Below are 57,671 nucleotides of genomic sequence, written 5' to 3'. Positions count from 1 at the left end.
TTTGCGATTAGCACGCACCGAGCCATGACAGGCAATGGTGGCCAATATGCTATTTAGATGCTCACGGATGCGGTCACTGCTGCCATAACGAGCGAAATCGGAAACCACATCCCGAACCAAGCCGGTCACATCCGAATCGCGCATCACACTGGGTATTTGCCGAATAACGACCGTCTCCTGTCCCATGGGCTCCACCAGAAATCCCAGATCGGTAAATACGGCAACGTTTTCCTGCACCAAACTGACTTCGCCTTTACTCAAGTTTACGGTGAGCGGCACCAACATAGGCTGAGAACGAATGCCATCCGCATCGTTTTCCAATCCTTGCTTGAGTCGCTCGTAGACAATCCGTTCATGGGCCGCATGCATGTCCACCAACACCAAACCGCTTTGGTTTTCTGCCAGAATATACACCCCATGCAGTTGCGCAATGGCGTAGCCTAAATAATGGCCGGAGGATTCCACCTCTTGGTCCTGCAACGTCACCTCATCATTCAGGGAAGCCTGTACCGCGCGGTTCAAACCTGCATACGCATCCAACTGTTCTTGCACGCTCAGTGCCATACTCTGTTGTCCCGCAGATCCAAAAGACGATTGTCCGCGGGATGGTTGCCCGCCTGGTTGCGATCTGAACTGCGATTGGGGTGGGAGCTGACTCAACTCCGGGATTGTTTCCCCATAGGCCCACACCCCGGCAGTGGTATTCGCTTCCGACGCTTGCACATCGCCCGGGCGCACCTCCGCTAAGGCTTGATGTAAAGCCCGAAAAATGAAATCGTGTACCAGACGGCTTTCACGAAAGCGTACTTCATGCTTGGTTGGATGCACGTTGACATCCACCAGCTTGGGATCCATTTCCAAATACAAAACAAAAGCCGGATGACGACCATGATACATCACGTCTTTATAAGCCTGTCGCACACCGTGACTCACCAGCTTGTCACGAATCATGCGGGAGTTGACATAAAAGTACTGCATATCCGCCTGACTGCGGGAAAACGTCGGCAAGCCGACCCAACCCCATAAGCGCAAGCCGGCACCGCTGAAATCCACTGTGATACTCTGTTCCACAAAGGCCGAACCGCAAATATCAGCAATGCGTTGACGCCGGGTTAAATCATTGTGGCAAGCCCGAATGCGGTGTACTTGTTTTTGATTGTGGATAACATTGAAATTGACATCAAAGCGGCTCAAGGCCACCCGCTTAATCACAGTGTCAATATGGTTAAATTCGGTTTTTTCCGTTTTTAGGAATTTTTTTCTGGCGGGCGTGTTATAGAAAAGATCCCGTACGGTAATGGTTGTACCAACCGGGTGAGCCGCCGGTTCCAACGGTGCCGCGATATCTCCGCCGTGCACCTGTAATTTGGCCGCATGGGTATCGGCATGAGTCCGAGAACTGATTTCCAAACGCGACACGGATGCAATACTGGGTAAGGCCTCTCCGCGAAAACCCAGGGAATTCACACCTTCCAAATCTTCAAAGCTGCGGATTTTACTGGTTGCATGACGGCTTAAAGCCAATTCCAGATCTGCAGCATGAATCCCTACACCGTTGTCGCGTATTCGCAGCAGCCGCATACCACCCTGCTCCAACTGAATCTCCAGAGTATCGGCACCGGCATCCAGGCTGTTTTCAATTAACTCCTTCACCACAGAAGCCGGTCGCTCCACCACCTCACCGGCGGCGATCTGGTTGGCCAATTGATTGGGGAGCAGCTCGATACGCGCCGCCTTGCTTTCAGACTCCAAAGTCGACGTAGACATTAGTTGCTATTGCTATTTTGATCGTTTAGTTGCAAATCCTGCAACAGTTGATCCGCCGGCTTCACAATACTGGACGGGCTCAGTTGCTGTAATATGGACTGGTACGGTTGGCGCCGCCCATACATTAATTTTACCAACGCAAAGCTCAAAGGATTAAGAAAAATCAGTGCCATCAGAAACAAAATGCTGGTGACGATTTCAAAAAAAAGAAATCCGGTCAAACCATGATCTATTAAGGTCGCGTAAGTGAAAAAATACAAAATCATCAACACTCCCATAGGGACTGCCGTAAAGATTTTTATATTATTTTGGACATTTTGTAGTTTTTGGATGGTTTCCAATGAATCCATAGTCTGCCTGCACTCCTTCACTTTACAACAATTCACAATGGGATCGCAGTCTACCTGTTTCAGGGGATTTTTTCATTAGCGACACGCCCCGTCCCCTGACAACACCACAGCAGCAACTATCTGTATGTTTATGTTTTATTTGACTTTTACACATTTAAAGTGAATCACCACCGGGTTCAGGGCACTTGAAAACTGATTTCGATCAAACATCGATACGGCTCAGGTGGTGTATAGTTAATAAATGCAAAAAGGCAATAGCCGCACAGAATGACTGCGAATACGCTCACCGCCACCTTTACGGCAATTGTTACCTTTACGGCAATTTCCGCGGTTATTGCTCTGTTACTGATCTTTTTCGCCCGGCGCTTTGCGGTACAAGAAGACCCACGCCTGGATCTGGTGGAGCAAACCTTGCCCAACTCCAATTGTGGCGCTTGTGGTTTTGCCGGTTGCCGCCAATTTGCCGAAGCACTGCTGCAACATAAAACGAACCCCGGGCAATGCAGCGTATCCGATGAGGAACAACGCCGGCAAGTTGCCGACATTCTGCAAGTCGGCATCGGTACAGTCAATCAACTCACTGCACGCTTGGCTTGTGCCGGCGGCAACAATGTAGCCCGCTTTCATGCCCACTACTCCGGTCTTGCCACCTGTGAGGCTGCCGCTCAAGTGAATGGGGGAGCCAAAGTGTGTCAATGGGGCTGTCTGGGCCTTGGCGATTGCGAACGAGTTTGCGATTTTGACGCCATTCACATGAGCCCGCACTCCCTACCCCTGGTACGGGAAGACCTGTGTACCGGTTGTGGCGACTGTGTCGATATTTGTCCTAAAGATTTATTTACCATCCATCCTGTGGAGCACCGTCTATGGGTAGCCTGCAATAACCCGGTTTTTGGTGATGAGTTACTCAGTTATTGTGAAGTTGCCTGCACCGCGTGCGGTCGTTGTGAGAAGGATGCACCTGATCTCATTACTATACAAAACAATCTACCGGTAATAGATTACACCAAGAATCACCGCAACCAGGCTCCCATACAACGTTGTCCCACGGGTGCCATTCTGTGGATAGGGGCAGACGGCAGGTGTGAATACGGCAAGCAGTCGGTAAAAGTGCTGCGCAACAGCTCCTTGCAACCTTTAAACAGTTAAGGAAGTGAGACTCGCAATGAATGATCAGGCAAAAACCACCCCATCCAAGATTAAGAAAATGCCTTTACCACTTTACCCCGGAACTCGGGCCGCCATGGATGGAAACAGTGCCGCTATTCATTGCGAACGCGAATCCTCAGACGCTGCCGGCGCCTATCCCATTACTCCGTCCACCCAAATGGGTGAATACTGGGCCGAAGCTGCAGCCAACGGACATATTAATATTTCAGGACGGCCTCTCATTTTTATCGAACCCGAGGGCGAACACGCTGCAGCCGCTGTCACCGCAGGTTTGTCCATGACCGGTTTACGCGCCGCAAATTTTTCCTCCGGTCAGGGCGTGGCCTATATGCACGAATCTTTGTATGCCGCCGTTGGGAAACGTCTGACCTATGTGCTGAACATGGGCAGCCGCGCCATGACCAAAGCCTCCTTAAACGTACATGCAGGTCACGACGATTACCACTGCGTGGATGACACCGGTTTTTTTCAACTATTCGCTAAAAATGCTCAACACGTGGCGGACTTGAATATTTGCGCACACCGCATTGCAGAACTGGCACTGAACCCAGGCATCATCGCTCAAGACGGTTTTCTAACCACTCATCTTATCGAGTCCATGTTGGCACCGGAACGTGAACTGATCCAAACCTTTTTAGGTAAACCGGAAGACATCATAGAAACACCGACGCCGGCACAACGCATATTATATGGCGACACACGTCGGCGAATCCCTGAGCTTTGGGATATAGACAATCCAATCATGTCCGGCGTGGTTCAAAATCAAGACAGCTATATGCAAACCGTCGCCGCACAACGTCCCTTTTTCTTTGACCATATTGCCACTTTTACGGATCAGGTATTCGAAGAGTTTTATCAACTCACCCAGCGTCGCTATGAACGGGTGATGTCTTACCGATGCAAGGATGCAGAGTATGTCATACTGGGTCAAGGCAGCATTATCCCCAGTGCCGAAGTGGTGAGCGACTACTTGCGCAAACAAAGGAATTTAAAAGTCGGGGTAGTGAATATGCTCATGTTCCGCCCTTTCCCCGCAGACCTCATCAGCAAAATACTTAAAGGAAAAAAAGGCGTAGTCGTTATGGAGCGCCTGGATCAACCTTTGGCCGGTGACCCGCCTTTGCTACGGGAAATACGCGCCACTATTAATAAATCCGTAGAAAACCATCTTAGCCCTAACAAACATAATAAACCGTTTCCTGAGCTGCAATCTTACACCCAGGATGATATCCCGCTGTTGTATTCCGCCTGTTTTGGACTGGGCAGTCGTGATTTACAGGCCGAAGGTATCATCGGTGCAGTGGAAAACATGTTAGATGACGGTCATCATAAAAAGCAATTCTACCTGGGCATAGACTTTATTCATGAACAAGCTCTGACACCAACCCAAGAAGTTTTCCAACAGACGTTGGCCGAAGCCTATCCACATATCGGCGAGTTAGCGGTTCACGGCAGCGAAAACCCCAACCTCATGCCGAAAGACAGTATCACCATACGATTTCATTCAATCGGCGGATGGGGCGCAATGACCACCGGAAAAAACTTAGCCATGACTTTGTTTGAACTGCTTAACTATCACATCAAGGCTAATCCCAAGTACGGTTCGGAAAAGAAAGGCCAACCAACCACCTATTACCTGAGCGCCGCTCCCGAACCCATTCGCATGAATTGCGAATACGTGTATGTGGACACGGTCATATCGCCCGATCCCAATGTATTCCACCATACCGATGCTCTGGCGGGCTTAAAAACCGGTGGTGTATTCATTATACAAAGCGAACTGACAGCACCGGAACACGTCTGGGCCGCATTTCCTGAAAAATATCGCTTAGCCATACGTGAGCGAAACATTCAGGTGTATTTCCTCGATGCATTCAAAATTGCGCGCGAGGAAGCGACCGATGCCGAATTACAAATGCGCATGCAGGGTACCGCATTCCAGGGAGCTTTTTTTGCGGCTACAGACCTAATGCAGAAAAATAGACTCAACGAAATCACTCTGCTCAGTGCGATTCAACAACAACTGCAGCACAAGTTCGGGACCAAGGGCGCCCGAGTGGTGGAAGACAATGTGCGAGTGGTCAAACGCGGTTTCGATCAACTCCAACGTATACCGGATAAAATTATTCAGGACCCGGTTTCATCTCAAGCCTGCCCTTCGGAACCGGCTATCCCGATCATGGTGAAACTCGTTCCACAATCTCAAGCCCCGGTGGCCAGCTTGCACCGATTTTGGGAGCAAAATGGTAATTTTTATGCCCGGGGTTTGGCAGGGCAAAACCTAGCCGACCCCTTTATAGGATTGGGCACACTCCCCGCTCTCTCCGCGCTATTTCGCGATATGAGTTCGATTCGATTTGAGCATCCACAGTGGATCGCAGAAAACTGCACCGGCTGTGGTGATTGCTACACGGTATGCCCCGATACGGCTATCCCCGGTTTAGTCAACGACATTAACCAGGTTTTTGACACGCTATTGCAACGAATTCGCAGTTCCGGACACAAACTTAACTTTTTACCCAAGGCCCTGCGCAGTTTGGAGCATGAGGTACGAACAGCGTTTATTAACTCAGAGGATAAAATCAACACCAATTCACTAATGACGGCAGTGCTCACCGAAGGGCTGGAACAACAACAGCTGGAGGAAAACGATAAAGCACAACTGCGCCGGGAATTTTCCCTGTTTAAACAGGAACTGGGCAGTTTCTCCTTTGCCATAACCCGCCCTTACTTCACCGTACCCGAACGCAAATCCAATGGTAGTGGTGGTTTATTCAGTCTGGTGATTAATCCTTACAGCTGCAAAGGTTGCCGTGAATGCATAGAGGTCTGTAACGATGAGGCTTTAATCAGCATCCCGCAATCCCCGGATAGCCTGACTCGGTTGCGTAGACACTGGTCACTTTGGTTGGATCTGCCCAATACACCACCTCACTATATCCGAGTAGAGAATCTGGAACAGCGCATCGGCGCCCTACACAGTATCCTGCTGAATAAAAATGCCTATCTGGCATTTAGCAGCGGTGATGGTGCCTGCATGGGTTGCGGTGAAAAAACCGTGATTCGATTGTTTACCGCGACCGTAGAAACTTTGATGCAACAACGCGTTGCCCGGCATGTTGAAGCGTTATCGCAATTGATCGACGAACTACAAAAACACATAGAAACCCGCTTGGTCGCTACCATGAACGTGGGAGACACGAATACCTTAAGACGTATTCTGCATTCTCTGGGGGACAATGAACTTACCCTGGGTACGATTGCCACGAAGCTGGATAGCGTAAAGGACACACAACCTATAGATCACGATTGGTTGGAACGGGTATTGAAACTGTTGGAACAGCTTAAACATTTGCGCTGGCTTTATACGCAGGGCCCCAGCGGACGCGGCCGCAGCAGCATGGGGGCAATAAACGCCACAGGTTGTTCGTCGGTATGGGGCAGCACCTACCCTTATAACCCTTATCCGTTCCCCTGGTCGAATCATTTGTTTCAGGACAGCCCATCTATGGCCATGGGAATATTTGAAGGTCATATGGCCAAAATGGCCGAAGGCTTTAAGGTCATACGCAAAGTGCACCTGGAACTTACAGACCAATACGATCCCCGTGAGCACGACGTATTTTTTCAGAGTTTCGACTGGCATCAGTTCAGCGACACGGAACTGGCTTTGTGCCCTCCCGTCGTCGCCATTGGAGGCGATGGTGCGATGTACGATATTGGTTTTCAAAACCTGTCACGCATGTTAATGGCGGGCAAACCCATCAAGGTCCTGATTCTGGACACGCAGGTGTATTCCAACACAGGAGGACAAGCTTGCACTTCCGGATTTACGGGGCAGATCTCCGATATGGCACCATTTGGTAGTGCGCACAAGGGCAAAGAGGAAATCCGCAAAGAAATGGGCCTATTGGCCATCGCCCATCGCACCAGCTATGTGATGCAAAGCACCATAGCCTATGCCAACCATATGATAGAAGGCTTTGTGGAGGGTTTGTTAAGTAAACGTCCTGCTGTTTTTAATTGCTTTACCTCCTGCCAGCCGGAACACGGAATAGGTGATGATATGAGTCATCATCAGGCTAAGTTGGCTGTAGAATCCAGGGCCTACCCACTGTTCCATTACAATCCCGACGATGGCGACACTATAAAAGAATGCCTGCATCTGAACTCCAACCCGGCAATTCACCATGCCTGGCCCACTTACAAACTGCATTATGATCACAACGGTATTAAAGAAGTCATGGAACTGCCTTTTACCTTTGCAGATTACGCCCTAACGGAAACCCGCTTTCGTAAACACTTTCGAACAGCACCGCCGGACACCTGGCATGAAGATATGATACCCGTAGCAGACTATCTGCAACTGCAACCGGAGCAACGATCACAACGCTATCCGTATGTGTGGACTTTGAATCCCAATGCCCCTCAATCTCAACCAGGGCGCTTGATGGTAGACGAATCCATGATCGCCGCCTGCGAGGACCGGCAGCGATTTTGGACACTACTACAATCACTGAGCGGAGAAGGTCAGCCTCAAACCAGCACTGCCGACCTGGAACACGCCATACGCCGGCAAATTTTGTCCCAAGTGAGCAACGGACTGATGAAACTCATGGGGGGGGACGGACTCCTGCTTGACTCCGCAGCAACCACGACACTTAATCCTGATGCTCTAAATCCCGAGACTGAAGCAACACCATCAAGTCAATACATCGCTCCCTGGATTGAATCGGAGGAATGCACCGCCTGCGACGAGTGCACTCAACTCAATCCGGCCATGTTTGAGTACAACGATAAGAAGCAGGCTATTATTAAAAACCCAAATGCCGGTCCCTACAGCGACTTGGTGCAGGCTGCTGAACGCTGTACTGCACAAGTAATTCACCCCGGCTATCCACGAGAAGACGCGGGTAAGGATATGGACAAATGGATCGCCCGAGGCACTAAATATAATTAGCAACTCATGGCCAATAACACTATCCACATCAAACAGCAGACAGACACCATAGTGCGACGCAGTTCGTTTAGGGGTTTGCATCTGGACGACGCCAAACTAACGGCACATTTAAGCATAAAGCGCCTCGCCTTTGCGCCTTTGTTAATACTGCCACTGCGACAACATATTGGCAAACCCTCCATTGCAGTCGTTAAAACCGATGAGGAGGTGAGCCGCGGACAGCTGCTGGCTCGGGCCGATGGCTTTTTATCCACGTGTTTGCACGCCCCGGTTTCAGGAGTCGTGAAAAAATTCGACTGGGTCCCCAGTGCTGCAGGAATGACACCGGGCATGTACTTACAAGCCACTCCCGGCGCCACTCAAGAGGTAATACCCGGCACACCGTGCCATCTGGACACCGCCGGCGCCGAGGACATTATTCAAGCCATACAAAACGCAGGAATTGTCGGCTTGGGTGGCGCAGCCTTTCCCACCCACGCAAAACTCAAACCTCCAGAGGGAAAAGTGGTGGACACCTTGGTGGTCAATGGCGCTGAATGTGAACCCTATTTAACTACGGACCATAGAGTCATGCTGGAACAAACCGATGACATTGTTAACGGTATACTCTATTGCCTTAAAGCCAGCGGTGCCCGGCAGGCCATGATCGGAATCGAAAGCAACAAAACAGATGCCGCGAAATCCTTGAACCAAACGCTATCCCGGCGTAATTTACATGCCCGCATTTCGGTGCATCTATTACCGGTTAAATACCCACAAGGCGCGGACAAATTGCTGATCCACTCCCTGTTACAACGAACCGTACCTTCCGGTGGTCATGCTTATGACATCGGTGCTGTGACGGTCAATGTAGCCACTGCGGCGGAAATTGGCCATCTACTGCCCTTAGGCCAGGGTATCCAGGAGCGCGTTATCACCGTCTCCGGGCCCGCTGTACTCAAGCCAGGTAACTATCGCATCACCATCGGTACCCCGCTACGTTTTATCCTGGAAACCTTGGGGGTTAAAGACAGCCTCAGCCGGGTTTTTCTGGGTGGCCCCATGATGGGCAAAGCGGTAGCCGGCCTGGACATACCGATTACTAAAGGCGTCTCCTCTGTGCTTGCCTTCGACGCTGAGCATGTGAAAGATCAACGCAAGGTCTATCCGTGTATACACTGTGGCCATTGCGTCGAGGTTTGCCCCATGGGATTGAACCCCTCCCAGTTGGGTTTACAAGCCAAGCAGCAGGCTTATCAAGACATGGCAGCCTATCATCTCACGGACTGTTTTGAGTGTGGTGCCTGTGCGTATGTGTGTCCGTCCCATATTCCCCTAACGCAGTACTTTCGCGTAGCCAAAGCGGCTCTTACAAAACTAAATCGCAAAGCGAAACCGCAAACCCCGGCATCGGGGGAACTATGAAGCCCATAAAAACCTCACTGCACATTGACACCTCCCCCCATATATTCAGCGACACGAGTGTACCCAAGATTATGCGCCATGTGGTGTATGCCCTGATTCCAATGGTCGGTTTTGCATTCTATTGCTATGGCTGGTCTGCGCTTCTCATCATTGGTGTTTGCGTTATAAGTTGTTTGTTAACCGAACACTGGTTGTCAAAACGTATGGCGTTACCGTCCGGCATCGGCGATGGGTCGGCAGTGATTACCGGCTTACTGTTAGGCCTGACCTTACCACCCGCCCTGCCCTTATGGATGGCTGCACTGGGAGGTATAGTCAGCATCGGCCTGGGAAAAATGTTGTTCGGTGGATTGGGTTGTAATGTGTTTAACCCCGCATTAGTGGGTCGCGCTTTTCTGCAGGCAGCTTTTCCTTCCTCATTGACCACATTCAGTCCACCTTTTTCCCCGGATCGGTTCCATAGCATTGCGGATTCTGTTTTGACGCCTCCACTCCTATCTCCAAGCTATGACAGCCTCAGCAGCGCCACTCCGTTGAGCGCTTTCAAGTTTGGCGGCCAATCCAGTGAACTGAACTCCTTATTCCTGGGAACAAGCAACGGTTCTTTGGGGGAAACCAGTGCTGCTCTGATTCTGATGTGTGGCTTGTACTTGATATTTAGAAATTTTATGAACTGGCGCATCCCGGCCGGCATATTCATAGCCGTCTTTGCTCTCAGCAGCCTGTTTCACTGGCTGCAACCCCAACAATTCGCAGGACCGTGGTTTATGCTGTGCTCCGGCGGCTTAATGCTGGGGGCTTTGTTCATGGCCACAGATATGGTTGCATCACCCTTAAGTCATCGCGCCTGTTTTGTTTATGGCGTTCTCATAGGAGCCTTGGTGGTCGTTATACGCTACTGGTCCGGCCTGCCGGAAGGTGTCATGTACGCTATATTATTCTGCAATGCTCTTTCCCCCCACATCGATCGCTTATTACAACCCAAACCGTTTTCGGGGCAATCGCCATGAGTCAATCCCAGATTGTCCAACTGCAAACAAACCAGACACCCCAAACACCGGGCATCATGTTCCTTACCCTGACATTAATGGGCCTTATCTGCGCCGCTCTCTTGGCGGTTGTATATATGAGCAGTGCACCAACCATTGAAAAAAACCAACAACAACTGCTGCAACAATCGATTCAGGAATTGTTTCCCCACAGCACCAGGTTTCGGGCGTTACAAATGGACGCCTCCGGAAAACTGACTCTGCTGGAAAAGCGCATCACGCAGGCACATTTTTACGAAGTACTCGACCGGCATGACATTTTGCTCGGTTATTCAGTGCGAGCCTCGGGAATGGGTTACCAGGATAATATTGCTCTACTCTACGCTTACCGTCCACAAACCCAGATCATTTCTGGCTACGAGATACTTAGCAGCCGTGAGACACCTGGACTGGGCACTAAAATCGAAACCGATCAGCATTTTAAAGCGCAGTTCGACGCCTTACCGGTTCCCCTTACCGATAATCGACAACAACTGCGTAAAATCATCACCCTGGCCAAAAAAGGTAAGAAACCAACAAGCGGTGAGCTGGACAGCATTACCGGGGCCACCATTTCCTCTCGCAGTTTGATCCAGACGGTATCCAAAAGCTCTGCTCTTTGGGTTCCCCGGCTGCACCAACTTGCGACAGGACGCAATGCGCCAACACCAACCAATCCCGTGGAAAGAGTCCCATGAGTACCGCGCATCCAAACCAAACCAACCTGTTCCTTCAGGGTCTATGGCAACAAAACCCGGTTTTTGTACAGGCCCTGGGAATGTGCCCCACGCTGGCGGTAACCAACACAGCACTTAACAGCCTGGCCATGGGTTTATCGAGCGCCTTTGTGCTGATAATGTCGGCCTTGTTCGTATCCACTTTGAGAAATCTAATTCCCCGTCAAGTGAGAATTGCTTGCTATATCTTAATTATCGCTACCTTCGTTACCATGGTGGACTATGGGCTGCAAGTTATCGACCTCAAATTACATAAAGCCTTAGGCGCTTTTGTTCCTCTCATTGTAGTGAACTGCCTTATATTGGGCAGAGCCGAATCTTTTTCGTCGCGTAACCCCCTTTGGCCCTCACTGGTAGACGCAGCGGGAATGGGACTGGGGTTTTGTCTGGCATTATTGTGCTTGGGTGGCGTGCGAGAGTTGCTTGGAAGCGGTGCTTTATTTGGTATACCTATCCTGCCTGAAAATTTTGAACCCTGGGTAGTCATGGTTCTTCCCAGTGGTGGATTTCTGGTCTTAGGATTCTGGGTACTTATATTCGATGTCCTACGCAGCCCAAGACCGCTTCAACATCAACATCAACATCAACATCAACATCAACAACAGGAACATGACCATCATGCTTGATGAAGCCTATTGGCAAATCTTTCTTAACGCGGCATTGGTAAACAATTTTGTTCTGGCCTATTTTCTTGGCATCTGCCCTTTCCTTGGAGTTTCCGGTAACTTGGGCACAGCGACTCGTATGGGCATTTCTGTCACGCTGATCATGTTAATCAGTTCCGTATGTGCTTACTCTATGCATGCTTTACTGATTTTGATACAGGCGCCCTACTTGGAATTACTGTCGTTTATTCTGGTGATTGCCTCAACAGTACAAATGTTGGAAATCATGTTAAAGAAAGTGAACCCCGTGCTATTTCGTACTTTGGGAATTTTCTTACCACTAATTACGACCAATTGTGCCATATTGGGCTTAGCACTGTTTCAAACCAACAAGGGTTACCAATTGATGCAGTGTATTGTCTATGCCCTGGGTGCCGGCGTCGGTTTCACTCTGGCATTGGTGCTGATGGCAGGTCTACGAGTTAAGCTATCTTTGTCAACCACTTCGGAGTTGGCCCGAGGTACCGCCGCTACGCTATTCTTGGCAGGCATCCTATCTTTGACGTTTATGGGTTTTTCCGGTCTGGGAGCACCTTAAGCCGGATCCACAGGAGAAGAACTATGCGACTCAGCGACTATGACACCAGTAAGCGCTACCAGGCAACAGTATGCAGCAGCAAGCGCTTGACCCCTACAGACAGCGACGACGAAGTCAAAGAAATTGCACTAAGTGTCACTGATTACACGCCAAAAAGAATCGAGGCCTGTATCGGCGTGGTGGTTCCGGGACCGCATGATTACGGTCATAAAACCCACTTCAGACTATACACTTTGGCAGACGTGCCGGTTCAGCACGGGAACAACACCCAGATCACCATCGTAGTAAAACGTTGTAATAATGTAGACCCCTACAGCGGTGAGAGCTACCGAGGCATAGCTTCCAACTATTTGTGCGACTTAAAGGTCAACGAAGCAATCACCATTACCGGCCCTTACTCCATTCCTTTTGCTATTCCCGATGACAAATCGGCCAATATACTCATGATCGGCATGGGTACCGGCATCGCCCCCTTTCGTGCATTCGTCAAACATATTTATAAAGAACTGGGAGGTTGGGAAGGTAAAGTGCGTTTATTTTACGGAGCCCGAACCGGACTGGAGTTATTGTATATGAACAAACACCATGATGATTTCAGCAACTACTATGATGAGGAAACCTTTCAAGCCTTCAGCAGTTTGTCGATCCGACCCCACTGGGACGAGGATGTTGCACTGACACAAGCCTTGGAATTGCAGGAACAGGAAGTATGGGATTTGATCTGTTGCCACAATACCTACGTTTATGTGGCAGGACATAATCGCATAAACACTATGCTGGACAAAGCCTTTGCCGAAATGGCCGGTTCGCAAGACAAGTGGTATAGACGTAAAAAGGAACTTCAGGCCGGGCAACGATGGATGGAGCTATTGTATTAAATGTGGTTTCATTAGGTACCGTTGTATAAAGTACCATTGTATAAAGTACCATTGTATAAAGTACCATTGTATAAAGTACCATTGTATAAAGTACCGTTGTATTTAGCACAAAAGTATTAAACGCTTCACAATAGCAAATACACCGACACTGTTACGCGCTCGTATTGAGCAAAGGGACAAACATCGGAATAGTTTGCAAGGTCAAGCCATTATCCATTAGGATTGACGACTGGATAAGGAACCGTAAGCAAACAGATTGTGACGGCTTCGCGATCAATCGACTGGATGTAGAGGGGTAAACTATGAACGTTGTAATGAAGAGATTATTAATTTCGTTGGTCATCCTGGCACTGTGGCCTGCCGGCGTGTTAGCCGACATGCAACTGAACCGTATTGTTGTTTTCGGCGACAGCCTGTCGGACACAGGGAATTTGGCATCCGTAGTTGGTCCTTTTCCCAATCCACCTTATTACGGTAATCGGGTAAGCAACGGACCGGTGGCGGTGGAAGTCATGGCGCAAGTACTAAACCTGCCACTGCAAACTTCCTTACATTTGGTTGGTCCTGCGCAAGGCGATAACTATGCAGTGGTGCGCGCCATGGCCGGAACCACGGAGGCCATCGATCTGGCAACACAAACCACACTGTTTTTAGCCAACAATGGTGGCATTGCTCCGGCTGACGCCTTATATGTCGTGTTTCTGGGCGGCAATGACATTCGCAGTGCCCGCGACACCGACCCGGCAACCGCGCAACAAATACTCGAAGCCGCTGTTACCGGCATCGCTTCACAGCTTCGACAATTGTCCCAGGCCGGAGCCAAATACTGGCTGGTGGTTATGGGGCCGGATATCGGTGTCATACCGGAAACCCATTTGATCGCCGCTGCCACCGGGTCGGCGGACCTCCCTGAGATGACCACTCAGCTTTCCAAGCAATTCAATCGCTTACTCAAGCGACAATTGAAATCGGTCAAAAAAGATATGAAAGTGAAAATCAAGAAATTTCCGGTGGCGAAGGCACTGGCTGACATTGTTAGCAAGGCTGAGGAGCTGGGATTTACCAATACCAAGGGATTTTGTTTTAGTTCTCAACAAGGCACCTTTACACCCGATTGCAACTATGGTTTAAATTTTGACCAGTATATTTATTTTGATGAAGTACACCCCACCGCCCGGGTACACCACCTGGTAGGCAAAGCCATGAGCGAGAAAGTGGAGGATTGGTTCGAATCGGACGACTAGACTGGACACACGAACCCACCAGGGCCTCGCCCTGGTGGGTTCTAGGTCAAAGTTCCGGTTGATTTATAATATAGTTTTTACAATAATGTCAGTAATAACCGTCGCGCGTTTGGTCGGTTATATCTAAACTAAAGATTCTAAGGGATTATTGATTAGGGTCCGAAATAGAATCTGAAGCTTTCCCCGGAATTTTTCTGCATTATCCGATGTGCTTATTGGCGACAGTTCATGCGCTGGCGTCGGATTGGATATAGGGCAAATGCTGTTTTCATGTATTGATGCAGTTCCCCTATAATGTAACACAGGAACCATAACCGGAAGCCCTGGCAACCCAGACAACCCTAACTGTTAACTGACAACCATGAACCACACCGAAGCGCTAAGACCGGATTTGTATATGGGAGCCGCACACTCGCAATGGCTACAATCCCATGACCGTGTTTAAGCAAAACAAAGGTCAGTTACTTCCTAGATTTTTAGATATTCTCAACACCTTTGGCGCCATTGGTCTTTTTTTGTTCAGCATGAACAACAGCAATGCCGCGGAACCCATTGTATTAAAAGCTGCCGTACCGCAGGAATTTGCACCACAATATATAACGGACGCAAACGGCAACCCGGATGGCTTTGCCATAGAAACCATGAACCACATCGCCTTGAAAGGCGGATTCACAGTCCAATATCAAGTTTACGACAATTGGCCGGACACCTTTGCCGCATTACGCAATGGCTCTGTCGACCTGATACCCAATTTGGGGATTTCTGAAAAACGTAAAATCGACTTCGCTTATACCCGCCCCGTGGAAGCCACACCCATATCCATATTTGTCAGAAACTCCAGTCAGGACATCCAAAGCCTGTCCGATTTAAACAACAGAAAAACAGCAACCGTCAAAGGCAATATCGCGATAGATATTCTGAAAAAATCGGGAACCCAAGTAGTGATCAGCGCCACAGTTGAGGATGCCTTGTTTGCTTTATTATCAAACAAAGTGGATGCCGTGGTCTATCCCAAACCTTGGCTGCAGCACATTGCCGAAAAAGCCGGGTTAGAACATCGCATTAAAGTAGTTGGTCCTACCCTGGCTGAAGTCGTACGGGCAATCGCCGTGAACAAGGACAATACTCGGCTATTGAACCAAATCAACACCATACTGGCTGCATTTGTTGATAGTGAGGATTACAAAACCATTTATAGTCGTTGGTTCGCCAAACCCACTCCCTATTGGACTGTGCTACGGGTCGCATCCACCATGGCGACTGTATTTCTTGCTATTCTCCTTACCTTTGCCATTTGGTACTACCGCTCCTTGTGGAAATTGAACCACAGTCTGCGCGAAAGCATCGATAAACAAGAGTTAGTCACCGACGCTCTGAGAAAAAGTGAACAACGGCTGTCAGAATCTCAACGAATGGCCCATCTTGGACATTGGGATCTGGATATAAAAAGCAACCGACTGCATTGGTCTGATGAGATTTACCGAATTTTCGGACAAACGCCAGAGGAATTTCCCGCTACTTATGACGCTTTTTTGGAAACCATACATCCCGATGATCGGGAAATGGTGAATCAGGCGTATATCGATTCTCTGATAAACAAAACACCCTACAGCATCACTCACCGACTCAAGCTCGCAAGCGGTGAAATCAAGTATGTCACCGAACAATGCGAAACATCGTTTACCAAGGACGGTGATCCTACTCGTTCGATGGGTACCGTACAGGACGTTACTCGCCAAACACTGATTGAAAATGAACTGAAACAACACAAAGAACATTTACAGGAATTAGTCCAGTCCCGAACCCGGGAATTGGAACAGGCTCGTAACGCCGCCTTGGACGCCACCAAGGCCAAATCAGAATTCCTGGCCAATATGAGCCATGAACTGCGCACACCGCTCAATGCCATAATCGGTTTCAGTGGAATCGTCCGTGACGGTATGGCCGGCGAAGTTAATGAAGAACAAGCTCGTCAACTAAGCCTGGTTTACGACAGTGCCAAACACCTGTTGGATCTGATTAACGAGATATTGGATCTCTCCAAAATCGAAGCCGGTAAAGCAGAACTGTTTCGGGAGCACTTTTATATTGCGCCCGTCCTGGAAGAACTGGGTCAATTAATGCAGCAACAAGCGATGGAAAAGCAATTAACCCTTTCCATTGATATCAAGACCGATATTGAGCTGCATACTGATCGCGCTAAATTGCGGCAGATCTTGCTCAATTTGTTGAGTAATGCCATTAAATTTACCCATACCGGCGGCGTCACGTTAAGCTGCTCCAGAGACAAAAACAACTGTATCATTAATGTCGTTGACACCGGCATTGGGATTCCTGAAGAACAACGCGCCACTATTTTTGAAGCTTTCAAACAAGTTGACAACAGTGATACCCGAATCCATACCGGTACCGGCTTAGGGTTGGCCATTTGTCAATCTTTCATCAACATGATGGGAGGGGACATTTCCCTGCAAAGTGAAATCAACAAAGGCAGTCGATTTGTTATACGTCTACCGATAAAGACGCAATATAGCCAAACCAGGGAAACAGGAATTGATGTAAAAGTACCGAAAAACGGTCGTGGGAAAACGGTCCTGGTTGTGGACGATCAGGCAGAGGCCCGGGAGTTGCTCCAAACTTACTTACTCAATCAGGGTTATAGTGTAATCTGTTGCAATAACGGAAATGACGCCACAGAAATTGCCCGGGATCAACAACTGTTTGCCATCACTTTGGATTTAATGATGCCGGAAATCGACGGGTTGAGCATATTGAGCCTATTAAAAGCGAATCCGGCCACACAACACATTCCCGTACTGGTCATATCCGTTCTGGATCGGCAGCATCTGGGTTTATCTTTAGGGGCTGCAGATTATCTGCAAAAACCCATAAAAGAAAACGATCTTGCCGCCTGCTTGAAAAAGCTGGAAGGTACAGGTAAGCGAATATTGCTGGTAGAAGATCACGCCATAGAAACGAGTTTGATCCGCAAGGAACTGGAACTCCATAACTACCATTGTATTCACGTTAAAGACGGGCCTGGCACTTTACAAAGTATTGAAACCCTGCAACCTGACCTTATTCTAATGGACTTGATGTTACCTGAAACGAACGGCTTTGAATTAATGCAACGAATTAAAAATAACGTCGGCGACAATATCCCCATTATCGTCATTGCGGCTCAAGAACCTAGCGACCCAGAGAGGAAAATGTTGATCCAGGGTGCGCGGCTGGTTCTCACAAAAGGCAGATTTGATTTTAAAGTCATGCTGACTCGGATAAAGCAAATCCTTCAGGAGTCTAAAACCATAGAGGAAGTCCATGAGTAAAATACTAATCACTGATGACAATGCCCAAAATTTGTATCTGGCGCGATTTTTATTGGAGCAGCGCCGCCATCAAATTGACGAAGCTCATAATGGCCAGGAAGCTGTTGAGGCTGCGAAAAACAAGCGATTCGACTTAATCATTATGGACATCCAAATGCCCGTACTCAATGGTCTGGAAGCCACCAAATTAATTAAACAAATGGACTCCCCTCCTCCGGTTATCGCCCTTACCGCAAAAGCAATGACCGGAGACCCGGAGAAAATTCTTTCCGCCGGTTGTGACGGCTACATCGCCAAACCGCTGGACCCCAGAACGTTCGCCGAAAGTGTGGAAAGCTACTTAACAGAATTTACCGTTGAGATTGAAAAGGATTAAGGCTATTGCAGCGTGTGTGGAGCCTGAGACACAATCGCTGTTCCATCCAGCTCTTCTTTAGTTGCAGGTCGTATCCCCACCACATCCACTTGGAACTTCACGGTCTGTCCGGCGAATTGGTGATTGGCATCCACTGTGAGTTTACCATTTTCTATTTTTGTTACTACCAGATCCATCACTTCACCTTGTTCGTTTTCGAAGGATGGACGAGCACCCACGAAACGATATTCATGAGGTACGTTTTCCAGATCGTCAGTAAAACATAAATTGGGATTGTATTCGCCAAAACCTTCTGTGGGAGACAGTTCCACCTCTACCGTGTCACCCACGCATTTTTGATCCAGTGCATGCTCGATTTTTTCAAACATAGGATTTTCCACGCCATGGATATAATCGATCGGCAGATCGGATTGCTCCGCAAGCTCACCTTTTTCATTAAAAATTCTATAAGTTATTGACACTACAAGGTTTTTAGATACACGCGTTTCAGCCATAAAACAACCATCCCATCAACTACTTTGGAGAGTTCTAATTAAATCACGAGACCATGGCGATGTCCAAGGAGTCTGGTGATTTGACAGGAAAAATTTCATCAATAACTCCACCTGTCGCATGTCGGGTTACGCTGCGCTAAGCCAACCTACAATTCTTGCAGGCCGGCAGGGATGGTAAGGTGGAATAGCCTGCGTAATCCACCAAGCAGGCCTAAACCTTAACTTCACCGGCACCGATAAGCCGTAAACTAGCGGGGTAAACCAACCTTGCCGCCCGTCGGGTTGTACCACATCAAGCAAACTCCCGTATCTACAATCCAGCACACGTGATCAGGTATCTTTAACGCAGCGGAAACCGACATCGTTGTAGGCTTTGCTGGGATCAAAATTATAGCGATAGGCTGTGCGAAAATAATGCGGTATCACATAATGACCAATACCACCCCAACCACCGCCTCGCACGACTTTGTGTTTGCGACCGTAGTTAGGGCTTTGGTATTGCGCTCCCGGATAAGCTTCATACCAATCGGCGGTCCATTCCATGACATTACCGGCCATGTCGTAAACACCGTAGTAGGATTTACCCAGCTCAAAGGAACCGACTGCCGTCAGATCCTGCTCTCCCTGCCCGGCATTCAAATAATCCGGTTTCCATTCGTCACCCCAGGGATATTCCCTACCATCCGGTCCCCGTGCCGCTTTCTCCCATTCAGCCTCTGTAGGCAAGCGCTTGCCCAGGAAGCGGCAATAGTCGTTCGCCACTTGCCAGGTAACAATTCGCACGGGGGCTAAATCAGATTTCATGTGTAAGCGCTCATAAATGGTTTGCAATTGCGCCGGGTTAAATCGTCCGTCAGCACGTAAGAAAGCTTTGAAGTCCGCATTGCTCACTTCGTATTTATCAATGTAATAGGCTTTAAGATTAACCCTGCGACGTGGTTGCTCAGGTAAATACAGGGGCTCATTGAAGCCGAATTCTTCCGATTTACCGCTGGCATCCACCTCATCCGTACCCATAATGAATTCACCGGCACCGATATACACCATGTCCTGAACTTGCGTTGCTGTGATGGTTGCAGGTTTCACCGCTTGCTGTGTTGCCTCAACGGAAGATTTATCCGAACAAGCCACCGTGATTAGAATCAACACCATTCCCGGCAAATGTTTTAACATGAACACATCCTTATCTTCCTTAATTTGTTGCTTCACGCATCTTTAGCGCAACGAAAACCAAAGCTGTTATTCTTGGTTTTGGGATGAAAAAAACTGCGATTATAAACGGGCGCCGATATACCGCATTGGTAAAAAGAGCAATCCCACCAGGAGCCTCCTTTCAGCACCCGATAATTGCCTCCATAGTTCTCCGATTGACGCGTATTGCCCGGGTAAGCCTCATAGCGCGAAGCGGTCCATTCCCATACATTACCCGATGTATCGTATAAGCCAAAGGGACTCTTGCCACCATCAAAGGCACCCACAGGAGTTGTATCGCCCTGCAATCTTAAATTGGCCCAACGCACCGGCGAGTTGACCCGTTCTATACTAAACTCATCCCCCCAAGGATAGACGCGCCCATCGGTACCTCGTGCCGCCTTCTCCCACTCCTTATCGTCGGGTAACCGCTTGCCGGCCCATTCGCAATAAGCCTTAGCATCAAACCAGGAAACAAAAGTCACGGGATGATCCGCCTTACCCTCAGGATGTCGACTATTGACAAAATGCGAAGGGGGCGGCCGATGTGTAAAAGCCAGTGAATGCTCGTATTGCAAATTGGTAACTTCATACACATCAATGTAAAAACTTTTTACAAACAAGTGGTGCTGCGGTCCCTCGTCCGGTAAGCGTTCATTGGTACCGCGGATAAACTCCCCTTCCGGCACTAAAACCATCGCTCCGGGTTTCGGCCCGCGGAGAGTGCCGTTATAGTACATTTCCAGGTTCATGCCCGGACCACGCCCAAGCGCCTTGGGAAAGTTGGAATCAGACTGCGGAGTCTCCGGCTCGTGTTTTAAAGCCGCCAGTTTTCCGGTAACCCAACCGGTTTTATGGCACTGTACACAGGCAGTCTTCATCAGCTGTTTGAATGCCGGTGATTCGGTATTCCGGTGACAGGAAAAACAGGAAGCCGAACGCCGGTGATGCTCCTGTTTTAATACTTCCTGTTTTAATACTTCCTGTTTCTCCGCGGTTAAAGTCGATTTTTTCTTTTCCGGCTCGGTTAAAGACGGAGCACCACCCAGTGCCTCACCAACACCCATCAAGCCAATAAACGCCGGCGCCCACAACCATTGCAGATTAAAACAAGCTACATGGTTTGCTGCACATCGTCGCCCTGTACACTTTCGCTCTGTATGTTTACGCATCCTTGGCGCAACGAAAACCCACATCCTCACTTTCCAACTCCGGTTCAGAATACTGTCGTGTCGCCGCACGGAAGAAATAACTGATGGCATAGTGGCCCACACCACCGCCCCCGCCTCGGATCACACGGTTAATTTTGCCAAACAGTGGACTTTGATGGTCCGAACCCGGGTAAGGCTCATACCAATCTTCCACCCACTCCCACACGTTTCCCGACATATCGTATGCCCCGTAAGGAGAACGATTCTCCGGATAAGCTCCCACAGGCGCTATGCCGTTTTCCCAATTAGCGTCATCACCGGTATTGGTGATTTTCGGATCCCATTGATTTCCCCATGGATATTCCCGACCGTCCGTGCCTCTGGCGGCTTTTTCCCATTCCGCTTCCCGTGGTAAACGCGCACCGCGCCACTCGCAAAAGGCTTTGGCTTCAAACCAATTGACACCCCCCACCGGGTAGGTATCCAGCACTTTTTGTTGCTCCAGCATCGCGTTAAGCAACTGCGGTTTGTCCATTTTTCGCGTATCCATATCCAGTTTGAAATATTCTACGGCGATCTTACGCAACTTCTCCACATCCATACTCTTTAGCTTTTCTTCTGACAGGGCGTAACCGTTGTTGACCCAATGAAACGGCATCATACGTTTGCTGTTTAAGATAAAAAGCTTATACAGTTTATTGCTGACCTCATAACTGTCTATCTGAAACGCGGCGACCGACACCTTGCGTCGCGGCCGTTCGTCTCGGTATAAAGGATTGGGAAAACCGTAACGCTGCTGCACGCCTTCGGTATCTTCCTTCTCACTACCCATAACAAAATCACCGGCTGGAACACTCACCATGTCGACAGGCGGTAACACCCCGGCACTACTGTTGTTAGCCGATTGACTGCAAGCGCTGAGTAACACAAGCACCAGTGCTATCATTAAATAAACCTGATATGTCAAACTCTCCCCCTTATTGACGATTTGGTTCCGCTGTTATCGATTTATTGTTATGGCTTTATCGAGGTCGGTTTAGCGGGTGAACTATTTGTAGCAACATCACCGGCGCAACGAAAACCAAAACTGTCATTCTTGGTGCGAGTAGCAAAAAATGCCCGATTGAACACCGGCGCTGAAATTCCGCACTTATAAAAAGAACAATCAAACCAGGAACCGCCTTTTAAGGTTTTATAACGAGTTCCATAACTCTCCGATGCCACCTTATTGTTGGGATAGGCCTGATACCACGATGCAGTCCACTCCCAAACATTGCCCGTGGTATCATAAAGCCCATATGGACTTTTTCCATTTTCAAAGGCACCCACTGGTGTAGTATCACCAAAAGAACCAATCTGCTGCCAACGAATCGGAGTATTGGCTTTTTTTACATCAAACTCACCACCCCATGGAAACATACGCCCATCCGTACCTCTGGCGGCCTTTTCCCACTCCTGATCTGTGGGCAAACGTTTCTTGGCCCAGCGACAATAAGCATCGGCATCTTCCCAAGACACATAGGTCACGGGATGATCCGCCTTGCCCTCAGGAAACGTGCGATTACGAAAATGTGTGGGTGAACGCCGATGAGTGGCGTCATTGAACTGCTTATATTGCAGATTGGTCACTTCGTAGATATCAATATAGTAAGCGGGTAAATATACCTTATGCTGAGGCCCTTCATCCGGTAACCGATCATCCGTGCCCATGATAAATTCCCCGGCAGGAACCAGCACCATTTTATTGGGTTCCGACCCGATACGGCTGCCTTGATAATAAATGGGATAGCTCATGCCGGCTGTGGGTAATATTTTGTGTACAATGGATTTATCCGTTTCCTGACCGGGTTCGGCCAACAAGGCTTTGGTTCGCTTAGAGTCGTTTTCGGTCTTAACAGTTTTTTTTCCCTGGGATGAATTCCCGCTCGTCTTACCCTGAGTTAGTGCATCCGCCAACGTCTGACTTACTTTTTGCAAACGGGGTTCATGATCCGCTTTGCCATGGCATTGTTCACACTTTTCCATAGAACCCAGTTGTTGGATATGTTCACCTTTGACGTGACAAGCCGCGCATTGCCCCACTTGCAGATCCATTGTTGGGTTTATATCCGACACCGAGGCCGACTGTGCTTCACCGGGTGACGGTTGGAAAACCAGGCCGCCAAGCCCTAAGGCTGTACAGAACACCGCTTGCGCCAAAACTCTCTGTATACTTTGTCTAAACTGCATGAAACTCGAACCGTATTTTGTATATAGAGGCCATTCTACCATGAACCCAGGCTCGCTTCTGCCCGACTATTACGACGTAGACTTGGACTCCACGCTCCAATGCACGGACCACCCGGGTTCTTCTGCCGCCGCCAAGTAAGTTTCGTCCACTACACAATCACCAACGGCGACGAGTTCATTGTGGTGAAACAACAAAGGGATACGATCACGCAGCCAGGGCAAAACACCCTGTTCTTGAAACCAGTTTTTCAGGGAATGATGATGTCCGGCCTGCCGAAATCGTTCGCCGCCGGTTCGAAAGCGAACAATGAGATTTTCTGCATAGATTTGTTTTATACCGCAGCCAATACCTGCCTGTGCCTGCAAACAACCGGCACCGGGAAAGTCCAAGGCTTGTTGGCAATCCCATAAAACCGGCTGAGCACTAAATGGCATTAACGGAGCCATAATGTATACCGTGTCCCGGTACCGTCGTAGTTCTGCCCCTTTCCAATGCACCAGGGGTTTGGCATCCACACTGGCACGCAATAGGTTCTCCACTTCGTGTAACACCGCCTGATTCGGAACCGTAAGCCCGAGCGATCGAATCCAAAACCGCAACACATTGTGCAAGCGATGAGAACTGAGTCGGTTCAAGCTTTTGACGGACAAACCCTCACCCTGAGTGACTTGTTGCAAGTCGCTCTCCCCTTGTTCATCCAGGCAGCGAGACGCTTCCGCACACGAGGCGGCACTGCGGCTAAGGGTTTTTGCCATAGCAGGCCAGCGATTTTTCAACAAGGGTATGACCTGATGGCGTAAATAGTTGCGATCGAAGCCACAGTCTTCGTTGCTGCTGTCATCTACCCACCGCAGTTGATACTGTTGGGCGTAATCGAGAATTTGTTCCTGGCTCAACGATAACATTGGCCGCATGATCGTGTAGCCGGATTGCGTACCGGATTCCGGCATTGCAGCAAGACCACGAGGACCGGCACCTCGCATCAGTTGCAACAGTAAGGTTTCCGCCTGATCATCCTGATGATGCGCCGTCAGCAGACAATCATTTTTTTGCATCAAGGCATGAAACGCAGCGTAACGCACCTGTCGAGCTTTGGCTTCGGGGCTTTCACCTTGACCGGCTTTGGCATTGACCTGAACGATCTCACAAGGTACCTGTAACTGTGTGGCAACCTGGGTACAATGCTCTACCCAATGTTGTGCTTGCGGCATAAGATTGTGGTTCACATGCACAGCCCACAACTGTGCGCCGCGTAAATCCTCAATACGCGCCATACAATGCAACAGTACATGAGAATCCACACCACCGCTGAAGGCCACCCAGTAACGACGAACCGGTGGCTGGCGTTTTAGCATTTGCTGGACAGTATGGAGAACCGTGGACATGGTGAACTAACCTGACGCTGACTTGTACAATTACGAACTCTATTAGCTACATGCCGGATAAGCCGTGTGACAGGTTTGCGGCACACTTCGTGGGCAACAGAACCGTTTTGAAAACTAACCCTCTGAAAAGTTTCCAAACCGCATGTGGCGTTCGTAACGTTGCTCCAGCAGTTTATCCGTGGGCAAACTTTGCAGATAATCCAGATTTTCCAACAAGGCATTTTTTAAGTTTGCCGCCATGGTCTCCGTATCCCGATGCGCCCCACCCAAAGGCTCACTAATGACCTGATCGATCAAACCCAGCTCTTTTAAACGAGTGGAAACGATACCCATGGACTCTGCAGCTTCGGCAGCGTTCTCCGCACTTTTCCATAAGATGGATGAACAACCTTCCGGCGAGATAACAGAATAGGTGCTGTATTGCAGCATTAAAACCCGATCCCCGACACCAATGGCCAAGGCGCCGCCGGAACCGCCTTCACCAATGACAGTGCAAATAATCGGTGTTCTCAATTGCGCCATCACAAATAAATTGCGGGCAATGGCTTCGCTTTGGCCCCGCTCTTCAGCATCAATGCCAGGATAAGCACCCGGTGTGTCTATGAAGGTAATCAGAGGTAATTTGAAGCGCTCCGCCATTTGCATCAAGCGCATGGCCTTGCGGTACCCTTCGGGTTTGGGCATACCAAAATTGCGTTGAATTTTTTCTGCTGTGTCACGGCCCTTCTGCTGGCCAATAACCATTACGGGTCGTTCGTCTATACGAGCCACACCACCGACAATGGCCGGGTCATCAGCGAAACTGCGATCACCGTGTAATTCTTCAAAATCCGTACATATATGTTCGATATAATCCAAGGTAAAGGGACGTTGCGGATGCCGCGCCAGTTGGGAAATTTGCCAGGAATTGAGATTGGAAAAAATGTTTTCCGTCAACACTCGGCTCTTTTCCTGCAGGCGCGTAATTTCCTCAGAAATATTGATTTCGTTATCATTACCTACATAGCGAAGTTCTTCTATTTTGGCTTCCAACTCCGCGATCGGCTGTTCGAATTCCAGAAAATTCAAATTCATTGAAGTCAGTTTCTCTTGTATCAAAAACTCCGCATTATAGTGCATGCGGGCACATAAGTCTTTCCCTACTAAGCGCTACACAAGCATCGTTGCCACACCGCTCATCTGAGTCCTAGCGGTATTCCACACACACAGAGTGCTCCCCGGCCAGTTCAGTGAGTCGGTGAATCAATTCGTCCGTGGGATGCACATTCCACTGCTCCCCCAGCCTGATACGGGCATTGGCTCCTTGGCCCTTGTAATGCACATAAATCGGACAATGACCCTGTTTAAACGGGTCCAGCACATTCTTCAAAAGACTTGCAAACCCTTGTTCTGTCTTGGTTTTATCTAAGGTTAGCAGAAGCCGTTTGGCGAAAATTTCGCGGGTTTTATTGATATCGAATATTTTCTGGGCGCTCATCTTAATCCCGCCACTGTACTCGTCCACACTCACCTCGCCTTCCACAACGACCAGGCGATCCTTGGCCAGCATATCCCGATAGTGCTGGTAAGCATCTGAAAATACAGCCAATTCAACCCTTCCACTGCGATCATCCAGAGTCAAAAATGCCATACGATCGCCGCGACGAGTATTCATGGTTCGTAATGCTACAATCAGTCCGGCAATACGGATGGTTTGGTTGGACTTGGGATTCAGATCGCAAATCTTGGAACTAATGATATCCCTCAATTCCTGCTCATACCGATCAATAGGATGACCGGTAAGATACAATCCCAACGTTTCTTTTTCACCATTGAGACGGGTTTCATCATCCCATTCGGGAACGGCCTGCATATCCGGAGTGACGGCAGTTCGTGGCGCACTATCCAGTCCAAACAGATCACTTTGACCGCTGTCCACATTCTGAGATTGCTGCTCTGCCGCTTTAAGAGCCGTGTTTAGATAGGCCATACAGGTGGCCCGATTGGGCCCCAAAGAATCCATAGCCCCCGCCTTGATCAAAGCTTCCAAGGTACGGCGATTGAGTCGTTTCAAATCCACCCTTCGACAGAATTCAAACAAGTCGGCATATGGCCCATGATCCAGCCGTTCCTGGCGCACGACCTCGATTGCCCCTTCACCAACGCCTTTGATGGCTCCCAAACCATACAAAATGACGCCATCTTGTTTTACCGTAAACCGATAGTCGCATAAATTCACATCCGGTGGCGTCACACTCAGATCCATCTCGCGACACTCTTCGATCAGCGTCACTACTTTATCCGTATTGTCCATATCCGCCGACAATACCGCCGCCATAAAGGCTTCCGGATAATGGGTCTTTAGCCAAGCCGTCTGGTAAGACACCAAGGCATAAGCTGCCGAGTGGGATTTATTAAACCCATAACCGGCGAATTTCTCCATAAGATCGAAGATATAGGTGGCAGTTTTGGCTTCCACACCACGACCCAACGCACCTTCGGTGAAAATCTCGCGCTGCTTGGCCATCTCCTCCGGTTTTTTCTTGCCCATAGCACGACGTAGTAGGTCCGCACCTCCCAGGGTATAACTGGCCAACACCTGGGCTATCTGCATAACCTGTTCTTGGTACAAAATGACCCCATAGGTGGGCTTGAGAATAGGTGCCAAATCGGGGTGGGGATATTCCACCTTGGCGCGACCGTGCTTACGATTTATGAAGTCATCCACCATTCCCGACTGCAATGGTCCCGGCCGGAACAGGGCTACCAAAGCCACAATATCCTCAAAGTTATCCGGTTGCAGACGCTTGATCAGATCTTTCATTCCCCGCGATTCCAACTGGAACACCGCCGTGGTGGAGCAGTTTTTCAACAACGTATAACTGGCTTCGTCTTCCAGGGATATGCGCTCTATCTGTATCGGCTCTTCGCCCAAGGTCTGTTTTTGCGCGTTAATGGTTTTTAGGGCCCAATCAATAATGGTGAGGGTTCGCAGCCCCAGAAAATCGAATTTCACCAGCCCCACGGACTCCACATCGTCCTTATCAAACTGGGTAACCAGACTGGCACCGCCTTGCTCACAATACAGCGGAGAGAAATCGGTCAATTTTGAGGGCGCAATCACCACGCCTCCGGCATGCTTGCCGGCGTTGCGTGACAGTCCCTCCAAGGAGCGAGCCATATCGATCAGAAGTTGTACCTCTTCTTCGCGCTGGTAGCGTTCCCGTAAAGCCTCCTCTTGCTCCAATGCCTTATCCAACGTGATGCCGATATCAAAGGGTATGAGCTTGGCAATCTGGTCCACAAAGCCATAGGGGTGCCCCAAAACCCGCCCCACATCACGAACCACCGCTTTGGCTGCCATGGAACCGTAGGTGATGATCTGGGAAACTTTTTCTTTACCGTAGTGTTCGGAAACGTATTCAATAACACGGTCCCGCCCTTCCATACAGAAGTCCACATCGAAATCGGGCATGGACACCCGCTCAGGGTTTAAAAATCGCTCAAACAGCAATTCGTATCTCAAGGGGTCCAGATCGGTGATGGTCAAAGCATAAGCCACCAATGAACCGGCACCGGAACCACGCCCGGGACCCACCGGTACGCCGTTTTGCTTGGCCCACTGGATAAAATCGGCCACAATTAAAAAATAACCGGGAAAACCCATGGAGATAATAACGTTTAGCTCGATTTCCAGACGCTCGTCATAAGGTTTACGGATGACCTCAAAGTCATCCCCTTGAGCATCAAAAAGAAATTCCAGACGGCGCTGTAAACCTTCACGCGCTTCCCGACGAAAAAACTCCGCTTCGGTCAAACCATCCGGAATGGGAAAATCGGGTAAAAAGTTTTTCCCCAGCGTCAGTTCTACATTACAACGTTTGGCTATTTCTACGCTATTGGCAAGGGCTTCAGGAATATCCGCAAACAACTCGAGCATCTCTGTCGCATTACGTAAGTATTGCTGTTCACTGTAGCGCTTAGGCCGTCTGGGATCATCCAAAGTGCGCCCGTCATGAATACAAACCCGCACTTCATGCGCTTCAAAATCTGATGCTGCCAAAAAATGTACATCATTGGTGGCTACCACCGGAGTGCCATGTTGCAAGGCCAAATCCACCGCTGCGTGAACATAGTCCTCTTCGCCGGGGCGCCCTGTCCGCTGCAACTGCAGATAGTAGCGATCCGGGAACAATCCATCCCAGTAACGCAAATACTCATTGGCCAATTCAGTATTCGCTGCCAGCAAGGCCTGTCCCACGTCCCCTTCGCGACCGCCGGAAAGCGCAATGATGCCCTCTGTTTGACCTTCAAACCAATCCCGCTGCAACATGGGTATACCGCCATGCTGACCCTCCATATAAGCCCGAGAGACCAGTTGAGTTAAATTTCGATAGCCTTGATTATTCTGACAGAGCAACAGCAACCGAAACGGTTGAGAAATTTTCTCCGGATTTTGCACCCATACTTCTACCCCTATGATGGGTTTAACCCCCGCTTGAATAGCGGCACGGTAAAACTTCACCATAGCAAACAAGTTACATTGGTCCGTAACCGCCACGGCAGGCATGTTTTCCTGCTTCACCTTGTTTACCAAGGGTTTAATTCGGGTGATGCCATCCACCAGTGAATATTCGGTGTGCACCTGCAAATGGACAAACTGCGGTTCCATGCCTCTCCTTACTTGAATGCGCGCTTTTATATACTACACCAGAACGACGAAAACCAGGATCAAAAAACCGGGTTATAGGCTTGTTTAATCTTTCCCCAATTTATTTGTATTCGGAACTGAGGTTAAATTTGCTAGATTTAGTAGGAGTGGCTGGGCATTATAAAACAGTGATTAATAGCCATAAAATAAATCGGGTTTATATACTAAATAAAAAACAAAAGAGACAATCGGGGGCGCTGCATATGATTTACCACAGGGGCACCTGCCTTGGCAGGAGCGGTAGCATTAAATTTGTTATGGACAAACACCCATATCCGCGCTTTTGTCCGTTAATGTACCGCGGGGGATCGGGGACATGGCAATCCATTCTAATAATGACCAAAACCGCCTACGGCGGCAAAACCGATTATGGCGGCCAGAATGCCGGCTGCCAGGACAGCAGGGTTTTGTTGTCTTCTATTTTATCGCCTCACTGGCACTGACTCTAAGCACTGAGGTCCAGGCAAAGTCCGCGGTTACCCCCGAGTCGAAACCGCAGGTCATCGGGGTACTGGCTATTCGCGGCGCAGAGAAGACCCTGGCCCAATGGCAAGCCACAGCCGACTATTTAAGTAAAACCATAGGCAGCCATCAATTTGCTGTTACGCCTTTATCCATCGACAATCTCAGCAACGCCATTCGTGACGGTCGAGTTGACTTTGTGTTGACCAATCCGGCTTCTTATGCAGAACTGGAAATACAATACGGCATCTCACGCATAGCCACCTTACGTAACCGCCGTGCCGGACAATCTTATACCAAGTTTGGAGCTCTTATTTTTACGCGGGCCGACCGTGACGATATCCAAACCCTGAACGATTTAAAAGGCAAAACCTTTGCCGCCGTTCATCCGAACGCCTTTGGTGGTTGGTGGATGGCTTGGCGGGAAATGCAACACCGGGGTCTGCGAATTGAAGACCTGGGAAGTTTGCAATTCACCGGACTGCCACAAGACCAAGTGGTACAAGCCGTGATGCAAGGAAAAGCAGACGCCGGTACCGTACGCACCAACATTCTCGAAAGAATGCAACAGGAAAACCTCATCCCCGCCCAACAACTAAAAATTCTCTCGCCGCAAATGGCGGCCGGTTTTCCCTTTGCCCACAGTACCCGTTTATATCCGGAGTGGCCCTTCGCCAAAGCCAGACAAACTGAGAACCAATTGGCTCAACAAGTGGCCATAGCACTGCTCAGCATGGCGCAAGACCATGCGGCAGCTCAGCAAGCCAACAGTGCCGGTTGGACTATCCCCTTGGACTACCAGCCCGTACACGAATTAATGCAAGAACTAAGTGTTGGTCCCTATAAAACACAGGATGTTCCCAGCATAATCCCACCAACCCAAAACGCCGGGTGGGCGGTGGGTGCTTTTATGCTCTTTGGTATGACGCTGCTCACTCTTTATGTCAACCGCATGAACCGCAAGCTCTCCCTCTCCAAGCAGGAACTGGAACGAGAAATTGAAGAAAGAAAACGCGCGCAAGATGCCGAACGGATTCATTCGGAACGCATCAAGGATTTGTACGAAGCATCCGCTCTGCCCGGGCTGTCGCCGCAAGATGAAATCGAACACATGTTGTCTCTGGGCTGCCGTATGTTAAATCTGGAAATAGCCCAAGTGTGTAAAGTGGATGAAGAGAAAGATCGCATAACGTTGGTGTGTGTTGTGGCACCGGAAAAATATCAGCTTAAGGCTGGTATAGAAATACCATTGTCCGATACGTTTTGCGGTATCACTTACAACCAAAAATTTCCTTTGGCTCTAAACAATGTTGGAAAATCCAATTTGCGGGAGCATCTTTGCTACACCAACAGTGGATTGCAATCCTATATCGGCACACCCTTATGGGTTAACAATCAAAAATACGGCACCATCAATTTTTCCAGCTCCTGGGTGCACAAACCATTTACCGATGTGGATCAAAACCTGTTAAAGCTCATGGGTCGTTGGGTTGCCAAATCGATTGAACGACAGATCGCACAGAAACGTTTTGAAGATGCCAAAGACACTGCAGAATCCGCCAGTCAGGCCAAAAGCGCCTTTCTCGCCAATATGTCTCATGAGCTGCGCACCCCTTTAAACGCTATTATCGGTTACAGTGACATGCTGCAGGAGGATGCCAAAACTCTGAGCCAATCTCAACTTATTCCGGATATGGTCAAAATTCAAAATGCCGGCAAACACCTACTGGCCGTTATCAATGATATTTTAGACTTATCCAAGATCGAAGCCGGTAAAATGGAAATTCATCTGGAACAAGTTAAACTTGCCGCACTGGTTCAAGACAGCATCGATATCGCCCGCCCACTGGCCGAATCCAACAACAACACATTGTCGGTCAGATTAAATACCAATGAGAATATGATCACAGATGCCAACATGGTACGCCAGTGCCTGTTAAACTTAATCAGCAACGCCTGTAAGTTCACTCACGATGGTGAAATATCCGTGACTATCCGCAGTTGTACCAGTCCCTTTACCAACACCGACAACCGAACCTGGATCAGCATGTCGGTCTCGGATACGGGGATCGGCATTCCGGAACACACCATAAAAAAGCTGTTTCAGAACTTCTCTCAAGCCGATAGCTCCACCACTCGCGCCTACGGCGGCACCGGGCTGGGCCTGGCCATCAGCCAACATCTAGCAAAAATGCTGGGCGGAATTATCCATGTAAACAGCACCGAAGGCAAAGGCAGCACATTCATCATGTACCTGCCACAGGAATCACGCCTGGATAAACCAAAAATCCCGCAGGAACGACCTGTTTTAACCGCTGTTGAAACAAACTCACAGCAACTCGGAGAAAAATTGGTTTAACCTTATTCGAACACAAAATGTAACTTAGGGAACCTCTGATTAATTTCCGGATAAGTATAGATGAAAAATAAATTGTTAAGTGCAAGGCAAAAAACTTCCGCGTCCTGCTCACGCTACTTACCTACATCCATGTAGGCGAGGAAGCCATTGACAATTTAGTTCTCATAAATGAAATTCATAGAGTTAATCAGAGGTTCCTTAACAGTATCCTGAAAATTTATTGGCTATACTCAAACCTTAAAGAACCTCTGATTAGTGTCAGGATAAGCAAAAATGAGTATAGAGTCATTGTGGCAACGATTGGAAAGCTGGGCAACCGGCCACGCTCCCGAGCTATTGGACGACTTACAGGGTCCGGCAAGCGAAATAGAACTACAAGAACTGGAAAAACGATTGCAGTTGGCTTTACCGGAAGATCTTAAAAATAGCCTGCGCATTCATAATGGCGAAGATGACGGATGGCCTGCTCGTGTTTTTTATGAGTATGGAGCCTACCTGCCGGTTCCGGCTATTTATAGCCTATGGAAACGCTGCTTGCCCCTGTCCGAGAAGCGAGAGCTGGATGAAGAAGAGGCACAGAACCCCCGCATCCAACCCGTATTGTTCTCCAAAGCCTGGATTCCATTTATGGACCTCAACGGCGATCGATTTTGGGCAGTCGACCTGGATCCCGGCAAGAATGGAGTAAGGGGGCAAATCATTGCAGTGGATTGGGAATGCGATAAATTTCTGGTCATAGCCGATTCTTTTTTGGATTTTTTTCAGACATACGTCAACACACTTGAAAGCGGAACCCTAAACATCGAACTGGATAAAAGTAAGAGCATTAAATCAGCCAACAAATTACAAGACAACAATATGGACGAGTATTTTACCGACGCTGCGGAATTGGAAATGCAACACTATGGCCGTCAAATCGAGTATGTGGAAAATTCCACCAATGCACCGGACTTGGACGAGAATGACTTTAATAACGGCGATGAAATTGTATTGTACGGAACGATCAAGCCCAATTATGAAACCGGCCAACATACAATGAAAGCATTCTATATTGGAGACATCGTCATTAATGGCAATTTGGACGAACTCATAAATGTGAAAGGCAACCGCCTCTATCACGTTTACGCAGTCAAACTCAAAGTCAATGTGACCAAACGACTGTTTTTTAAAGATCGAAACTATACCATTTTGGAATGTAAAGAGCTGCCAACCCATTAACAAAACGTTTAGCTATATTTCGTTATCCGCCGAAGCGGCTTCTCAAATACGCTACCCGGAGTTGTTCAGATGTGCAGGATGACAACCGTGTGTGAAGGATAATAGAACAGAATCAGACCTATAATCAGGCGTAGTCTACGACCAGAAGTTTTTTCACCGGCCCGAAAGAACGCCGGTGGATTGCGGTCACACCGTGCTCCCGTAAAGCTTCTATATGTTTCTTGGTGGGATAACCCTTGTGGCCATCCAAACCGTATTGAGGATATTGCTGGTGCAGCTGTACCATTTCATTATCTCTGGCGACCTTAGCCAAAATGGATGCTGCACTGATTTCTGCCACTTTGCTGTCGCCTTTGATAATAGCTTGAGCCGGGTAGGAAATATCAGGACAACGATTGCCATCCACAAGCACCAAATCCGGCTCCAACTGCAACCCTTCTACTGCCCGCCGCATAGCCAATAGTGAAGCTTGCAATATATTAATGTGATCAATCTCTTCCACTTCCGCCCGGCCCAGACACCAGGCCAGTGCTTTGGCTTTTATCTCCAAAGCGAGTTCTTCGCGGCGCTTTTCAGACAGTTTCTTGGAATCTGCCAAACCTTCTATAGGCTTAGTGCTATCCAAAATCACCGCCGCTGCCACCACGGGACCGGCCAAAGGCCCTCTGCCCACTTCATCCACACCGGCGATTATTTGTGAGGCGTCGGTTTGACTCATGATGTTTTACCGGTTTTCACCAGCTCCAACACGGCGCTTGCAGCTTCTTTGCTGGCATTTTTACGTAGTGTCACATGGATACTGTGAAACACCTCTTGCAGGATGTTACGCCGTTCTTCATTATCCAGATAGCCCACCACTTCAGCACCGATACGTTCCGGTGTTGCCTCTTTTTGTATCAACTCCGGCACCACCATGCGCCTTGCCAATAGATTGGGTAAACTGAAAACTTTCACGTGCACCAACAGTTTGGTAATCCAGTAGGTCAAAGCAGATAGCTTGTACGCCACCACCATGGGTTTCTTTAACAGCATGGCTTCCAGGGTTGCCGTTCCGGATGCCACCATAATCACGTCAGCCGCCGCCATGATTTCTCTGGAGCGACCATCCACCAATTTGATGGGCAAATGCCCGCCCTGTCGATTTACCGCTTGCTCAAACTGTTTGCGTCTGGCGGCATTGATCATGGGCGCAATGAAAAACACATTGGAGTTGGGCCGATGATCTAAAATCCACTGTGCCGCCTGGAGAAATATATCCGCTAAGTAATGCAGTTCCACACCACGACTGCCCGGAAGAATGGCGACGATTTTCCAATCCTTGGGCAATTTCATTTCTTCACGAATTTCGTCTTTATCAATCTTCAACGGTATGACATCTGCCAAGGGATGGCCCACAAATTTCACCGGCATGGATTGGGCTTCGTAGAATTGAGCCTCAAAAGGAAACAGCGTCAGCATCAAATCCACCGACTGACTGATTTTTTTGATTCGGTAACGGCGCCAAGCCCAGACAGAAGGACTCACATAGTGCACCGTTTTTATACCGGCCTGTTTCAGGCAGTATTCCAGATGAGTATTAAACTCAGGCGCATCAATGCCGATAAAAACATCGGGAGGATTGGCGATAAAACCCTGAATAAGCTCGTCACGTATTCCTTTTAACTCAGGATAACGGCCCACCACCTCAGTAATCCCCATAACAGCCAGACGCTCCATGGGATATAAAGAGTTGGCGCCCTGTTTTATCATTAAGGGACCGGCAATGCCTTCAAATGTTGCACTTGGGCACTGCTCCAGAATCGCCGTCATGAGACCGGCACCCAGAATATCGCCGGAAGACTCTCCTACTACGATACCAATTCGCATGTCGATTATTCTATTTGTTAATTGGGGTTACCCAGGATGTTGTTATTATATCACTAGCGCACAATACCGCGGGTGGCTTCTCGTACAAAGCCCGCCAGTGCTTCCACTTCCGGACAGTCAACCGCTAATGTAGCTAATTGCTCCAAAGCGTGTTCCGTAGTCAAACCTGACCGATACAGGATTTTGTAAGCTTTTCTGAGCTTACTTAAAGCATCACTGCTGAACTGCCTTCGTTTCAGACCCTCGGTATTTAATCCGTGCGGTTTCGCCATATGCCCGGATACCATAACAAAGGGAGGTACGTCCTTGGAAATTACGCTGTTCATGGCAGTGAAGCAGTGAGCACCGATTTTACAGAACTGATGCACCAGTGTAAAACCACCCAAAATAGCATAATCCCCCACGCTCACGTGCCCGGCCAATGAAGCGGAATTGGCAAAAATAGTGTGATTTCCCACACGGCAATCATGGGCGATGTGAACATACGCCATAATCCAATTATCATTACCAATGCTGGTAATACCTTCGTCTTGGACTGTACCACGACTGATAGTGCAATACTCACGAATCACATTATTGTCGCCGATTTCCAGACGCGTCGGCTCATCACGATATTTTTTATCCTGGGGTTCGCCCCCGACAGAGGCAAATGGGTAAATTTTGTTATTGCGACCGATGGATGTGGGACCAGTAAGCACCACGTGGGAACCAATCCAGGTGCCGTCACCTATTACGACGTCCGGCCCAATAACGGAATAAGGACCCACCTGCACTCCATCGCCTAAACGGGCAGACGGATCAATAATGGCTTGGGGATGAATCAATCAGGCTGCCCTTTCGGCGCACATGAGCACAGCGCTGGCAACCACTTCTCCATCCACACTGGCTTCACCATTAAACTTCCACACACCGCGTTTGGACTTTATGACTTCTACTGATAACTTCAACTGGTCACCCGGACCTACGGGGTGTTTAAATCGGGCTTCATCGATACCCACGAGATAATAGAGGGAGTCATCGCTGGGACGCGATCCAGAGGTTCGAAAAGCTAAAATCCCAGTGGCCTGTGCCAGCGCTTCCAGAATCAACACTCCCGGCATGACGGGTTTTTGTGGGAAATGTCCCAAAAAATAAGGCTCATTGTAGGTCACATTCTTAATACCCACCAAGGATTTGCCTACCTGACAATCGATGACTCTATCGATCAATAAAAAAGGGTAGCGATGGGGTAAGTGGTTCAATATTTCCAATATATCGAGCGTCTCTGAATTATCCATTATTTTTTGTCTTTAACCCTTTCCAGCTGCTTTAATTTACGGGCCATGTCGTCTAACTGCCTAAAACGAATAGAGTTTTTTCGCCACTTTTCGTTAGTCTCCGCGGTTACCCCGGAGGAATAGACACCAGGTTCCTTGATTGATTGCATTACAAATGTTTTCGCGGTGATGGTCACATTATCTGTTATCTCAACATGACCAACAATGCCGGCCTGTCCACCGATAGCACAACATCTACCTATACGTGTACTCCCGGCAATAGCCGCACTAGCAACCACAACCGTATGTTCGCCAATTCGTACATTGTGTCCTACTTGGATAAGATTATCCAGTTTAACACCGTTCTCAATAATCGTATTCTCGATAGCCCCTCTATCAATCGTGGTGTTAGCGCCCACTTCCACATCGTCACCCAGTATGACCGACCCCACCTGTGGAATTTTCAACCAATGCTCCCCTTCCTGTGCAATACCAAATCCATCGGCCCCAATCACGACACCGGGATGTAAAATAACCCGCTGCCCCACTTGAACTTCGTGGCACAAAGTAACATTGGCAACCAAACGACAAAACTCACCCAGCACCACATTGGCTTCAACCACACAAGCAGGACCAATGTAACAACCAGGACCGATATGAACCCCTTCACCAATGACACACTGTGGTCCCACCCAGGCGGAAGGATCGATTGTAGCCGTTGTGGCAACAACGGCACTGGGATGTACGCCTGTTTGTGGATTTTCAAACGGATGTAACCACGATGCCACTTTGGCATAGGCCACATAGGGATTGCTAACCACCAAACCGTTGGTGTTAAGCAGGTCTTTTACGGCAGCATTGACCAAAACCGCTGAAGCGGTGGTGGACTGTAGATATTTTTTATACTTAGGATTGGCGAGAAAACTAATGCAGCCCGATTGTCCATTTTGAAGCGTGCAGACGTTGCTGATTTCACAGGCCGGATCACCCACGATTTCAGCATCCAGTTTTTCCGCCAGTTGTTGTAATGTGAACATCACGACTCGATTCTACGGTAGATGCTATTTCTTCGGTTTTTTAGAATTGTTTTTGCTTGCCTTTAGCTCTTTAATCACAGCCGCCGTAATGTCAACTTTATTACTCATATAAAACAAAACTTCATCATTCAAAATCAAATCGAATTTACCGCGTTCACCCACAATGTTAACCGCTTCACGAACTTGCCGTTGTACTTTGTCCAAAGCATCATTTCTGCGAATATTAAAATCTTCGCGAATTTCATCCTGCAAGCGCTTGATATCCCGTTGCCGGGTTCTCACATCTCGTTCCAATTTACGTCGCTCATTTTCACTCATAATGGCGCCATCGCGAGTGAGTTTTTCTTCTTTTTGACGCAGTTTTTTCAATAACTCATCAATTTCTTTTCGGCGTGGCTGAAATTCTTTTTCAATGGCTGTTCGAGCTATTTCCGTTTGCGGTGCTTCTTCCAAAACTTTGGCTGTGTGCAAGACGCCGATTTTCAGTTCCGCAGCCAAAACCGATGCTGGAATCACTGCAATAAACCACACTAATATTATGGAAATAGTTTTTCTCATCTGTCTCAATAACCCCTTTCTTCAGATCCCTAGTGACCCAATCGCGTATAATGCCACGAATCACCTCTGATACCAATGCTTTAAAACGGTGCCCCAATGTTAAACTGGAATCGCTCCATTTGGTCGCCATCGTAACTATTAATAGGCCAAGCCCAGTTAAAAATCAGAGCCCCCACCGGAGTCACCCACACTGCGGCGAAACCATAAGAAACACGATATCGATCATCAATGAATATATCGCTGGTATCCTCCGCCCGGGATCGAATCCGTCCCGCATCAACAAAAGCGCTTAAACGAAAGTTCTTGCTGGGCTCATCGGTGAACGGTGGCGGAAAAAACAGCTCCAGTTTAGCCAACGTACGTTCGTTGCCACCCACAGGGTCGCCGGGTTCGCAGACAGGATCACAATTCATATCCTTTGGACCAATGGTATTACCCCGGAATCCGCGAACGGAGCGACTGCCACCGGCGAAAAAATTCTCGAAAAAGGGCAGTATGTCCGCTCCATCTTTCTTGTCGCCGTAACCGTAACCCACACCGTATTCACCTCCGACCAACAGAGTGACATAGTCGTACAAAGGTACATACCAGTGCAGACGGTAATTGAGTTTGTAATACTTCAGGTCCGCCCAAGGCAAAGTCGCCTCACCGGAAAAACGGGACAATAAACCTTCATCGGGAAACAAAGGCCGATTACGCGAATCGTAAGAATAACTCAAATGTGCATTTAGGGAAGTGAAATCCGTTTTTATGTTATTGCTATCCACCACCTCAGGATTGGGATCTATCTTATTCACCCAGTTAATATAAGATTGCGGTGCCGAGTTTTGATTAATGGTCAAATCGGTGCGTTTTCCGCCCATCCCAAAACTGGCTCGGGTGTATTCGCTGACCGGTATACCGAAATTCATTCCCAGATCCAACTCATCGGTACTGAAATCAGCCAGATTTAACTCCGCATTTTCACGCGAACGGTAAGACAAACGCATACCCCGGCTAACGCCGTCTTTGGTGAAATAGGGATCATCTATAGAAAAGTTGTAAATCTCATCGGACTTATTATTGTCGACCTGTAACTTCACTTTTTTACCGGTGCCCAAATAGTTGTTCAAAGTAATACTGGTGTTGAACAGAAACCCGTTTTCCTGACCGTAACCGATACCTGCAGTAAAGTTACCGGTGGAGCCTTCCACCACATCAATGTTGACATCCACCTGATCCGTGGTTCCCGGAACCGCCGGCGTTGTAATTTTGATATCGTCAAAAAATCCCAATCGTTGTAACCGTACCTGCGAACGCTTCAACAAGGGCGTGGAAATCCAGCCCCCTTCCATTTGTCGTAATTCACGCCGTATGACCTCATCATGGGTTTTGGTGTTACCGCCGATATTAATACGCCGCACATATACGCGCTTACCCGGGTCCACAAAAAAGGTAATGGCTATCTCTTTTTTCTTTTGATCAAAATCTGGAATTTCGTTCACATTGGCAAAAGCATAACCGTCGATTCCCAGACGGTCTTTAATATTGTTAACGCTTTGTATTAGCTTAAACCGGGAAAAGACATCGCCTTGTTTCAATTGCAACAGGCCGCGCAGTTCACCTTCCGGAATTACCAAATCCCCGGCCAACTTTATCTCACCTGCGTGAAACTGCTCTCCTTCATTGATTTTAATAGTGACATAAATATTCTTCTTGTCCGGAGAAATGGATACATTTTTGGACTCGATTCTAAAATTAATATAACCTCGATCCATGTAGTACGATTTCAGTCGTTCCAAATCCCCTTCTAAGGTGTGATCGGCGTACTTGTCACTACCTGTCATAAACGACCACAAGGTCCCTTGTGTCATTTCAAAGTTATTCATCAAATCGAACTCGTTGAACGCCTTGGCTCCAATGAGTTTGATTTTTCGCACACGACCCGGATCATTTTCGGTAATATCAATCTGTAAATCAACTCGATTTCTGGGCAGATCCGTCAAACTGGATTTGATATCCACGCCATAATAGCTCAGTCCAAAGTATTGACGTTTCAATTCCTGGTGGATACGGTCCAGTGCAGAACGGTTTAAGACCCGCCCCTCGGCCAGACCAATCTCTTTCAGTGCATCCTTAATAGTATCCGTACTGATCTCAACATTACCGAATATTTCCAGCTTATCGATAGATGGGCGTTCCTTGATGCGGATAACCACAATGTCGTTCTCACGCCCCACTTTAACGTCGTCGAAAAAGCCTGCTTTATATAAAGCTCGCACCGAGTCCACGATTTTTTCCTGACTCATGGATTCACCGACTTTGAATGGCAAATAGGATAAAACAGCGCCCAACGAAATGCGTTGCAATCCCTCCACTTTGATATCCTTAACCACGAAGGACTCATCAGCGCCAACAAAGCCGGAGAATAAAAACAGACATAAAAATACCAAATAATTAAGCTTCATTTACCGCCTCAGTTTTTATTTTTTTCGCCGCAGCTCATTGTTTTCTCCGTCCTCCGCTGACCGGCTTACCCTATCAAGCGTTGAATATCGTTATAAAATGCCAGAATCATCAACATACCCAGAAGAACAATCCCCACCTGCTGCATCTTCATCAAGGTTTCATCCGAAACGGGCTTACCGGTGAAAATTTCAACAAAATATACCAGCAAATGCCCACCGTCCAATATAGGGATGGGTAACAGATTCAATACACCTAAGCTAATGCTGACAATCGCCAGAAAAGATAAAAAAGTGGTCAATCCGATGCTGGCGGTATAACCGGCATACGTGGCAATCGTAATGGGTCCGCTGAGATTTTTCACAGACACATCACCCATGATCATTTTTCCCAACATCCGCAGGGTTAGTACCGACATTCGCCACGTTTCCTGAAAAGACCGAAGAAAAGCCTCACCCACAGGATATTTCACCACGGTGCTAAGCGAATCAACCAAATCTTCAGGCACCTCGGGAGCTGCTCCAATATAACCTATCGGACCTGTCTCCGACGCCACCTCCTCGGGTTTTAACTCCAGTACGTGTACGTCCTGACCCCGTTCTATTTGCACCATGATGACACGATTGGGGTTTTTGCGAATGACCTCTACCCAATTGCCCCAGTTTTCTATCGGCTTGCTATCCACAGCGATCACCCGATCGCCTGACTGTAAACCGGCCTGTTGTGCCGCTTTGCCATCGCTGATCTTACCAATGACCGCAGGGTACTCGGGTTGAAAGGGCTTTACCCCCATAGCCTTAAACAAATTGCCCTGTTTTTCATCCAACGTTACGCCGGTAAAATCCAACTCCGAGCCGCGATTACCGTCCACCGTTTTGAACTCAATGGCAATTCGGTCTTTATCCAATCCGGTTTCCAAAATCGCCATGCGTACCGCACCCCAGGTAGGCGTTGTTTCTCCGCCCACACTGACGATTTCATCACCTTGAGTCAAACCGGCGGCATGAGCTATGGACTCGGGCAGCACCTCGCCAACCAACGGTTTGGCACCCGGAATTCCCACCAGATACATGAGAAAATAGGCGATGATGGCGAAAATAAAATTGAATATGGGTCCGGCGGCAACGATGGTAATACGCTTGGAAACCTTTTGCCGGTTAAAGGCACGATGGACTTCCTCTTCTTTGACTTCACCCTCTCGCTCATCCAGCATTTTCACATAGCCACCAATGGGAAACGCGGCCAGAACGAATTCGGTTTTATCCTCACCTCGCACCCGGGTCCACAGTGGCTTACCAAAGCCGATGGAAAATCGCAGGACTTTGACTCCCATGCGTCTTGCCGCCCAATAGTGGCCGTACTCATGAAATGCGATTAATAATCCCAGAGTGACCAACAAGCCCAATAGTGACATGAAAAACGAATCCATTAGTGCAACCCGTTCTTTAGATTTCGGTTAATATATTCTTCAGCAGTGTAACGAGCTTGCTGATCGGCCTGCATAACGGTCTCCAAACAATCGGCTTCCACCACTTTTATTTGCGCCAAAGTCTGCTCGATGATATCCGGTATGTGGGGAAACCGAATTTCATTTTCCAAAAACCGAGCCACTGCCACTTCATTGGCCGCATTTAATATGGCACTGGCTGTTCCTCCGGCTTCAAAGGCATCCATCGCCAAACGCAAACAGGGGAAACGGTCATAATCCGGCGCCTCAAATTCCAGCTTGCCAACGGTCAGCATATCCAATCGATCCACTCCGGATTCCAGACGTTCCGGCCAAGCCAGTGCATGTGCAATAGGTGTACGCATATCCGGATTACCCAGTTGCGCCAGCACGGAACCATCGACGTACTCCACCATGGAGTGAATGACACTTTGCGGATGTATCAACACTTCTATGTCCTGTGCCGGCATACCAAACAACCAGCACGCTTCAATAAACTCCAAACCTTTGTTCATCATGGTCGCAGAGTCCACGGATATTTTGCGACCCATGACCCAATTAGGGTGGGCACAAGCCTGATCCGGGGTAACATCCCGCAAGCTGGCTAAATCCCGATTCCTAAACGGGCCGCCGGAACCGGTCAACAGAATTTTGCGAATGCCTTTGCGATCGTCTTCGCCGTTTCCGTGCGGCATGCATTGAAAAATGGCATTATGTTCACTGTCTATGGGGAGAAGCTCTGCGTTATTTTGAGTTACAGCTTTCATAAAAAGCCCTCCGGACATCACCAGAGACTCTTTATTAGCCAGCAATACACGTTTACCCGCCTCTGCAGCCGCTAAAGTCGGTTCTAAACCGGCCGCCCCCACAATGGCAGCCATCACATACTGCGCACTTTCTAAGGAAGCCACACGTTTCAGTCCTTCTTTGCCCGACAGTACCTGAATTTGAAGACCGCTGGATTGAAGCTTTTGTTCCAACTGCTGAGCACAGGTTTCATCCAGCATTACCGCATATTCCGGTTGATGTTGAAGACACTGCTCATAAAGGCGATCCACCTGTCGATTGGCAGTTAAGGCGACGACTCGATAGCGTTGTGGGTGACGCGCCAAGACATCGAGAGTATTCACACCGATGGTTCCCGTGGCTCCCAGAACAGTAACACCTATACCATGACCGCTGACTTCTGACATGTTCTGCCCCTATCTATTTTGATCCCGACAGAACCAGCTTCATATCGAAAAGCCACCACAATCCCATAAGAAAGACCGGTGATGCTATGGTCATACTGTCAATTCGGTCTAAAATGCCACCATGGCCGGGCAACAAAGACCCACTGTCTTTAACGCTCATTTGCCTTTTGAACATACTTTCCGTCAAATCGCCCAGAACGGAAATAAAGGTTAACAAAAGCGAAAACAAGAAAAACACGGCGGCTTTACCCAACCCCAGATCGAACATACCCAATACATACCCCCCCACAGCGGCGGTGGGCACAGCTATAGCCAACGCGCTATAGACACCCTCCCAGGATTTTCCCGGGCTGACTTTGGGCGCCAATTTTCTACGCCCCCAACGACGGCCGCCAAAATATGCCGCAGAGTCTGCAAACCAGATTAATAAAAACAAATACAAAACGAAATATGGACCGTTGGTCTCGCCACCATGCACTACGATCAAAGCGGCCCAAGTCATTACTAGAATGAGTAGCCCCACTAAAGCTTTGACCCAGCGATTAGCCCAACTACCGGCACTGGCGGGGTAAGTCATAACCAAAATTGAAATCAATAACCACAACAGCACCGTACCGCTAAACAGGGGTAAGGCAAATTGAGATTGATAATGCAATAAATACCAAACCGCGCCCATGGCAACCGCGTTAACTGCTGTAAATGCTCCACGCTGAATCGCCGCCGTAAAACCGGCCAGATTGCCCCACTCCCAACTGCCCATGAGAATCAGCAGCCCCATAATGAGCGCGAAAAATACATTGGGCAAAGCCAACACCCCCCAAATAACCAGGGGTCCTAGAGTAAAAGCCGTAAGCAGGCGTTGTTTAAGCACTTGGCGTTGTTTCCACTTGTTCGCTGGTTCGACCGAAGCGACGTTGGCGGGCACTAAAAGACTCTATCGCTTCGTTGAGCGTTTGTTCCGTAAAATCCGGCCAGAGAATATCGGTGAAAAACAATTCTGCGTACGCTAACTGCCACAAGAGAAAATTGCTGATGCGTTTTTCCCCACCGGTGCGAATAAAAAGATCGGGATCCGGCAATCCCGCTAATGACATGTGTTCATGAATCAAGTCCTGATCGATGTCTTCTTCATGAATTTTGCCGTCAGCCAACAGGCGCGCGACTTTCCGAGCTGATTGTGCCATGTCCCAGCGGCCACCATAGTTTACCGCAACCACCAGTGTAAGGCCGGAGTTATTGGCCGTGAGTCGTTCGGATTCGGCCAGTCGCTCCTGAAGTTTATCACTGAACGCGCGGCGTTCCCCAACAATGCGTAGTCGTACATTGTTTTCGTGCAACTTGCTGACTTCTCGTTGCAATGCGGTATACAGTAATTCCATCAATAAACTGACTTCCTGCTCAGGGCGGCGCCAGTTTTCACTGCTAAATGCAAACAGCGTAAGAACTTCGATATTCAATTTTGCGCAGGCTTTAACGACCGTCCGAACGGTCTCTACGCCGGCTTTGTGACCAAAGAAACGGGGTTTCTTCTGATTTTTAGCCCATCGCCCATTACCATCCATAATGATGGCAATATGCCGCGGTAACGGTTTGCTATATTGATAGGGTGGTTCACCGGGCATGACGTTCTCTGTTACTCACTTAATTAGTTGGCCTGCTAGACTGCTGATTCTCTGGCATACACCTGGTCGCAGCAGATATCACCGCGACGCCTGAGACTACATTTCCATCAAATCTATTTCTTTTTCTTCGATGGCTTTATCCACCTCTTTGGTAAATTCGTCCGTCAGTTTTTGCATTTGGTCTTCGGCACGACGCAAATCGTCCTCAGTAATTTCTTTGTCTTTTTGTAAAGCTTTGAAATCACCATTGGCGTCGCGGCGAATATTACGAATGGCCACCTTGGCAGCTTCACCTTCGGCGCGCACAATACGAATCATGTCTTTGCGTCTTTCCTCTGTCAGTGGTGGCAAAGGTACGCGGATTGTGGTTCCTGATGTTGCCGGGTTCAATCCCAAATCAGACGTCATAATGGCTTTTTCTACCGGCTGTACCATGGTTTTTTCCCAAGGCGTAACCGTCAAGGTACGGGCATCGGATACCGATATAGAAGCCACTTGGGACAGGGGCACATCACTGCCGTAATATTCCACCACCAGGTGGTCTAACAAGCTGGCATGAGCCCGCCCGGTTCGTAGTTTGGTCAACTCGATTCTAAGCGCTTCAATGCTTTTTTGCATGCGCTTCTTGGCATCTTCATTTATTTCATTGATCATGACACTTCCCCATTTTCGACTATAGTGCCTTCATCCTCACCTTGAATAATCCGCAATAACGAGCCTTTTTTGTTCATATCAAACACCCGTACCGGCATGTTGCAGTCTCGACACAATGCAATTGCGGTTGCATCCATAACGTTAAGATTTTTTTGTAAAACTTCATCATAACTCAAACGACTGTATCGTACGGCGTCCTTGACCTTCATCGGATCAGCTGAATAAACGCCGTCAACTTTGGTAGCTTTTAATACCACGTCCGCACCAATTTCTATTCCGCGCAAACTGGCAGCTGAATCGGTGGTGAAAAAGGGACTACCGGTTCCCGCTGCAAATATAACCACTCGCCCCTTTTCCAGATGGCGGATAGCACGGCGACGAATATAATCTTCCGCCACTTGGTTGATGTGCAGTGCTGACATGACACGCACTGTCAGACCGGCACGTTCGAAGCAATCCTGCAGTGCCAGAGAATTAATTACGGTTGCCAGCATTCCCATGTAATCGCCGTTGGCTCGATCCATACCGCTGGATGCCAGGCTCACACCGCGAAATATGTTACCGCCACCGATGACAATGGCAACCTGTACTCCCATTGCCACCAGTTCTTTGACTTCCTCACCAACGCGCTCAATGATCTTAGGATCGATGCCGAATTCCCCATCGCCCATTAGCGCTTCGCCGCTGAGTTTCAATAATACTCTTTTGTAGACCGATTTTGCTTGCTTACCCACTGGGATGCCCTTTCAAATTCTTGCTGTCTGTGTTGTGGCAAAATACCGGCGGTGGCCGTTAAACGGCCGCCGGCTGATCTGTACTATTGTTTGGCCTGCTCCCACATCTTCCCTGGCTGCTACACTCCCCGAGCGTTCCTCCTTGAGCAATGGTATAGCTTAGCTGCCTTTTACTTGAGCCATAACTTCGTCAGCGAAGTTTTCCTGTTTCTTCTCCACACCTTCACCGATTTCGAAACGGGTAAACTGATTAACCGCTGCGTTGGCGCTTTTTAACAGTTTTTCCACGGTGGAGTCAGGGTCTTTAACGAAAGGTTGACCCAATAGGGTTACTTCTTTCAAATACTTATTGATACGTCCACTGACCATTTTTTCAACGATCTCGGCCGGTTTACCACTCTCCGCTGCTTGGGCTGCAAAAATTTCCTTTTCTTTCTCAATCAATTCTGCAGGCACCTCATCGGAACTAACACATACCGGTTTGCTGGCCGCAATGTGCATAGCAATATCTTTAGCTAAGGCAACATCATTACCACTAAGTTCCACTACAACCCCGATTCGACTACCATGAGAATAACTGGAGAAAGCACCATCGCTGGCTTTGAGCAGGGTAAAACGGCGAACTTCCATTTTCTCACCAATTTTGGCGGTTAAAGCCTTGGTGCTGTCGGAAACATTGTCACCGCTGTTCATTTTCATCGCCAACAAGGCGTCCAAATCCGCCGGTTGATTCGCCAGGGTCAAATCACCTACTTCATTAGCGAAATTTTGAAAATTCTCGTCTTTTGCCACGAAGTCAGTTTCGCAGTTCACCTCGACCATGACTGCCAATTTCTGATCATCGCTGATGCGGATGATAATCAAACCATCGGCCGCTGTACGGTCCGCTTTCTTATCCGCCTTCGCCATACCTGTTTTACGCAAATGCTCGATGGCAGCTTCTAAATCTCCATTGGTTTCCACCAGAGCTTTTTTACACTCCATCATTCCAGCTGATGTGCGTTCACGAAGTTCTTTTACCAATGCCGCTGTAATCGCCATATTCCCAATTCCTCATATTCATTAAACGGTGATGGACAGGAATATCCATCCAATTATCTGAAAAAGGGGGCCAGGCCCCCTTATGTTACGTGCCGAAAACGCTGATAGTTTCCGAATTACTCAGCCGTCTTTTTCTTAACGGCTTTTTTGGGTGCAGCTTTTTTCTTGGCTGCCGCATCACCCGCTTCTTCCTTCGGTGCAGCTTTTTTCTTCACGGTCGCTTTCTTTTTCACAGTCGCTTTTTTCTTAGGCGCCGCCGTCTTTTTGGGGGCTGCGTCGGCCACTACAGCACCGCTGTCATCCAACTCCACAAATCCGTCGTCCGGTCCACTCAACAGCATAGGGTCGGGGCGACTTTCCAGAACGGCTTTAGAAATGGATTCGACATACAAGCGAATGGCGCGAATGGCGTCGTCATTGCCAGGGATGACATAATCGATTCCGTCCGGACTGTTATTGGTGTCCACGACACCCACCACTGGAATACCCAGTTTTTTAGCTTCGTTTACAGCGATTTTCTCGTGTCCCACATCAATCACGAACAAGGCGCTGGGCAGACCACCCATATCCTTGATACCACCCAAGCTACGGTCAAGCTTTTCCTTTTCCCGCGTCAACATCAAGGCTTCTTTTTTGTTTAAACGGGCAAAGCTACCGTCAGTTTCCATGGTTTCCAGTTCACGCAAACGTTTGATAGACTGTTTCACTGTCTGAAAATTGGTGAGCATTCCGCCTAACCAGCGATGGTTAACAAAAGGCATATTGCACAGGGAAGCCTGTTCTTTAACCACATCGCGTGCTGCCCTTTTTGTACCGACAATCAGTACCTTACCTTTGTTTGCGGTAATTTTTCCGAGGAAATTTGCGGCATCATTAAATGCGGGCAAAGTTTTTTCCAGATTGATAATATGAATTTTATTGCGCTCGCCAAAAATAAAGGGAGCCATTTTGGGATTCCAATAACGCGCTTGATGGCCAAAATGAACACCTGCCTCAAGCATTTGACGCATAGTAACTGCTGACATATTTTTACTCCACTGTTGGGTTATGCCTCCATGTGCCCCATATACCAACCAGGGGGTTAACCCAGGCACCCGGATATATGTGTCGGAACATGTGTGAAATTAACTGCAGGCCGAAACCTGCAACAAGATTGCCATATCGGCGCGGGCTTTATACCATAAAACAGACATAACAACAATCCGACAGGGTTCATTAGCTAAAAAAACGGAGTGATTCGACGATTATCATGGGTATTCATATAAAAAATGCAGAAGAAGTCGAGAAAATGCGCGTTGCCGGGCGTTTGGCCGCCGACGTATTGGTCATGATACAACCCCATGTGCAAGCCGGGATTACCACAGAGGAACTGGACCGAATTTGTCATGATTTTATTGTCAATGAGCAACATGCCATCCCCGCCCCTCTCAATTATCACGGTTTCCCGAAGTCCATTTGCACATCGATTAACCACCAGGTCTGTCATGGAATTCCCAGCAATAAGCGTTTGAAAAATGGCGACATAATCAATGTGGATATCACCGTCATTAAAGACGGTTTTCATGGTGATACCAGCCAAATGTTTTATATCGGCGAACCTTCCATCATTGCCCAACGTGTCAGCCGCATCAGCTACGAATGCCTGAGTATCGGCATTAAAAAAGTAAAACCCGGCGTACACTTAGGTGACATTGGACACGCTATCCAGCAACACGCCGAACAAAATAATTGTTCAGTCGTACGTGATTACTGCGGCCATGGCATTGGCCGCCAGTTTCACGAAGCGCCTCAAGTGCCCCACTACGGCACGCCGGGTACCGGCGAAGTACTGGAAGCAGGCATGACCTTCACCATTGAACCTATGGTGAATGCAGGCAAACCGGGGGTAAAAACACTTCCGGATGGTTGGACGGTGGTCACCAAAGACCGCACCCTGTCGGCACAGTGGGAACACACTCTGCTGGTAACCGATACCGGCTTTGAGGTTCTTACTCTGCGACCCGACGAAGCACCGTTTTGAATTTTCTTGACAACGAGATTATCGATGCGGAACTGTGGGATCCGCAGGCCTTTGAAACGGCACTGCAGGCCGGAGCCAACCCGGTCATTCTGTTTAAAAAGGCTGCCCAGCAGGGCGACAAGATTCTGGCGGCCCGATTTGAAAGAGATATTCCCGTCCATGAGCTGGTCCTGCTCCGAGCACGGCTGATCGATCAGCTGCTGCGTCGCGCCTGGAACCACTACCTGGAAGACCCCCAAAGCGCCAGCTTAATCGCCGTGGGGGGTTATGGTCGCGGCGAGCTTCACCCCGCCTCTGATGTGGATATATTAGTGCTGCTGCACAACGAACACAGCGGCATGCTCGACTCTCAGATAGAACAGTTTCTAACATTGCTCTGGGATATGAAACTTGATGTAGGCCATAGCGTGCGCTCACTGGCCGAATGCATCCAACATGCAGACAATGACATCACCATTGCGACTAATCTGATGGAATCCAGGCTCCTGGCGGGCGACAAGAATTTGTATCAAGTGTTACTGGAGGCCACAGGCCCGGAAAAAATTTGGCCCGGTCGGAAATTTTATCAAGCCAAAATTGAAGAACAAATCCAACGTCATCATCGTTTTGGTGACACCTCCTATAACCTGGAACCCAACATCAAGGAGAATCCGGGTGGCCTGCGTGACATCCAGGTGATTGGCTGGGTCGCCAAACGCCACTTTGGGGTTACAACCCTCAAAGATCTGGTGGATAGAGGGTTTCTGACGCCTCAAGAATTTGAAACGCTGGAAAAAAGCCAGGATTTTCTCTGGAAAATTCGCTTTGGCCTGCACTTATTGGCGACGCGTAAAGAAGACCGACTGCTGTTCGACTACCAACGGGTTTTAGCCCACCGTTTTGGTTATAAAGACAGCGAACACCGCCTGGCTGTGGAACAAATGATGAAGCAATACTACAGCACGGTGATGGATCTGAACCGACTCAACGAAATGTTGCTGCAATTATTTGACGAAAATATATTACAAGAAGGCCAGCCGGCTCATGTCAAACCCATTAACCGTCGTTTCCAGGAAAGCTACGGTTTTATCGAAGTCAACCACGACCGGGTATTTAAACGCAATCCTTTTGCACTGCTGGAGATATTTCTAATTCTGGCACAACGACAGGACTTAAAGGGCGTCCGCGCACAAACCATACGCCTGATTCGTGACCATTGCTATCTCATCGATGAAAATTTTCGCAAAGACCTGCGCTGCCAAAGTTTGTTCATGGAAATTTTTCGGCAGCCTCAAGGCCTGACTCATGAGCTCAGACGTATGAACCGTTACGGTGTGCTCGCTGCCTATTTACCGGCTTTCGGCAATATCGTAGGACTGATGCAGCACGATTTGTTTCACGTATTTACTGTGGATGAACACACCCTGTCTTTGGTTCGAAACTTACGTCGCTTTACCGTGCCCCGGCATTACCATGAATTTCCACTATGCAGTGAAATCATTCAGAACATCGCCAAACCGGAATTGTTGTTCCTGGCCGGCTTTTTCCACGATATAGCCAAAGGCCGCGGCGGTGATCACTCCACTCTGGGGGCACAGGATTCTATCGAATTTAGTAAAACCCACGGATTGAGTCATTATGATACCAATATCATTGCCTGGCTGGTGGAAAACCATCTGATCATGTCTACCACGGCGCAAAGAAAGGATATTAGTGACAACACCGTCATTCAGGAATTTGCCCACACCGTGGGCACGCAAGAACGCCTCGATTATCTCTACCTGCTCACCGTAGCCGATATCCGCGCCACCAGCCCCAGCTTGTGGAACTCCTGGAAAAATGCCCTGTTGATGGAGCTATACTACACCACCACACGTGCCTTTCGCCGAGGTTTAGGTAATCCGATCGAACAATCGGAAAAAGAGTTAGAGATCAAATCCCTGGCCCTGCGCCAATTGCAACGTGAATTTGACCCTGAGCAAATCGATAAATATTGGAACAGCCTGGAACAGGATTATTTTGGCCGTCACTCAGTGGACGAAATCGTCTGGCACACCAAATCCATACTACACCACTCCATTGAACGGTTACCGCTGGTGTTGGTTCGCCCTCGAACACATCGCGGAGGCACGGAACTTTTTGTTTGCGCCAAAGACCATCCGGAAGTCTTTGCCATAATTACCGCCACCTTGGAGCGAGCCGGCCTCACCATCGCCAACGCCCGCATTAGCTCTTCCCGGCTGGACTATAAACTATATACGTTTATTATTCTGGAAAAATCAGGCGACGTCATTTCGGATCAACACCGCATCGACGATCTTATAGAATCTCTGTCCTGGCTTTTGGTCAGCCCGAAACTGGAAAACATCATTATCGAAAAAACCAGAGTTCAGCTTCCGCGCCAACTAAAACATTTCACTATTCCCACCGAAGTCAGCTTCCGTAGTGACAATCTCAATAAACGCACTATTATGGAAGTAGTGGCATTGGATCAGCCGGGTTTACTGGCTAAAATTGCCCTGGCTTTGTTGCGTTGCGGAGTCACAGTACAAAACGCAAAAATCGCCACCTTTGGAGAAAAGGCAGAGGATATATTTTTTGTCACAGACTCAAACCATAGGGAAATTACTGACAAAGAACAGTTGCGCCGAATAGAAACCGCCATTGTTGATTTGCTGAACGACCACAATCCAACATAACACGAACATGTGACTTACAGGCTTTTATAATGATTCAGTCTCAAACGGTATTCCGCTCACTCCCCGTGATGGGTTCACTGCTATTATTACTGGCTCTTTGTGCAAACTCGGCCCAGGCCAATTCAGCTAAGAATCTATATGAAACCTTTCAGTCCAGCATTTTTCAAATTCGCGTCATGGAACTGGCATCGGGCAACAAAACCTCCATTGGTTCAGGCTTTTTGATCAGCAAACAAGGGCACATTGCCACTAACTACCACGTTATCTCGCAGTTCATTCAACACCCGGACCGATATCGCCTGGAATATATCAATCAAAATTCCAGCCCAGGCGAACTCAGTGTTGCCGATATAGACGTTGTACACGACCTCGCAATCGTCAAAGCCGCTCCGATCAAAGCCCCCGTGTTTAAACTGAAAGAATTAAAACTGGCCAAAGGTATGAGACTGTATGCCTTAGGCAATCCTCATGACCTGGGCATGAGCATTGTTGAAGGCACATATAACGGTCTGCTGGATCACTCTCTCTACGACAAAATCTTCTTCAGCGGCTCCTTGAACCCCGGCATGAGTGGCGGACCCGCACTCCATTCCAGTGGCGTAGTTTCCGGCATTAATGTTTCTACCGCGGGTAACCAACTCAGTTTTTTGGTGCCCGTCCAATATTTGCGCCGTTTGTTTGAGCAAGTACAACACCGTGACGGGGAACCCACCGCTGATTTTTTTGAACGCATAGAAATCCAGTTACGTGACAATCAGGCGCTGTACATGCAAAAATTTCTGGATAGCGAATGGCCCAGCACAGAATTTGGCGGTTTCAAACTTCCGGGCCAACTGGCGGATCTGTTTAAATGCTGGGGTGACCGCAGTAACGATAAAGAGTCCTATTTGCAACATTCTTACAGTCAATGCAGCAGCGATGACCGCATTTATCTGTCTCACGCATTTAGCACAGGAGGGATTTCCTACTCCTATGATTTATATCAAGCATCGGAACTCTCTTCGATGCATTTTTATAATCTTTATAAAAAAAATTTCGGCCAAGATTTACGAGTGAATTCCGCCGGCAAAGAGGACGTGAACAATTACGACTGTCACACCCGATTTACCCGGCTTGCAGACAAGGACTGGAAGTCTGCCCTGTGCGTACGCAGGTACAAGAAGTACCCATCCTTGTGGGATGTATCTCTGGAAATGGCCTTGGTTAACGACTCAGTAAAAGGCATCATCATCCAACTGGCATTAGCCGGGGTTAGTCGCGATTTAGCGCTGAAATTTATCGACAAGTTTTCCAAGGAAATCCATTGGCAGAAATAATCATAGAAGTTCTGAACCGCCTGGGGCATGTTTCGGAACGTCACAAGTTTGAACACTTACCGGTTACGGTGGGACGATCCTATCGAAATGACCTCATCATTGCGGACCAACATGTCTCGCCGCAGCACTTGTTGATATCGCAGGGAGAACAGGGACAGCAAGGTGAACAAAGTGCCACCTGGAAAATCCACGATCAAGGCAGTCACAATGGCATGTTTCTCAAACGCGCCAACAGCACGGTAAAGCGTGTAGACGAGACACTGGACTGGGTTGATATGGATTCGGGCGATGAGGTTATTATTGGCAAAACCCGGTTGCGATTCTACTCCACAGACCATCCGGTGGCAGAAACGCAAATGTTACCTAAACAGGACGCCCTCTCCCGGGTGGTAGGCAAACCCTTGGTGACTTCCACAATTTTACTCGGCTTCATATTGTTCTATATCCTGAACCATCAACTCAGTAGCAGCAAGCCCCTTTCCGCGGACAAGCTGATCGCCATGTCCTTACCGCCAGTGTTCATATCACTGGCGTGGGCAGGTATTTGGGCCTTTGTTGGTCGCGTATTGAAGCACGAAGCGAATTTCAGCGTCCAGTTCAGTATTACCCTACTATTTACCTTAAGCATTTTATTACTCAGCAATACCAAGGAGTATCTTCTATATAACTCCGGCAGCAGCACCATCAGCATGATTGTGGAAACCCTGGCCACCGGAATGTTGCTGGCCACTCTGTTGTATATCAATATGGAAAACAGCACCAACACCTCTATGAAAACCCGCCTTTGGACCAGCCACGGTGTCGCCTGGGGCATCTTGTTGGCCGGTATGTTCTTAAGTTATGCCAACAAGCCGGACTTCAGACACTCCCCTAACTTCCCCTCTGTACTCAAACCACCGTTTGCCAAAGTAGTCCCCAGCGAAGAGTTTGCAGATTTTCTCAAGGACAGCGAAGAACTGTTTGAACAGGAAATTGAAGACAAAGGATAACAGGGCAGTTCATTTGCCAAATAACCTCTGAGAACGGCTAACCCATAAGTACTAAGCAATTCGAGTGGGTTGCTTTCCTCAAACTGCGGTGTATAGTTACGGCCTATTCGTTTACTATCGATCGAGAGAAAACCATGAATGCCGATATAAAAACCAATATTCACTCCATTCCGACAACCATAAGAAGCATGACTCTCAAAGCAATATCTCTAAAAACAATATCTCTAAAAACAATATCTCTAAAAACAATATCTCTAAAAACAATGTCACTAAAAACAAAACCTATAGGAACAATAGCTCTACGTACAATGGCTCTACTCTTCCCGATGCTTATTTGTCATTCCGTCTATGCCGATAGTATTTTTGCTTTAAAAACCGGACAAGTGAATTGGGGCGAGGACACCATTACCGTGCAAGGTACCACAGTGGATATTAACTCCCATAAAGTGCGCCCGGTGGGACTGGAATATCACTATCTAATTTCCAACGGCCTCGCATTTGGCAGCGACATTTATTATCAAACGATGGACCTTAGCGGCTCACCGGACGCATACGCCAGCTACTATCGGTACCTGCTCCAGGCGAAATATTATTTTCCACCGGTACGAAAAGTTCGGTTTTATGCCGGCGGAGGTTTTGGACGGGGACGGCTCAACATCCATGGGAATAGTTCTGAACCCAATGCCATTTTAAGAGGAAACATTCAAGGTGCCACCGCCGGCATGAAAATACAAATCGCACCGCGTTTTGTTTTGAGCATGGAACTGCGCAAATCCCTCCTCGATCTCCATGACGGCAGTGATGCATATGACGGTAATAATACTGAGTTTTTTCTCTTAATGAGTTTCAACAAAGACCGAGCTCATATGTTTTAATATTTGCCCCAGAAAATAAATGCATTAAAAACACCAGCGCCTATTAAACTTTCCCTGGTGTTTTTATCTTTGAGACCCCTTAATGCGTTTGTGAGACTTTTGAGCATCGGCGTCGTTAAAATAGTACACTGCATTGAAACTGTAAGCCATTACGGAGTTATTTTTCTGGGTATCCTTTACATTAAAATACTGCATCAGTTCGGCATGTAAAGCCAAGCGTTTATCCATTAAGAAAGTGCCAATTGAAGTCCCTAACACGAATCCAGTGCTGCCCAAGGAATCCGCACTCCCATCGACTCTGTCCTGAACTTCGGTACGAATTTTGTACACACCGGCTTTAAAATTCATGAAACTGGTTAGACTGCGCGAGGACAACACGCTGTAAGAGAACAACAGGCTCCCACCCTGCATATGCAAAAAAACATCCCGCCCCGTCCAGCTAACATCGGCCTGCCCCATATTAAACAGCTCCAAATATCCGGAAAACGCATTGGCCTTGTGATTATAAAATCGATACCCCAGAATCAGCTTTTTCTGCACACTTTCATTAACATCCTGGTAATTGTACTGTGCCGTTCCGCCCCCTGCCCCGGCAAACACGTCACCATAGGATTTAACAGGAAAAACCGTAATGATCGCCGGTAAAACTATGGCACCCAGCATTTGAAACAAGCCCATCACCTACCCCTAGTCGTATTGTTGTTAGTGCAAATACCGCAAAAACCTGCACCTGAACTATCATACTAAATATTGACGCCTTAGGGAAAACCGGCAAGCGGACGTAGAATGGTCTATATTCCTTTGTATTTCAACAAGCTGCTGTATTTTGCTTTAGATTTATCAAAACGGGCAACAATGGCTATCTCACCCTCACCGATGGGCACATAACCGGAAAACACGTTGCCCGCCTGTTCCAGAAAATACCATTGATCCCCAATAGTCACCGCTACCTCGACCGCCTCCGGCACTCGAATTTTGAACAATTCAGGCTGACCACTGGCCAATTGATTGTCAATGGGGCTATAGAGAAAGACATCTTGTTCAGTGTATTTTTTGTATCGAGTGGGAAAGCGCACCCTGCCATCTCCCGTTTGCGCCACGACGGTGTATTCCAATGTGGATATCTTTGGGCTGTTATTTTGGGCGGCCTGCGAGAAAAAATGTAGAACGTATTCACCTGCCTGGGGAAACAGAGAGTAGATTCGGTAACGATCACCTTCTCGTTGCAAAAACACTTGATCCCGTGACAACACCTGTCGATCCTGCTGTAACTGGGCGGAAATTTTTATACCCGGAGGTACTTTTAAAGACATTTCCAAACGGCCGTTGGTATAGATGACCCCTTCCGGATGGCTGTCCACTTGGATACCGCTGTCGAAATAAGCATCGTGGAACATGGGAAAGGTTTTTTGCGATCCCCGTTGAGCTACGATTTTGTATTCCAAGGCCCGGGTGAAACTGGAATCGAGCTTCCGGTCCTTGGTAAAAACCTGTAACCGGTATTCCCCCTCTTGAGGAAACACCGCACTAATGGCCGTTTTGCCCCTTGCCTGGGTCCAGTAAAATTGATGCCGATCCAAGGGTGTGTCAGTTAAATACAAATAGGCTGTTATCTCAGACTGCTCCGGAACATAGAGTGACAAATTCAGCTGCTCATTGGTGCGAATGACCGCCTCATTGTGACTGTCCAAACGTAGACCGTGTTCAAAAAATTCTGAATTCAAATACACAGTACGATTAAAATCGGTAAAACTCTTGGGACGTTCCAACAGCTGCCAACGTTGTTCTTTAGGATAGTGACTGAAAATAAACTGCTGCGGCTCACTTAGAAAATAAAACTCACGAAAGCGCTTTTTAAAACGTTTGGACTTTCGATCAATGGTTCCGGCACCCCAAGTGGCGTCCACCAGGTACCACTCACCATCGATACGGACGGCATTCCATGCGTGGTTCTCATTGCTGTCCGCGTCACCTGCCTGATACCCAAAACCTTTGGCATAACCGCTGATTTTAACGGCCTTTAAACCCGCAATCGCGGCCATATCGATAAACAAGCGCGAGTACGCATCACAGACCCCTCGGCGGCGTTTCAATACATGAGCTGTTTTTACAGCACGATTGCGGTACCGCCCTGAAAAATAGGATTTGGTGTCGTAAGCAATGTTCTCGGTGATCCAGCGGTATATAGCCCTGGCTTTTTCACGTTCAGAGCGCGCCGGTTTTATTAAATAAGGTACTAAATGTTTAATGGAACGGGTCTGTTGTCGCGGCGTGTTCAAAACATGGCGGTCAATGTGTACATATTGACTCACCC

45 protein-coding genes (2 of these 45 running past the window's edge) are annotated in these 57,671 nt (G+C 48.4%); 18 read left to right on the top strand and 27 right to left on the bottom strand.

The window, feature by feature from the left end; translation table 11 throughout:
• Together mutL and OEY58_04910 are read right to left on the bottom strand one after the other, a co-directional pair.
• On the bottom strand, positions 1–1,767 hold the 5' portion of the coding sequence (gene mutL, locus OEY58_04915) for a DNA mismatch repair endonuclease MutL (GenBank protein ID MDH5324785.1). The gene continues 138 nt to the left of window position 1, outside the view; the window shows 1,767 of its 1,905 coding nt (coding positions 1–1,767); it begins with the start codon at positions 1,765–1,767; the stop codon falls past the left edge of the window.
• Entirely contained in the window at positions 1,767–2,117 is a 351-nt protein-coding gene (locus OEY58_04910) for a hypothetical protein (protein ID MDH5324784.1), read from the bottom strand. Before OEY58_04910 ends, mutL begins: the two co-directional genes overlap by 1 nt.
• Before the next feature lie 267 nt (positions 2,118–2,384).
• Between OEY58_04910 and OEY58_04905 the strand changes: the two genes are divergently transcribed.
• The 11 genes from OEY58_04905 to OEY58_04855 all read left to right on the top strand — a co-directional run bounded on the left by OEY58_04905 (position 2,385) and on the right by OEY58_04855 (position 18,446).
• Positions 2,385–3,266: an RnfABCDGE type electron transport complex subunit B gene (locus tag OEY58_04905; protein ID MDH5324783.1), complete on the top strand. Its 882-nt coding sequence runs from the start codon at positions 2,385–2,387 to the stop codon at positions 3,264–3,266.
• A gap of 16 nt (positions 3,267–3,282) precedes the next feature.
• Positions 3,283–8,247, top strand: coding sequence for a 2-oxoacid:acceptor oxidoreductase family protein (locus OEY58_04900; GenBank protein ID MDH5324782.1), 4,965 nt, complete (start codon positions 3,283–3,285; stop codon positions 8,245–8,247).
• A gap of 6 nt (positions 8,248–8,253) precedes the next feature.
• Positions 8,254–9,651: an electron transport complex subunit RsxC gene (rsxC, locus tag OEY58_04895; GenBank protein MDH5324781.1), complete on the top strand. Its 1,398-nt coding sequence runs from the start codon at positions 8,254–8,256 to the stop codon at positions 9,649–9,651.
• Positions 9,648–10,661, top strand: a complete 1,014-nt coding sequence (locus OEY58_04890) for an RnfABCDGE type electron transport complex subunit D (protein ID MDH5324780.1) — start codon at positions 9,648–9,650, stop codon at positions 10,659–10,661. Before rsxC ends, OEY58_04890 begins: the two co-directional genes overlap by 4 nt.
• Positions 10,658–11,377 (top strand): FMN-binding protein, encoded by a 720-nt coding sequence (locus OEY58_04885; GenBank protein ID MDH5324779.1) that lies wholly within the window; start codon positions 10,658–10,660, stop codon positions 11,375–11,377. The genes OEY58_04890 and OEY58_04885 overlap by 4 nt, the downstream gene beginning before the upstream one ends.
• Positions 11,374–12,042 (top strand): electron transport complex subunit RsxE, encoded by a 669-nt coding sequence (gene rsxE / locus OEY58_04880; protein MDH5324778.1) that lies wholly within the window; start codon positions 11,374–11,376, stop codon positions 12,040–12,042. Before OEY58_04885 ends, rsxE begins: the two co-directional genes overlap by 4 nt.
• A complete protein-coding gene (locus OEY58_04875) occupies positions 12,035–12,619 on the top strand; it encodes an electron transport complex subunit A (protein ID MDH5324777.1) in 585 nt (194 codons plus the stop codon). The genes rsxE and OEY58_04875 overlap by 8 nt, the downstream gene beginning before the upstream one ends.
• A gap of 23 nt (positions 12,620–12,642) precedes the next feature.
• Positions 12,643–13,497, top strand: coding sequence for a ferredoxin-NADP reductase (locus OEY58_04870; protein MDH5324776.1), 855 nt, complete (start codon positions 12,643–12,645; stop codon positions 13,495–13,497).
• A gap of 302 nt (positions 13,498–13,799) precedes the next feature.
• Positions 13,800–14,741, top strand: a complete 942-nt coding sequence (locus OEY58_04865; GenBank protein MDH5324775.1) for an SGNH/GDSL hydrolase family protein — start codon at positions 13,800–13,802, stop codon at positions 14,739–14,741.
• 431 nt (positions 14,742–15,172) lie between these two features.
• Positions 15,173–18,070 (top strand): transporter substrate-binding domain-containing protein, encoded by a 2,898-nt coding sequence (locus tag OEY58_04860; protein ID MDH5324774.1) that lies wholly within the window; start codon positions 15,173–15,175, stop codon positions 18,068–18,070.
• Positions 18,063–18,446 (top strand): response regulator, encoded by a 384-nt coding sequence (locus OEY58_04855; protein ID MDH5324773.1) that lies wholly within the window; start codon positions 18,063–18,065, stop codon positions 18,444–18,446. The genes OEY58_04860 and OEY58_04855 overlap by 8 nt, the downstream gene beginning before the upstream one ends.
• A 2-nt stretch (positions 18,447–18,448) precedes the next feature.
• On the opposite strand, the gene OEY58_04850 is transcribed toward OEY58_04855, so the two are convergent.
• The 8 genes from OEY58_04850 to dnaE form a co-directional block, all read right to left on the bottom strand.
• Complete coding sequence (locus OEY58_04850; protein MDH5324772.1) at positions 18,449–18,940, bottom strand: peptidylprolyl isomerase; 492 nt, start codon at positions 18,938–18,940, stop codon at positions 18,449–18,451.
• Between the two features lie 330 nt (positions 18,941–19,270).
• Positions 19,271–20,113 (bottom strand): formylglycine-generating enzyme family protein, encoded by an 843-nt coding sequence (locus tag OEY58_04845; protein ID MDH5324771.1) that lies wholly within the window; start codon positions 20,111–20,113, stop codon positions 19,271–19,273.
• 32 nt (positions 20,114–20,145) lie between these two features.
• Positions 20,146–21,303 carry a formylglycine-generating enzyme family protein gene (locus OEY58_04840; protein MDH5324770.1) on the bottom strand — a complete coding sequence of 386 codons (1,158 nt, stop codon included), beginning with the start codon at positions 21,301–21,303 and terminating at the stop codon, positions 20,146–20,148.
• A complete protein-coding gene (locus tag OEY58_04835; GenBank protein ID MDH5324769.1) occupies positions 21,296–22,228 on the bottom strand; it encodes a formylglycine-generating enzyme family protein in 933 nt (310 codons plus the stop codon). The genes OEY58_04840 and OEY58_04835 overlap by 8 nt, the downstream gene beginning before the upstream one ends.
• A gap of 68 nt (positions 22,229–22,296) precedes the next feature.
• The gene (locus OEY58_04830) at positions 22,297–23,511 is read right to left on the bottom strand and encodes an SUMF1/EgtB/PvdO family nonheme iron enzyme (GenBank protein MDH5324768.1); all 1,215 of its coding nucleotides are present in this window, start codon (positions 23,509–23,511) and stop codon (positions 22,297–22,299) included.
• Between the two features lie 69 nt (positions 23,512–23,580).
• Complete coding sequence (gene tilS / locus OEY58_04825; GenBank protein MDH5324767.1) at positions 23,581–24,897, bottom strand: tRNA lysidine(34) synthetase TilS; 1,317 nt, start codon at positions 24,895–24,897, stop codon at positions 23,581–23,583.
• 114 nt (positions 24,898–25,011) lie between these two features.
• Entirely contained in the window at positions 25,012–25,971 is a 960-nt protein-coding gene (gene accA, locus OEY58_04820) for an acetyl-CoA carboxylase carboxyl transferase subunit alpha (GenBank protein ID MDH5324766.1), read from the bottom strand.
• 112 nt (positions 25,972–26,083) lie between these two features.
• The gene (gene dnaE, locus OEY58_04815; GenBank protein ID MDH5324765.1) at positions 26,084–29,548 is read right to left on the bottom strand and encodes a DNA polymerase III subunit alpha; all 3,465 of its coding nucleotides are present in this window, start codon (positions 29,546–29,548) and stop codon (positions 26,084–26,086) included.
• A gap of 355 nt (positions 29,549–29,903) precedes the next feature.
• Between dnaE and OEY58_04810 the strand changes: the two genes are divergently transcribed.
• On the top strand, positions 29,904–32,408 hold the full coding sequence (locus OEY58_04810) for a PhnD/SsuA/transferrin family substrate-binding protein (protein ID MDH5324764.1): 2,505 nt from the start codon (positions 29,904–29,906) through the stop codon (positions 32,406–32,408).
• Between the two features lie 273 nt (positions 32,409–32,681).
• Positions 32,682–33,626 (top strand): SMI1/KNR4 family protein, encoded by a 945-nt coding sequence (locus tag OEY58_04805; GenBank protein ID MDH5324763.1) that lies wholly within the window; start codon positions 32,682–32,684, stop codon positions 33,624–33,626.
• Between the two features lie 124 nt (positions 33,627–33,750).
• Here OEY58_04805 and rnhB read toward each other — a convergent pair whose 3' ends face one another.
• From rnhB to rpsB, 15 genes are all read right to left on the bottom strand, one after another.
• The gene (gene rnhB, locus OEY58_04800) at positions 33,751–34,344 is read right to left on the bottom strand and encodes a ribonuclease HII (protein ID MDH5324762.1); all 594 of its coding nucleotides are present in this window, start codon (positions 34,342–34,344) and stop codon (positions 33,751–33,753) included.
• The gene (gene lpxB, locus OEY58_04795; GenBank protein ID MDH5324761.1) at positions 34,341–35,492 is read right to left on the bottom strand and encodes a lipid-A-disaccharide synthase; all 1,152 of its coding nucleotides are present in this window, start codon (positions 35,490–35,492) and stop codon (positions 34,341–34,343) included. Before lpxB ends, rnhB begins: the two co-directional genes overlap by 4 nt.
• Before the next feature lie 53 nt (positions 35,493–35,545).
• Positions 35,546–36,316, bottom strand: coding sequence for an acyl-ACP--UDP-N-acetylglucosamine O-acyltransferase (lpxA, locus tag OEY58_04790; GenBank protein MDH5324760.1), 771 nt, complete (start codon positions 36,314–36,316; stop codon positions 35,546–35,548).
• Entirely contained in the window at positions 36,317–36,769 is a 453-nt protein-coding gene (fabZ, locus tag OEY58_04785; GenBank protein MDH5324759.1) for a 3-hydroxyacyl-ACP dehydratase FabZ, read from the bottom strand.
• Positions 36,769–37,785: a UDP-3-O-(3-hydroxymyristoyl)glucosamine N-acyltransferase gene (gene lpxD, locus OEY58_04780; GenBank protein MDH5324758.1), complete on the bottom strand. Its 1,017-nt coding sequence runs from the start codon at positions 37,783–37,785 to the stop codon at positions 36,769–36,771. Before lpxD ends, fabZ begins: the two co-directional genes overlap by 1 nt.
• A gap of 24 nt (positions 37,786–37,809) precedes the next feature.
• Positions 37,810–38,343: an OmpH family outer membrane protein gene (locus OEY58_04775; GenBank protein ID MDH5324757.1), complete on the bottom strand. Its 534-nt coding sequence runs from the start codon at positions 38,341–38,343 to the stop codon at positions 37,810–37,812.
• Positions 38,344–38,423: 80 nt separating this feature from the next.
• Entirely contained in the window at positions 38,424–40,790 is a 2,367-nt protein-coding gene (gene bamA, locus OEY58_04770; protein ID MDH5324756.1) for an outer membrane protein assembly factor BamA, read from the bottom strand.
• Positions 40,791–40,855: 65 nt separating this feature from the next.
• Positions 40,856–42,217, bottom strand: coding sequence for an RIP metalloprotease RseP (gene rseP / locus OEY58_04765; protein MDH5324755.1), 1,362 nt, complete (start codon positions 42,215–42,217; stop codon positions 40,856–40,858).
• A complete protein-coding gene (ispC, locus tag OEY58_04760; GenBank protein ID MDH5324754.1) occupies positions 42,217–43,428 on the bottom strand; it encodes a 1-deoxy-D-xylulose-5-phosphate reductoisomerase in 1,212 nt (403 codons plus the stop codon). The genes rseP and ispC overlap by 1 nt, the downstream gene beginning before the upstream one ends.
• A gap of 13 nt (positions 43,429–43,441) precedes the next feature.
• Positions 43,442–44,353 (bottom strand): phosphatidate cytidylyltransferase, encoded by a 912-nt coding sequence (locus tag OEY58_04755; GenBank protein ID MDH5324753.1) that lies wholly within the window; start codon positions 44,351–44,353, stop codon positions 43,442–43,444.
• The gene (locus OEY58_04750) at positions 44,292–45,050 is read right to left on the bottom strand and encodes an isoprenyl transferase (GenBank protein MDH5324752.1); all 759 of its coding nucleotides are present in this window, start codon (positions 45,048–45,050) and stop codon (positions 44,292–44,294) included. Before OEY58_04750 ends, OEY58_04755 begins: the two co-directional genes overlap by 62 nt.
• A 96-nt stretch (positions 45,051–45,146) precedes the next feature.
• Complete coding sequence (frr, locus tag OEY58_04745) at positions 45,147–45,704, bottom strand: ribosome recycling factor (GenBank protein ID MDH5324751.1); 558 nt, start codon at positions 45,702–45,704, stop codon at positions 45,147–45,149.
• Complete coding sequence (pyrH, locus tag OEY58_04740; GenBank protein MDH5324750.1) at positions 45,701–46,438, bottom strand: UMP kinase; 738 nt, start codon at positions 46,436–46,438, stop codon at positions 45,701–45,703. The genes frr and pyrH overlap by 4 nt, the downstream gene beginning before the upstream one ends.
• A gap of 159 nt (positions 46,439–46,597) precedes the next feature.
• Positions 46,598–47,479: a translation elongation factor Ts gene (gene tsf / locus OEY58_04735; protein ID MDH5324749.1), complete on the bottom strand. Its 882-nt coding sequence runs from the start codon at positions 47,477–47,479 to the stop codon at positions 46,598–46,600.
• A gap of 116 nt (positions 47,480–47,595) precedes the next feature.
• Positions 47,596–48,504 (bottom strand): 30S ribosomal protein S2, encoded by a 909-nt coding sequence (gene rpsB, locus OEY58_04730; protein ID MDH5324748.1) that lies wholly within the window; start codon positions 48,502–48,504, stop codon positions 47,596–47,598.
• Between the two features lie 224 nt (positions 48,505–48,728).
• On the opposite strand from rpsB, the gene map reads away from it, so the two are divergent.
• From map to OEY58_04705, 5 genes are all read left to right on the top strand, one after another.
• On the top strand, positions 48,729–49,499 hold the full coding sequence (map, locus tag OEY58_04725) for a type I methionyl aminopeptidase (protein ID MDH5324747.1): 771 nt from the start codon (positions 48,729–48,731) through the stop codon (positions 49,497–49,499).
• A complete protein-coding gene (glnD, locus tag OEY58_04720; protein ID MDH5324746.1) occupies positions 49,496–52,177 on the top strand; it encodes a [protein-PII] uridylyltransferase in 2,682 nt (893 codons plus the stop codon). Before map ends, glnD begins: the two co-directional genes overlap by 4 nt.
• A gap of 29 nt (positions 52,178–52,206) precedes the next feature.
• Entirely contained in the window at positions 52,207–53,493 is a 1,287-nt protein-coding gene (locus OEY58_04715) for a serine protease (GenBank protein MDH5324745.1), read from the top strand.
• Complete coding sequence (locus OEY58_04710) at positions 53,481–54,482, top strand: FHA domain-containing protein (protein ID MDH5324744.1); 1,002 nt, start codon at positions 53,481–53,483, stop codon at positions 54,480–54,482. The genes OEY58_04715 and OEY58_04710 overlap by 13 nt, the downstream gene beginning before the upstream one ends.
• Positions 54,483–54,616: 134 nt before the next feature.
• Positions 54,617–55,357, top strand: coding sequence for a porin family protein (locus tag OEY58_04705; GenBank protein MDH5324743.1), 741 nt, complete (start codon positions 54,617–54,619; stop codon positions 55,355–55,357).
• A 63-nt stretch (positions 55,358–55,420) separates the two neighbouring features.
• On the opposite strand, the gene OEY58_04700 is transcribed toward OEY58_04705, so the two are convergent.
• Both OEY58_04700 and OEY58_04695 read right to left on the bottom strand, forming a co-directional pair.
• A complete protein-coding gene (locus tag OEY58_04700) occupies positions 55,421–56,035 on the bottom strand; it encodes a hypothetical protein (protein ID MDH5324742.1) in 615 nt (204 codons plus the stop codon).
• Between the two features lie 113 nt (positions 56,036–56,148).
• Positions 56,149–57,671, bottom strand: the 3' portion of a protein-coding gene (locus OEY58_04695; GenBank protein ID MDH5324741.1) for a hypothetical protein. The gene runs 109 nt beyond the window's last position; the window shows 1,523 of its 1,632 coding nt (coding positions 110–1,632); the start codon falls outside the window, past its right edge; it ends in the stop codon at positions 56,149–56,151.

Source organism: Gammaproteobacteria bacterium (assembly GCA_029882975.1).
GTDB lineage: Bacteria > Pseudomonadota > Gammaproteobacteria > SZUA-152 > SZUA-152 > JAJDNG01.
Note: the sequence above shows the minus strand (reverse complement) of the source record. Positions and strands in the feature narration are given on the sequence as shown.

Excerpts from the sequence above, each read along its gene's own strand:
- OEY58_04700 (MDH5324742.1), bottom strand. The coding sequence starts at position 56,035 with ATGGGCTTGTTTCAAATGCTGGGTGCCATAGTTTTACCGGCGATCATT.
- OEY58_04805 (MDH5324763.1), top strand. The coding sequence starts at position 32,682 with ATGAGTATAGAGTCATTGTGGCAACGATTGGAAAGCTGGGCAACCGGC.
- OEY58_04830 (MDH5324768.1), bottom strand. The coding sequence starts at position 23,511 with ATGCAGTTTAGACAAAGTATACAGAGAGTTTTGGCGCAAGCGGTGTTC.
- OEY58_04840 (MDH5324770.1), bottom strand. The coding sequence starts at position 21,303 with ATGCGTAAACATACAGAGCGAAAGTGTACAGGGCGACGATGTGCAGCA.
- OEY58_04905 (MDH5324783.1), top strand. The coding sequence starts at position 2,385 with ATGACTGCGAATACGCTCACCGCCACCTTTACGGCAATTGTTACCTTT.
- OEY58_04890 (MDH5324780.1), top strand. The coding sequence starts at position 9,648 with ATGAAGCCCATAAAAACCTCACTGCACATTGACACCTCCCCCCATATA.
- OEY58_04870 (MDH5324776.1), top strand. The coding sequence starts at position 12,643 with ATGCGACTCAGCGACTATGACACCAGTAAGCGCTACCAGGCAACAGTA.
- lpxD (MDH5324758.1), bottom strand. The coding sequence starts at position 37,785 with ATGTTCACATTACAACAACTGGCGGAAAAACTGGATGCTGAAATCGTG.
- OEY58_04860 (MDH5324774.1), top strand. The coding sequence starts at position 15,173 with ATGACCGTGTTTAAGCAAAACAAAGGTCAGTTACTTCCTAGATTTTTA.
- ispC (MDH5324754.1), bottom strand. The coding sequence starts at position 43,428 with ATGTCAGAAGTCAGCGGTCATGGTATAGGTGTTACTGTTCTGGGAGCC.
- OEY58_04750 (MDH5324752.1), bottom strand. The coding sequence starts at position 45,050 with ATGCCCGGTGAACCACCCTATCAATATAGCAAACCGTTACCGCGGCAT.
- OEY58_04850 (MDH5324772.1), bottom strand. The coding sequence starts at position 18,940 with ATGGCTGAAACGCGTGTATCTAAAAACCTTGTAGTGTCAATAACTTAT.
- OEY58_04885 (MDH5324779.1), top strand. The coding sequence starts at position 10,658 with ATGAGTCAATCCCAGATTGTCCAACTGCAAACAAACCAGACACCCCAA.
- OEY58_04835 (MDH5324769.1), bottom strand. The coding sequence starts at position 22,228 with ATGATAGCACTGGTGCTTGTGTTACTCAGCGCTTGCAGTCAATCGGCT.
- dnaE (MDH5324765.1), bottom strand. The coding sequence starts at position 29,548 with ATGGAACCGCAGTTTGTCCATTTGCAGGTGCACACCGAATATTCACTG.
- OEY58_04900 (MDH5324782.1), top strand. The coding sequence starts at position 3,283 with ATGAATGATCAGGCAAAAACCACCCCATCCAAGATTAAGAAAATGCCT.
- lpxB (MDH5324761.1), bottom strand. The coding sequence starts at position 35,492 with ATGCGAATTGGTATCGTAGTAGGAGAGTCTTCCGGCGATATTCTGGGT.
- OEY58_04910 (MDH5324784.1), bottom strand. The coding sequence starts at position 2,117 with ATGGATTCATTGGAAACCATCCAAAAACTACAAAATGTCCAAAATAAT.
- OEY58_04865 (MDH5324775.1), top strand. The coding sequence starts at position 13,800 with ATGAACGTTGTAATGAAGAGATTATTAATTTCGTTGGTCATCCTGGCA.
- rpsB (MDH5324748.1), bottom strand. The coding sequence starts at position 48,504 with ATGTCAGCAGTTACTATGCGTCAAATGCTTGAGGCAGGTGTTCATTTT.
- OEY58_04715 (MDH5324745.1), top strand. The coding sequence starts at position 52,207 with ATGATTCAGTCTCAAACGGTATTCCGCTCACTCCCCGTGATGGGTTCA.
- rsxE (MDH5324778.1), top strand. The coding sequence starts at position 11,374 with ATGAGTACCGCGCATCCAAACCAAACCAACCTGTTCCTTCAGGGTCTA.
- OEY58_04705 (MDH5324743.1), top strand. The coding sequence starts at position 54,617 with ATGAATGCCGATATAAAAACCAATATTCACTCCATTCCGACAACCATA.
- OEY58_04875 (MDH5324777.1), top strand. The coding sequence starts at position 12,035 with ATGCTTGATGAAGCCTATTGGCAAATCTTTCTTAACGCGGCATTGGTA.
- map (MDH5324747.1), top strand. The coding sequence starts at position 48,729 with ATGGGTATTCATATAAAAAATGCAGAAGAAGTCGAGAAAATGCGCGTT.
- OEY58_04775 (MDH5324757.1), bottom strand. The coding sequence starts at position 38,343 with ATGAGAAAAACTATTTCCATAATATTAGTGTGGTTTATTGCAGTGATT.
- accA (MDH5324766.1), bottom strand. The coding sequence starts at position 25,971 with ATGAATTTGAATTTTCTGGAATTCGAACAGCCGATCGCGGAGTTGGAA.
- rseP (MDH5324755.1), bottom strand. The coding sequence starts at position 42,217 with ATGGATTCGTTTTTCATGTCACTATTGGGCTTGTTGGTCACTCTGGGA.
- rnhB (MDH5324762.1), bottom strand. The coding sequence starts at position 34,344 with ATGAGTCAAACCGACGCCTCACAAATAATCGCCGGTGTGGATGAAGTG.
- bamA (MDH5324756.1), bottom strand. The coding sequence starts at position 40,790 with ATGAAGCTTAATTATTTGGTATTTTTATGTCTGTTTTTATTCTCCGGC.
- tilS (MDH5324767.1), bottom strand. The coding sequence starts at position 24,897 with ATGTCCACGGTTCTCCATACTGTCCAGCAAATGCTAAAACGCCAGCCA.
- tsf (MDH5324749.1), bottom strand. The coding sequence starts at position 47,479 with ATGGCGATTACAGCGGCATTGGTAAAAGAACTTCGTGAACGCACATCA.
- frr (MDH5324751.1), bottom strand. The coding sequence starts at position 45,704 with ATGATCAATGAAATAAATGAAGATGCCAAGAAGCGCATGCAAAAAAGC.
- fabZ (MDH5324759.1), bottom strand. The coding sequence starts at position 36,769 with ATGGATAATTCAGAGACGCTCGATATATTGGAAATATTGAACCACTTA.
- OEY58_04845 (MDH5324771.1), bottom strand. The coding sequence starts at position 20,113 with ATGTTAAAACATTTGCCGGGAATGGTGTTGATTCTAATCACGGTGGCT.
- OEY58_04855 (MDH5324773.1), top strand. The coding sequence starts at position 18,063 with ATGAGTAAAATACTAATCACTGATGACAATGCCCAAAATTTGTATCTG.
- OEY58_04810 (MDH5324764.1), top strand. The coding sequence starts at position 29,904 with ATGGCAATCCATTCTAATAATGACCAAAACCGCCTACGGCGGCAAAAC.
- rsxC (MDH5324781.1), top strand. The coding sequence starts at position 8,254 with ATGGCCAATAACACTATCCACATCAAACAGCAGACAGACACCATAGTG.